Here is a 44,969-nt window from a genome sequence, read left to right on the forward strand (position 1 = left end):
GCCGCGATCCCGGCAAGCGAGGCCAGGCGCGCGACGCGGTTCTCCGAAACCCGCTCGCCTTGGTCGCGCAGATCATCCGTCAGCTTGCGATAGCCATAGACCTTGCCGCTGTCGGCCCAAGCCTGCCGGATCAACTCGGTCTGGCGCACATCCTCCTGCGCGCGGTAGCTTAACGGTTCCTTAAGCCATGCATAGAAGCCCGAGAAATGTACCCGCAGCACTCGGCACATGGCCCGGATGCCGAACTCTTCGCGATGCGCCCGGATGAAGGCGTACTTCATTGGGACTCGCGCGCGAAGTACGCGCTCGCCATTGTCCTCGGACCAATGGCGGACAATGCTCGCCTTTTTTTAAGATGTCGCGCTCCTCGGTCACCCTGGCCAACTCGCGCTTCAACCGCCGGTTCTCGGCTTCATGGTCCACGCCGGGCTTCGGAACCGGCTCACCGAATTGCTTCAACCACTTGTACAGAGAGTGCGTGCTCACGCCCAAACGCCGGGACACCTCCCGAACAGGATACCCCGCACCGTGATCTGGTGCACTGCATCCCGCTTGAACTCGTCGCTGTAATTGCTTGTCCCCATGTCGGCCTCCCTGCCTCAAAGTTAGGAGGCAAAGCGTCTACAAATCTAGGGGCACCTCACCTAGAGTCAGGACCCATTGATTTTCGTGTGGCCGCGTGATTCAGCGTTCGAAAAACGAGCGGTGACATGTCTGATTTCTTCTGGCTGAGCGATGCGCAAATGGCGCGTCGGGAGCCCTACTTTCCAAAGTCCCATGGCAAGCCTCGCGTCGATGACCGGCGGGTTCTGAGCGGGATTATCTTCATTAATCGCAATGGCTTGCGGTGGCGGGATGCACCCAGGGAATACGGCCCTCACAAGACACTCTACAACCGTTGGAAGCGGTGGAGTGACAAAGGCATCTTCGCTCAGATGATGGCCGGACTGGCGGCGGATCACGGCGAGAAGAAGACGGTCATGGTCGACGCAACCTACCTGAAGGCACATTGCACGGCGTCCAGTTTGGGCGTCAAAAAGGGGGGGCGTGGGCGTCTGATCGGCCGCACCAAGGGCGGACTGAACACGAAGCTGCACGCCATTTGCGACAGATGAGCCTTGTCGCGCCATTGGTCCGAGCGACAATGGCGAATGTCGCCCGCTCAGCCTCTTCGTCACCGCCGGACAGGTCAGCGACTACATCGGCGCTGCGGCCATGTTGAGCAGCCTGCCAAAGGTCGACTGGCTGCTCGGGGATCGCGGCTATGACGCGGATTGGTTCCGAGATGCGTTGAAAGACAGGGGGATACGCGCCTGTATCCCCGGTCGAAACCAACGAAAGACACCCGTCAAATACGACAAGCGGCGATACAAGCGTCGCAACCGCATCGAGATCATGTTCGGCAGGTTGAAGGACTGGCGGCGCGTGGCAACCCGATACGACAGGTGCCCGAAGGTCTTCCTGTCCGACATCATGCTCGCCGCCGTCGTTATCTGTTGGCTATGAGATGCGTTGAAAGACAAAGGGATACGCGCCTGCATCCCCGGTCGAAGCCAACGAAAGACGCCCGTCAAATACGACAAGCGGCGATACAAGCGTCGCAACCCCATCGAGATCATGTTCGGCAGGTTGAAGGACTGGCGGCGCGTGGCAACCCGATACGACAGGTGCCCGAAGGTCTTCCTGTCCGCCATCATGCTCGCCGCCGTCGTTATCTGTTGGCTATGAGATGCTGTAACGGGGCCTGCGTCACGCGCCGCCCGTTATGGCTTGCAAGATCAGGGGCAAGCTGTCGCCGTTCCCGTATCGGATCCAAAGGGAGGACTGCGGGATGAGACTGTTTATCGGATTGGATGTATCTTTGGCAAAGACCGCGATCTGCGTGATCAGCGAACATGGGCAGATTGTGAAGGAGGCGCAGGTCGCCAGCGAGCCAGATGCGCTTGTGACTTGGGTTGGGGAACTGGATGGCTCGATTGCCGCCATCGGTCTGGAGGCAGGACCCCTGTCACAATGGTTGCACCATGGGCTGACCAATACGGGCCTGGACGTCGTGTTGATGGAGACCCGGCAGGTCAAGGGAGCCCTGAAGGCCATGCCGATCAAGACGGATCGGCGAGATGCCGAGGGGATCGCGCGCCTTCTCCACCTTGGCTGGTTCCGGCCGGTCCATTGCAAGTCTATCTCAGCCCAAGAGGTTAGGGCCGTTCTTGGCGCTCGCAGGGCCGTCCAGCAGAGCATGATCGCTCTGGAACTGTCATTGCGCGGGCTGCTGCGGAACTTCGGGCTCAAGGTCGGCACCATATCCCGCGGCAGGTTCGAACTGCGCATCCGGGAACTGGCTGTCGGCAATCCCATGCTTGAAGCGGCGGTAGAACCGATGCTCCGGGCCCGGTCGTCTTTGCGGCATGAGTTGGCCGGGTTGGAGCGCCGCGTCCGTCAGTTGGCTCAGGATGACCCGGTGTGCCGTCGGTTGATGTCCATGCCGGGCATCGGCGCAGTTGTCGCCCTGACGTTCCGGTCCGCCATCGATGATCCCGCCCGGTTTACGTCTTCGAAAAAAGTAGGGCCATGGGTTGGCCTCACGCCGTCGCGAAACCAATCTGGCGAACGCGATGTCTCGGGCGGGATAACCAAGGCCGGTGACGTCACCTTGCGCCGCGCTCTGTGTCAGGCCGCGACCGTCATGATGCATCGCGGGCGCTCGACATGGCTGAGAACATGGGCCGCTCAGATCGCTCGGCGCCGTGGTGGAAAGCGAGCCATGGTCGCCCTGGCGCGGCGGATCGGCGTCATCCTTCACCGCATGTGGGTTGATGACACTGACTTCCGATCCGAAATCAATGCACCGAATGCGGCGTAAGAAATTGAAGTTCCAACCGCTGCCTGCCTGACTGACTGCAGGCCCTCGAGGTCCCCCCAGGGACGCGGTTCCGATGATGCCGTGGTCAGGACTGTTGCCGACACAGATCGAGCACGCCAATGAGATGGGCACACCGGAATTGCATTGAACCAGCATCATGTTGGCGGCCACCGCGCCGACCACGGACCGAAGCATGCACCCGGGACGATCTCAGGCGAAGGCCAAGGCAAAGCAGGACGGCTCAAGAAAGTCCGAAGATCAAACCCGCCCCTGGGCGCCCCATCCCGTCTGCGCAAAATAGCTTGACTGGGACGCCCCCGTTACCGAAGTCCTGAGCCTAGGCAACCTCACGCCGCAGCGATTTGCATTGAATTCGAGATTGGAAAACACGGCCGAGTGATGCCAGAGACCGACCGACGGATTCTCACAACGGGTGGGACGAAGTCGGGTCTCAGGTCATTGGAAACATTGCTTCGCGAGATCGATCGAAAGTATGCTGGACGTTGTCGTCAGCAAAATGCCCTCCATGCGGTTTCGATGACACCATCATGACATACGAAATGCCTCTGGGCGGCCACCTACCGCAAAAGTGCAGGATAATCAAAGAAGCAGTCCTCAGCGAAGGAGTTAAACAGTCGATAGTGTCAACTGATGAGAGAACCAAGGGTTTCTCCGCGTCGGACCGAAGCGTTCTCGTGCGCTGAGACCAACCCACTCACAAGACGACGCTTCGATAACGGCTTGCGAAGAGTGACGTCGGTAACGACCTTTCGTTCCAAAGAAAAATCATCGCGACTAACTTCACTTGACAACAAAACAATATCCAAATCCTGACAAACTGATCTGACGACAAGCAAATCATCAATCGCCGAGCCAGGATCACTGTACTGATCCAAATCAAGGATCAAGATATCCCAAACTCTAGGGCTTTCTTCTATTGAATTCAGAATCGCGTCGATGTCTGAAGAAAGATGAACCTCGTAACCTTCGTCAGCGAGGTCTTCCGCAATCTTGCAGCTTTCTTCGTTGACTTTTGCTGCAAATCCGATCCTTCCTAGCTTACAATCATTATCTCGACTTAGAAAACTCTTCCAAATCGTTTCTTCGACGGAAAGATCACTGGATAGATTAACATGATCATTTGACTTAACCGACTCCGTATCATTCATAAATCGACGAAAAGCGACAAATAAAGACATTGCGACAAAAATAGCTTGGAAAGTCAACGCCAGACCAAGAGCGCGAAAGAAGCTCGAACCGGTGACAAGGAGGCTGAGTAAAGATACAAAGAAGACCAACGAACTCAACAGAATAATAGCGAATGCTGATCCATCCCCCGACTGTGAATGAAATTCACCCGATCTTTCTCTTCTAGCCGGGAGAGCCCGACGAGGGTAAAAAAATGTACTTAACATCGCCCCGCGTTCCTAGACGAAGTTTATTCATAATCATAAAACTTAGATTTCTCATTTGAGCTTTTGTTTCTTTTGTGTATCTAAAGTGACATATCCGCGCGTTAGTGGCGACCTTGATTTTGGCTGACACTTTCGAGGATCGTGTTGGCGCAGGGAACTCTGTTGTACAAATACATAAGGGATTCATCTCGTGGATTAAGTGTGGAATCGGTGATGCATGAACAGACCCACACGCCCGACCGAGAAGACCTGGAACTGGCCAGACTACAATGAAGCGCTCAAGCGCAACGGCTCGCTTACGATGTGGTTCGATCCCTAGATGCGCTGGGATGCCGCGCCAACATGCGGGCGTGGCCGCAAGCAGACCAATAGTAACACTGCTATCCAGACGTGCGTTTCGATGCAGATATTGTTCGGCCTGGCGCTGCGACAAACGACTTGCTTCGTCGAGAGCTTACCGCTGCTGGTTGGGCTGGACTAGACGGTGCCCGATTTCAGCACGCCGTCGCGACTAGCGGACCCTGACCGCCAACATGCTCCATCGCGGGTTCAAGGAGCCGCTGCACCTGCTGACCGACAACACTGGCTTGAAGGTGGATGATGAAGGCGAGCGGCATTCTCATAAGCATGGCGGCCCGAAACGCCGCGTCTAGCGCAAGTTCCACCCCGGATTGACGAGGAAACGCTGGAGATCCGAGCCGTCGAAATTTCTGGACGCCGCATCGGCGATGCACCGATCCTACCCGAACTTCTCGACCAAGCCCAGGAAGACCAGGATTCGGCAGCGTCACGGCTGATAGCGCCTATGACACTCGCAAATGCCACGATGCGATCGCAGATCGCGACGCATACAAATTCGCACGTCGTCTCAAGACGCTCGGCAGTCTTACACCCTACGAATACATCTGCAAAATCTGGACTGCAGAGCAAGATCGATTCACCCTCAATCCGATCCACCAGATGCAGGGACTGAACACCTTATGTGTCTCGGCCTTGCTATAGATACCCCGTCGCTGGTCCCGGCCAGGACCGGCGACGGGGTTGGATACAGCGCTGAACATCTTGTGGCCTGACCACGTTTTCTAGCAGGCTGATCCCACCTCTCCTCACCGTCTCGAACAGTTGATGGCGGCCCGTTTTCCGGGACCGCGAAGCATAAGGAAGAGAGAGTGACATGATAGCAGCAACGACCGTGGTCGGGATAGATGTGTCTCGTGATTGGCTGGACGGGTTTTGCTTACCCGGCGAGCAGCGGTTCCGACTGGCGAACTCGGCAGAGGGTCATGAGTTGCTGGTCGCGGCGATCCGGGAGATGCCCGGCCCGGTCAAGATCGGGTTTGAAGCGACGGGTGGTCAGGAATGGGTGCTCTGGGCCACACTCGTCGCGGCGGAGATCGATGCAGGCCAGTTGCCCCCGGCGCAAATCAAGGCCTTTGCGCTTTCCCGGGGCACGCGCGCCAAGACAGACCGGATCGATGCAGAGCTGATCGCCCGGTTCATGCAGTTCCGACCGGAAGCCGGTCGAAGGCTGCCGAGCGAGAACTTGCGTATTCTCAGGGCCTTGACGACACGAAGGGCGCAGATCGTGGACATGCGCAAACGGCTTTCGGCGCAGATTGCGGCGCGCAGGAAGCAAGACATCCCCGCCGATGTCGAGGGCATGGATGCAGACCTCTGGGCAATGCTGGACACGCAGGTCGGTGATCTCGAGCGACGGATCGAAAGCGTCATCGCGCAGGAGGAAACCTCGGCTGAAAAGGCAAGGCTTCTGCGGTCCATCCCCGGGATAGGCCCGGTTTCCGCAGCCATGCTGATCGCGGAAATGCCGGAACTCGGCCGGATGACATCCGGCGAAGCCGCAGCCATGACCGGCCTTGCACCTGTCCCACACGACAGTGGAGGGATGCGGGGAAGCTCGTGTCCTCTGTGGGTTTGGCCCGGACGCGCGAAGCTCTGCACAACAGCTGGGACAAGAACGATCCGAAGGACGCCCAGGTCATCCTGCACATGCTGGAGATCGGTGCCGTGCAATTCTTCCACGATCCGCTGGTGACCGGCACGGCCGACATCCAGGAACTGTCGAAGACCCACGAGATCGTCTCGCGTTCGAAGACCGAGCTGTGGCACCGCATCCTGACGCATTACCTGCCGCTCTACTTCCCCGAGCCGCATTTCGAAGTATGGCAATGCACGGCTTCGCAGAACCCTATGGATGGCTGGCCAGGTTGCCGTTCTCAAACGCACCAACAGCTTCCGCGACAAGTTCGAACGCTACATCGCGCGGGATCGACACAACGCCCATCTGCGCCGCAAGGCCTACACCGCGATCGCGGCCAAGATGGCGCGCACCGTACACGCCGTGATCAAACACGGCGAACCCTATCGCCCCTTCTTCGAGGGGGTGAGCCCAGGCGGAAGGACCCTTGTCTGATAAGAGCCGTGGAGGCAGTTCGCTGACCTCGTAGATAATGTTCAGGTCTTCCGCTTGGGATTCTGGATCTCGTCTTAAGGACGGTGAGGGCCGCCGTAGCGCGTACCCTGTGTTTGCTATGGGAGAGACCGCTTCTTGACGGCGGAGACCGCCTGGGCAACCATAGCAGCGCATCCGGATACCCGGATGCCCCATGACCTGCTGACCTGAGCAGCCAAATCTTCCCGATATAAGACGTTGTCCACCCTGATATGGTCTGGCACGCCTCGCAGGATGAATTGGTCCGACAGAACGTCGATCACATCAGTGGACCGTAGCCTCCGATCAATCCGGATCGCCAGGCACTCGCGGGTGAACTCGTCGATCAGCTTGAGCGTGCGGAACCTCTTTCCATCATGTGTCCGGCTCTCGACGAAGTCGTAGGACCAGACATGGTTGGGACGCTCCGGCCTCAGACGGATGCATGATCCGTCATTGAACCAGAGCCTCGACCTCTTCGGTTACTTATTTGGAACCTTCAGCCCCTCCCCCCGCCAAATCCGTTCGACGCGCTTCACGTTCACGAACCAGCCGGCTTCGAGCGGCAGCGCCGTGATCCGCCGGTAGCCGTACCGCCCATACTGCGAGGCGAGCGCGATGATGTCCACGGTCAGCGCCTCCTCGTCGGGGCGACCTCGCGGAACCTTCCTTTGGGTCGAACGATGCTGACCGAGAACGGGGCAGGCGAAGCGTTCCGAGACCCGGAACTTCTGCCTGACATGGTCCACGCAAGAACGGCGACGGGCGGGGCTCAGAAGTTTCCCGAGGCAGCCTCTCGCAGGATCAGCTTCTCGAGCGTCAGGTCCGACACCGCCTTCCGCAGCCGCTCGTTCTCCTTCTCCAGCTCCTTCAGCCGTTTCACCTCGTTCGTCTTCAGGGCACCGTATTCCTTGCGCCACCGATAGTAGGTGAACTGCGTCACGCCGATGGACCGAACCGCCTCGGCCACCGACTGGCCCTGCGGTAGCAATACATCGACCTGCCGCAGCTTCGCGACGATCTCCTCGGGTTTATGGTTCTTATGGGGCATGCCTTGATACTCCATTTGGCTCGTAAGCCGACTTCAGGCAAAACAACTCTTCAGGGGGCAGGCCAGGACTTTCGGGTCCATCACATGGACAGCGATTAATCGAAAGATAATTTCCGTCAACTACGGAAGGGCTTGCGGGCATCTGTAAGCCACGTAGAAGGAAACAGAACCTGAATTGTTTGGAAGGATCATAGACTTTTATCATAGACGCTTCCGATCTGACGGCAGATTAATCCATGCGGCGGTCAATGCGGTGCGAAAAAGGGTTCGTAATGTCAGGGAAGTTTGTAATATCCCTAGATTTCGAGCTTCTGTGTGGTGTTTGGGATCATTCGGACAAGCAGGCCTATGGACCGAACGTGCTCGGTGCCCGCGACGCCGTTCCTCGCATGCTCGAGCTCTTCGCGGCACGCGACATTCGTGCCACCTGGGCCACCGTCGGATTTCTCTTCTGCGAAACCAAGGATGAACTGATAGCAGCGCTTCCCGCAGAGCGCCCCGCCTATGTCAATCCACGCCTGTCGAACTACACCTATCTCCCTGAAGTTGGGAAGGACGAGCGGTCCGACCCCTACTATTTTGCGGCCTCCTTGGTGGATGCGATCTGCAATACGCCGGGGCAAGAACTCGGCACGCACACGATGTCGCATTATTATTGCCTTGAGGACGGACAGACGCTCGCTAACTTCAGGGATGATCTGGTTGCCGCCAAGGCGCTTGCGGATCTTCGAGGTGTTTCTCTCAGATCGATCGTTTTCCCACGAAATCGGTTCTCTCCCGCGCATCTCGAAGTCTGCGCACGGCAGGGCATTACCCATTGCCGTGAGAATCCTGCTGGATGGGCCTATCGGGCCGCCAAAGGGTCTGAGCAGACCCAGGCAAAACGCGCGTTGCGGTTGATCGATGCCTTTTCGGGCGTCTTGGGCACGCAGACCTTTGTGCCGAGGCGTGAAGGTATGGTCGACGTGCCAGCCAGCCGCTTCTTGCGTCCCTGCGCTGGCAAGCCGGCCGCTTTCCATCCGCTGCATCTGGGCGCGATCAAACGCGGTATGACGGATGCCGCCAAGACCGGGCGCGGGTACCATCTGTGGTGGCACCCTCACAACTTCGGCCGGAACCTCGACGCAAACATGAACGGGCTGCGGCTGATCATCGATCACTTTGCAGTGCTGCGTGATCGATATGGCATGACGTCTATGGCGATGGGTGACTTTTGATGTCGGAACCGTTCATCTCGATCGAGCCAATCAGCGACGAGTTGCTGGCCGCTTACAAGCACTCAGGTATGGAGCTCGGCAAGGCCGGGGCGCAGGCCATCGAATGGGCTTTTGGCAGCAATCCTTCGCCTTTCGCCGTTGCGCGCCACGAAGGGGCCATCGTCGGCATTTCGGGATACATTCAGAGCCATATGCAGTTTGGCAAGACTGGCGGTACCGCGGTTCAAGCGGTCGACTCCTTCGTCTCCGAAACCATGCGCGGAAAAGGCATCTTCACGCGCCTCGCCCAGGCCTACGACGAGCATGCTCGCCATTCAGGTGTTGATCTGGTTTGGGGCTTTCCGAACGACAATGCGGCACCTGCCTGGTACGGCAAGCTCGGCTGGCATCGGCATGGAGAAGTTCCGTTCATGATCAAGCCGTTGCGGGCTGGTTTCATCAGCCGAAAGCTGAGGCTGCCACTCGACTTCCCGCTCACATTCGCGCGCGATCAGCGTATCGACGCTGTTACCAGAATTGGAGGCTGGGGCGATACGCTCTGGGAGAAGGTCGCCCCCGAAATCAACGTCGGCACGATCCGGGACCGCGCGTTTCTGCAACACCGTCTGGTTGATGCCCCGCAAGCGTCTGCTTACCGGGTTGTCGTGGACACGACCAGCAACTCAGAAGCGCTGGTGGCAACGCGGGAGGCGGACAAGCATGGTGGACGTATTGCCTATGTGATGGAGGCTCTTGGCGCGCCGTCCTTGCAGCCTCTGCTCATGTCCGAACTCGGGCGTCTGGCCTCGCGCGGCGTCGAAGTCGCCCTTGTCTGGTCCTTCCCTTGGTCTCCGAATTACCGCGCTCTGCGTAAGGCTGGCTTTATGCCGCTGCCAGAACGCTTGCGCCCCATAAGAATCTGGCTCGGCTCGACACCCAAGACGACCCAGGCCGAGAGAGCCAATCAGGAAGGCCAGTGGTATCTGAGCTATCTCGACAGCGACACCGTGTGAGCCGTGAAATCGTCGTCCGAAGACGGCCAACGGATCCCAACGCGGCCATGAGGTATTTGACGTGCACATTCTGATGACGGTGAACGCCGCCTGGAATATCTGGAACTTTCGGCGCCCGCTGGTTGAGGCGCTGACGGGCGTCGGCCACAAGATCACGGTGCTGGCGCCGCCGGATGATGCGGTGCCTGAGCTGGAACGTCTGGGTTGCCACGTTCGCCCGCTCGAGATGAGTGTAAAGGGGCTCAACCCGCTCGAGGACTTGAAGCTCCAGCGACAGTTTGGCCTGATCTTCCGTGAGGAGCGGCCAGATGCCGTGCTGAGCTATACCATCAAGAACAACATCTTCGGCGCGCGTGCGGCAAAGTTATGTGATGTTCCCTTCCTGCCCAATGTGACCGGGCTGGGGACGGCCTTCCTGTCTGGCAAGTTGTTACAGACGGTCACGGAGCAGCTCTACCGTCGATCCTTTGCCGCCTTGCCGGTGGTGTTCTTCCAGAACGAAGATGATCGCGACCTGTTTCTGGACCGCCGCCTGGTGCGCGCGGATCAGGCACGGCTTCTGCCCGGCTCTGGCATCGATTTGCAGCGCTTTGCACCTGCCCCGATGCCCGCACCGGAAAATCCGCCTGTATTCTTGATGATCGCAAGGCTGTTGCGCGACAAGGGCGTGCTGGAATTCGTCGAGGCTGCGCGCAGGGTTAAGGCGCGCCATCCTCGAGCGCGCTTCCAGCTGCTAGGAGCCGTCGGGTCAGAAAACCGCAGCGCCATCGATCGCCCGACCGTCGACGCCTGGGTCGCAGAGGGCGTGGTCGAATATCTCGGCACGACAGTTGACGTGCGCCCCGTGATTGCGGCGACGTCCTGCGTGGTGCTGCCCTCCTACCGGGAAGGAGCGCCGCGGACGCTGATTGAAGCCGCGGCCATAGCACGACCGCTGATCGCCACGGACGTGCCAGGGTGCCGGGCCGTGGTTGACCGGGACGTTTCAGGCTTTCTTTGCGAGGTACGCAACGCTGAAAGCCTCGCTGCAGCAATGCAGCGCTTTCTGGACCTTCCGCCGGAGGCGCAGCAAGCTATGGGAGCTGCCGGGCGCGCCAAGATGGAACGCGAATACGATCAGGCGATTGTTGTCGACGCCTATCGTGCAGCACTGGATATGATCGCAAGCGGCCGGCGGGGCGCGCGCTGATGGACACGCTTTTCTTCATCGCCTCGAAGCTCATCGGCGCGCTGCTCCGGCCAGATACCTGGATCATTGTCGCACTGGCTGTCGTCGTCTTGGCGCTGCTGTTCAACCGCAGGCGCCTCGCGCTTTGGGTCGGCAGCATCACGCTGGCCGTCCTGGTCGCGCTCGCCATCCTCCCCCTCGGTGATCTGCTTCTGCAGCCCATCGAGCGGACCTATCCCGCGGAGCCCGCTCTGGGCCAAGTCGACGGGATCATCGTGCTGGGGGGTGGCGAGGACGCGCGCGCCAGTGCCTTCTGGGGTCAGATGCAACTGAATGAAGGCGGCGAGCGCTACACGGCCGCTTTGGCGCTTGCCAGGCGCTTTCCAGAGGCAAGGCTTCTCTTCACCGGCGGCAGCGGTGCGCTGCGGTATTTGGCTGGTGCGGAGACCTCAGAGGCCGACATGGCCGGACGCTTCTTCCGCGATCAAGGCGTCTCGCCCGAGCGCCTGTTGCTTGAGGGCCAGTCCCGCAACACGGCAGAGAATGCGCGCCTCAGCTTAGCACTGGCCGCTCCTGCGCCCGGCGAAACCTGGGTGCTGGTGACCAGCGCCTTCCACATGCCGCGTGCTATGCGTAGTTTCGAGACGGTCGGTTGGGCGAGTCTGGTGCCTTGGCCGGTTGATTATCGGACTTCAGCCTTCAAGTATGGCATGGGCTGGAATCTCACCCGCAACTTGCTGGTTCTGAACACAGCGATCCGTGAACAGATCGGGCAAATCGCCTATCGGCTTTCAGGACGTTGAAACTCGAAGAAGTTACCTGCGTGTGTCGCCCGTTGCCTGCCATTCGCCCCGAGCTTCAGGCCGTCCGCAGCTGGTCGGCAGCCACCGCCACGCGGGTCTCACCGCCCATGATCTCCATCAGCACCCAGACGCGCCGCTCAGGTGCGATCTCCTCGATCGTCCCCAGGAAATCCGCAAAAGGCCCAGAGTTCAGCCGCACCTGATCTCCGGGCGTCAGAAGCTTCGGTGGCAGGAGTTTGCCTGACGTGTCGCAGCGCAGCATCAGCTGGCTGACGATATCGAGCGGCACGGGTGCTGGCTCTTTGCCGAAGCTCACCAGTCGCGTGATGCCATTGGTCGAGTTGATCGTGCGCCAATGCCCCGCGCCCGTGTTGAACGCCACGAATATGTATCCGGGAAAGAGCGGTCGTGGCGCGGTGATAAACTTGCCCCATACACGCTTCGTGCCATCCTCTGTAGGCAGAAAGGTTCGAAACCCTTGCAGCTTGAGATTGCGCTCGGCAATGTGACCGCAGTTCGGCTTCAGCTGTGCCAGAAACCAGCTCGTGCCTCTATCGTGATACGTCATCTTAAGACCTCGCTCATTTCTGAGCGTCTGGCATTGCATGGCTCCCCGAGGCAAATTCTCTTTGGTGCGGTTTGGTCTCAAAAGTGGACTTTTGACACCCGCTATCTCGCCAAGCCATTGTATTCGCTTTAATCTTTTCCATTCGTGACTTGATAGCTCCCGCCCATCACGCAAACGTCCAGCCTGAAACGGGTAACGACGGAGGGTGAGTTGGACGGAAGTGGCGCAGTAACCGAGTTCCGCGCGGCGCAATATGTGCGCATGTTGACCGAGCATCAGCAGTATTCGACCCACAACCAGTCCAACAAGATCCGCGAGTATGCCGAAAAGCGGGGCATTGAGATCGTCCGAACCTATGCAGACGACGGCAAGAGCGGGCTGTCCATTGGCGGCCGAGCCTCCCTTCAGCGGCTGATCGCGGATGTGGAATCCGGGGCGGCAGATTTCAACGTGATCCTGGTCTACGATGTCATCCGCTGGTGGCGTTTTCAGGATGCGGACGAGAGCGCTTATTACGAATACATCTGCAAGCGCGCAGGGATCCAGGTTGCCTATTGCGCCGAGCAGTTTGAAAACGATGGCTCCACTGTCTCAACCATCGTCAAAGGTGTCAAGCGCGCCATGGCCGGAGAATACAGCCGGGAGCTGTCGGTCAAGGTCTTCACGGGCCAGTGCCGCCTGATCGAACTGGGCTACCGCCAGGGCGGGCCCGCGGGCTTTGGTCTGCGCCGGGTGCTGATTGACGAGCGCGGCAACATCAAAGCCGAGCTGAAGCGCGGCGAGCACAAGTCGCTGCAGACCGACCGCGTCATCCTGATGCCCGGACCCGAGGAAGAGGTGGCCTGGGTTAACAAGATGTATCGCTGGCTGATCGAGGAGGATCTGTCCTTACGCGAGATCGCTGCCAGGTTGAATGATGCGGGTGTCACCACCGACCTCAACAAGCCCTGGACGCCCTCCACCGTGCGCACAATCCTGACCAACGAAAAATACATCGGGAACAACGTCTACAACCGCTCCTCCTTCAAGCTGAAGAAGATGCATGTGGACAACCCTCCCGAGATGTGGGTGCGCAAGGAAGGCGCCTTCGAGGGGATCGTGCCGCTCGAGTTTTTCCTGACCGCGCAGGAGATCATCACGGCGCGCTCCGCCCGGGTGTCGGACGAAGAGCTGCTCGAGCATCTGAAACGACTCTATGCCGAGGCAGGCCAAATGTCCGGGGTGCTGATCGATCAGGCGCCCGACATGCCATCCTCGGCCACCTACAGAAATCGTTTCGGCTCGCTGGCCCGCGCCTATGAGATGATCGGCTATTGCACGGACCGCGATCAGGAACGCATCGCGCTGAACAATCGCCTGCGCGCCTTGCATCCAGAGATCATCGCCCGGACCGAGGCGGCCATTGCCGAAGTCGGCGGCACGGTGGTGCGAGACCCAAAGACCGACCTGCTGACCATCAACAACGAGATGGTCATCAGCCTTGTGCTGTCGCGTTGCCAGCCCATGGGCAACGGGCGGCTGCGCTGGCGCATCCGCTTTGATCCGATGCGGTATCAGGCCGATGTCACGCTGGCGGTGCGCCTTGATCCGCAAAACCGGGGAGAGCTCGACTACTACCTGCTTCCTCGGCTCGATCTGCCCCGGCAGGAAATCCGGCTCTGCAACCACACCAGCATCGCCTTTGAGGCCTTCCGGTTTGAGGACCTCGGCTTTTTCTACGGCATGGCCGCGCGGGTCGGGCATTCGTCGGAAATGGGGGTGAGCAGGCCAGATCGTCGGAACAACCGAAAAGAACGAATCATAAACATCGTCATACTATGAAGGAGAAACCAGATGGTGACCGACACACCGGAGAGCGTAACGCTCGTCCCCATAGACCAGATCGAGGTGCTGAACTCACGGGACCGCAACATGAAGGTCTTCGAGGAAATCGTGGAAAACATCCGCGCCATCGGCCTGAAAAAGCCGATCACCGTGACCTAGCGCGAGGGGGCCGATGGGGCGCCCGCCTACCTCCTGGACTACGGGGAAGGACGGCTCAATGCCTTCCGCCTCTTGGGCGCGACGCACATTCCGGCGCTGGTGGTCAATGTGACCGACGAAGACGCATTCATCATGTCACTGGCTGAAAACATTGCCCGGCGCGGCCACCGCCCGCTGGAGATCCTCGCCGACATCGAACTGCTGCTGGCCCGCGATTACAGCATCGACGACATCATCCAGCGCACGGGTTTGTCAGAGAAATATGTCCGCGACATCGTCTTTCTGCTGGAAAAGGGCGAAGAGCGCCTGATCGAGGCGGTGCAGAACGGCACCATCCCGCTGACCACGGCACTCGAGATCGCCCGCGCCAAGCACGACGATGAAAACCTCGGTGACATGCTGGAAGAGGCCTACAAGACCGGCCAACTAAAGGGTCATCAGATCACCGAAGCGAAGCGCCTCATCGAAAAGCGCCGCGAAAAGGGTCCACGCACCGGTGGCGAGCGCCCGAAGCTTCCGAATTCCGCGCATTCGCTGGTGAAGATCTTTCAGCGCGAGGTCGCCTGTCAGCACAAGCTGATGCTGAAGGCCGATCATGCGCATCAGCAGCTCCTGCTGGTGGTCCAGGGTCTGAAACGCCTCTTCGCCGATGAGAACTTCGTGACGCTCCTGCGCGCCGAAGGGCTCGACACGCTGCCCAAATATCTTGCCGGCCGCATCGAAACCGCCTGAGCCATAGGAGGCCACCATGAACCAATACGGCACCGTCAAGCCGCTCTACCCCGGAGCGTTCCCGCCACCTGCGCCCGAAGAGGGCGATGCGCCTTATCCCAAGGCGCCGCTTAGCCTGACACTCGGCTTTGACCTTGAGACCTGGCAGATCCCGCTTGAAGAGCTGATGCCCTCCAAAAAGGTGCCTGACGGCGTGATGACGACGCGGAAGTTCAGCCAGATCGTGTCATCCATCCGCGAGATCGGCCTGATCGAGCCATTGTCGGTGATCAAGCCTGATGAGAACTCCTCGGGCTTCTTGCTGCTCGATGGCAACCTGCGCGTTCTGGCGCTGAAGGAACCCGGACAGGACACCGTTCCCTGCCTGATCGCCAAGGATTTTGAGACCTACACCTACAACCACCGGATCAACCGGCTTTCGACGGTGCAGGAGCATTACATGCTGCGCCGTGCCATCGACAAAGGCGTCAGCAAGGAACGGCTGGCCCGCGCCTTCAGCGTCAATCTCTCGACCATCAACAGCCGGATCAATCTCCTCCACGGGATCTGCCCGAAGGAGGTGGAGCTGTTGCAGGATCACCAGTTCACGCCCGATGTAACGCGGCAACTGCGCAAAATGAAGGCTGCGCGGCAGGTCGAGGCGGTGGAACTGATGATCGCAGCGAACACGATCACAGCCGCCCATGCCGACGCGCTTCTGAAGGCGACGCCGCCGGAGCAGCGCACCGATTATGATCCGCCGAAGCCTGATGAGCCCAAGGGCGATCCCCTCCAGCAGATCGTCAAGCTAGAGCGCGAGATGAGCCAGGTTCAGGAGAAATACAAACGCGCAGAGGAAAGCTATGGCTCGGAACTACTGAACCTCGTGGTGGCCAAGGGCTACCTGAAGAAAGTTCTCGAGAATGACGCCGTCCGCGCCTATGTCAGCCGAAACGCGCCTGAAATCCTTGAGCAGTTCGAACTCGTTCTGAACACGATCAGCATGGAAGAGGCGGTCGAGCAGGCAGCGCGCGGCGACGGCGCCGTTCGCGAGCAAGCCACAGACCCGGCGGATGCCGAGGGGACATCCGCGGACGCGGGGGCAAACGAAAGCGCTGAAGATTTGTGACGCCGGCAGCACAGGCCAGCCTTCCCAGGCCCGGCGCGGATGCGCCTGCAGGCTCGAAGGACGGCACGGGCACACGATGACGATGCTTTGACCTCAGGCCCTTGCAGGGGAGGCGGACGCGGTTTCACGATCGACCAGCACTTTTCCGGTTGGCGCAGCCTTCTTGCTGTTGCGCAGATCCGAAGGCGCGTCTGGGCCGCGGCATTGGCACGGTTTGTGACACGCGTCATCACCGCCATTGAAAATGCGCATGGCATTCGGCGCTTTCAGCGCAGCGGACATGACCGAAAGACTATCAGAAAGGGGCTTTTCGCGGCCGCAGCAATCTGATAACGCTCAAAACAGAGCGATGGTGAATATTCAGCATCAGTTCATTCAGCGAGAATCCCGAGGCGCCCTGCAGGCAGTCCTCGTGCGGCAGCCTGAGTAATTATCATGGCAGGCCAGCGCAGCAAGGTTCAAGAAGATGCGCGTTTCCGCGTTCTGCGGCTTCTGCATGACAATCCCGAGCTGTCTCAGCGCGAGCTAGCCGAAGCCGTTGGTATCAGCAATGGCAGCGCCCACTACCTGTTGAGCGCGCTTCTGGACAAAGGCCTGATCAAGCTCGGGAATTTCACAGCCGCCCAAGACAAGCGGCGCTATGCCTACATTCTGACTCCAAAAGGCATCGCCGAGAAGGCCGCCATCACCAAGCGTTTTCTAGAGCGGAAAATCCAGGAATACGACTCCCTGAAAGCGGAGATTGAAACGCTCAAGGACGAACTGGGTGACGCTTTCGCGCCGGAAAACTCCCCAGGCTCCTGATCCTTCTGAAAGCTAAAATGTCACAAAGCAAAGTACTGGTTACCGGAACCGCAGGGTTCATCGGGTTTCATCTTGCCAAGCTGCTGTTGGCCGAGGGCTTTCGGGTGCAGGGCTACGATGGGATGACGGACTACTATGACGTCACGCTCAAGCAGCGTCGTCATGCCATGCTCCTGCAGAACCCGAATTTCTCGGCCATGGAGGGAATGCTGGAGGATCAGGCGCGTTTCGATGCTATCGCCGATGAATTCCGGCCAGATGTGATCGTCCATCTCGCAGGTCAGGCCGGCGTTCGTTACAGCCTTGAAAACCCTCGCGCCTACCTCGATGCAAACGTTATCGGCACCTTCAACGTGATGGAGGCCGCGCGGCGCCTCGAGGTCAAGCACCTGCTGATGGCATCGACCTCATCGGTCTACGGCGCCAATACCGAAATGCCGTTTACCGAGACGGAGAAGGCCGACACGCCGCTGACAATCTATGCGGCGACCAAGAAGGCCAATGAAAGCATGGCGCACGCCTATGCGCATCTTTGGAATCTGCCCACCACAATGTTCCGCTTCTTCACGGTCTACGGCACATGGGGACGGCCCGACCTCGCGCTGTATAGGTTCGTCGATGCAGTTCTCGATGATCGCCCGATCGATATCTACAATCACGGCGATATGTATCGTGACTTCACCTACGTAGATGATCTGGTGCGCGGCATTCGGCTGCTGATCGATGCCGTGCCGGAACGCCCCGCAGATGGGATCGTGCCCGAAGGCGACAGCCTGTCGCCCGTCGCTCCCTTCCGGATCGTCAATATCGGCAATTCAGACAAAGTGCGGCTGCTCGATTTCATCGATGCGATCGAGGATTGCCTCGGCAAGAAGGCGATCCGCAACTACATGCCAATGCAGATGGGCGACGTCCCCGCCACTTGGGCGGACGCCAGTCTCCTGCAGCAGCTGACCGGCTATCGTCCACAGACGGATTTCCGCGATGGCATCGCGCGGTTCGTCGAGTGGTTCCGCGACTACTTCGGAAAGTGACACAATGACATTCTCAGATGGACCCCTTGCCGTCATCGGCCTTGGCTATGTTGGCCTCCCCCTGGCGGTGGAATTCGGTAAGCACCGCCCGGTGATCGGCTTCGACATCGACTCCGACCGTATCGCTGAACTGCGCGCAGGACTCGATCACACGCGCGAGGTTCCGTCAGAGGAACTGGCCGAGGCGCGGCATCTGACTCTCACCTCGGACCCGGCCGACCTTACCGCCGCCACGATCTTTATCGTAACTGTTCCTACGCCCATCGACGCGCACAAGCGCCCCGATCTAACGCCGCTCATCAAGGCGTCGGAAACCGTCGGCCGGGCGCTGAAGAACGGCGACATCGTCATCTATGAATCGACCGTCTATCCCGGTGCGACGGAGGAGGACTGCGTGCCAGTTCTCGAGCGCGTCTCTGGCCTGACCTATAATGTCGATTTCTTCTGCGGCTACAGCCCAGAACGCATCAACCCCGGCGACAAGGCACACCGCCTGACGACGATCCGCAAAGTCACCTCTGGTTCCACCCCCGAGATCGCGGATACGGTCGACGCGCTCTACGCCGGCATCATCGAGGCGGGCACCTACAAGGCCGAGAGCATCCGAGTGGCTGAGGCCGCGAAGGTGATTGAAAACACCCAGCGCGACCTCAACATCGCGCTGATCAACGAACTCGCCATCATCTTCAACCGCATGGGGATCGACACCGAGGCGGTGCTCAAGGCCGCAGGAACCAAGTGGAACTTTCTGCCCTTCCGCCCCGGTCTGGTGGGCGGCCACTGCATCGGTGTTGATCCCTATTACCTGACCCACAAGGCCGAGGCTCTGGGGTATCATTCGCAGGTGATCCTGGCGGGGCGGCGGATCAACGACGGGATGGGCGCCTATGTAGCGGGCCAGATGGTCAAGGCCATGCTGAAACGCCGCATCCACGTGGACGGTGCGCGGGTGCTGGTGCTGGGCCTGACCTTCAAGGAAAACTGCCCCGACCTGCGCAACACCCGTGTGGTCGATGTGGTGGAGGAACTGCGAGATTACGGTGTGCAGGTCGACATCCATGACCCCTGGGCGGACGCAGCCGAGGCGAAGCACGAATATGGGCTCGACCTGATTGGCACGCCCGAGGTCGGTGCTTACGACGGTATGGTGCTCGCGGTGGCGCATGATGCTTTCCGCGCAGCTGGTCTCGAGGCATTGCGCCGCCATGGCAGCGACGGCGCCGTGTTCTGCGACCTGAAAAGCGTGTTCGCGCGCGACGACAGCGATCTGAGGCTGTGATGGTTCCTGAAAATATCGCTCTGGTCGAGGGGCCCAACCTGACGCTGCGTCTCATAAATCCCGAGGATGCGGACTATGTCCACGTCCTCCGCACCGCTCCCGCCTACAACCGGCACCTCTCCGAAGTACGCGGCACGGCCGAGGACCAGCGCCGCTGGATCGAAGGCTACAAGGCGCGTGAGGCAGACTTGCGCGAGCTTTACTATGTGATCGAACGCAAGGACGGCACCCGATGTGGGCTAGTCCGGCTTTATGACATCGGTGCCGACAGTTTCACTTGGGGTAGCTGGATTCTCGACCACAACAAGACGCGGAAAGCGGCGCTGGAAAGTGCGGTGCTCGTCTACATGGTTGCGTTCGATGGCCTGGGAGTACCTAAAGCGCAATTCGATGTCCGCCGTGACAACGCAAACACCTTGGCCTTTCATCGGCGCTTCGGCGCTACCGAGACGCACGAGACGGGTCAGGACATCTATTTCACCTATCCGCGAAGCCGCTTCGAGGCTGACCGCGTCGGATATCTGGCGGTCCTTGAAGAGGAGCGTGCGGGATGACGCAGAGCAATGGCTTTGTCAGGGAAATCCAGCTTCCCCAGATCCACGATCCGCGGGGCGATCTGACCTTCGTCGAGGGTGGTATTCAAATACCGTTCCAGATTGCCCGCGTCTATTACCTCTACAACGTTCCAGTAGACTCCGAACGCGGCGGGCATGCGCATCGGGAACTGGAGCAGATCGTCTTTGCCTTGTCCGGCAGTTTCCGCATGAAGATCGACGACGGAACCACGAAATCCGAATACTGGCTGCGCGACCCCCGCAAGGGACTTTACATCAGCAAGCTGGTCTGGCGCGAGATGGACGCCTTCAGCCAGGGCACCGTCTGCATGGTCCTCGCCTCGCACCGCTATAACGAGGCGGACTATTTTCGGAATTATGACGATTTCCTCTCGGCGTTAGGGAACGAAACGAAATGATCCCGTTCCTCGACCTCGGCGCCGCCTATCGCGAACTCAGGACCGAGATCGATGCGGCCATCCACCGTGTCCTCGACTCGGGCTGGTACATCCTCGGGCCCGAGGTGGACGCCTTCGAGGCCGGCTGGGCGGCCTGGTGCGAGGCCGATCACGCGGTGGGGGTCGCCAACGGCCTTGATGCGCTGATCCTCGCACTGCGCGCGTTGGATATCGGGTCGGGGGATGAGGTGATCGTTCAGTCGAATACGTATATCGCCACCTGGCTGGCGGTGACGGCCGTCGGCGCGCGGCCCGTGCCGGTGGAACCCGACGCCGCCACCCACAACATCGACCCCGCTCGCATCGCCGCCGCGATCACCCCGGCGACACGGGCGCTGTTGCCCGTTCACCTTTATGGCCAGCCGGCCGACCTTGACCCGATCCTTGCGCTGGCCCGCCAACACGGCCTTGCGGTGATCGAGGATGCCGCCCAGGCCCATGGCGCGCGCTACAAGGGGCGGCGCATCGGCGCGCATGGCGATGTGGTGTGCTGGAGCTTTTATCCCGGCAAGAACCTGGGCGCCCTGGGCGATGGCGGGGCAGTCACCACGAACCGCGCCGATCTGGCCGACCGCATCCGGGTGCTGCGCAACTATGGCAGCCGGGTGAAATACGTGAACGAGGTGCAGGGCGTGAATTCGCGCCTCGACCCGATCCAGGCCGCCGTCCTGCGGGCCAAGTTGCCGCATCTCGATGCCTGGACCGACCGTCGCCGCGCGATTGCCGCCGACTACGCCGAAGGACTGCGGGACAGCGGGCTGATCCTCCCACATGTGCCAGACTGGGCCGATCCGGTCTGGCACCTCTTCGTCGTCCGTTCGCCGGACCGCGACGGGCTGCAAAAGCGTCTGGCAGAGGCCGGGGTCGGCACCCTGATCCACTACCCGATCCCGCCGCACATGCAGGCGGCCTATGCTGATCTGGACCTTGCCCCCGATGCCCTACCGCTGGCGCGCGATCTGGCGGGCGAGGTGCTGAGCCTGCCGATGGGGCCGCAGTTACCGCTGGCAGATGCCGCGCGAGTGATCGAAGCGGTCAGGGCTGCTACTTGAGCGAACCCTCCTATCGCACGATCCTGCGGTCCTCCTCGATCATCGGGGGGGCGCAATTCATCAACATAGCCGTGAGCTTTGTAAAGATGAAGGTAGTGGCGGTGCTGCTGGGGCCGGCGGGGGTTGGGTTGATTGGGTTGTATCTGAGCCTGATCCAGACCGCGTCCTCGATCGCGGCGCTTGGCATCGGAAACGTCGGCACCCGCCAGATCGTCGCCGCCCATGCCGAGGGCGGCGACGAGGCGGTGGGCCGCACCCGCCGGGCCCTGCTCTGGGGCACCATGGCGCTTGCCCTGATCGGAGCGGCGCTGTTCTGGCTGGCCAGCGGCTGGATCGCGCGGGTGATCCTGGTGGATGAGAGCCGCGCCAATGATGTTGCTTGGCTGTCGTTGGGCGTCGCTCTCACTGTCGCTGCCGGCTCGCAGGGCGCGCTGCTGACCGGCCTGCGCCGGATCGGCGATCTGGCCCGGATCAACGTCGGTGCCGGGGTCATCGGGGCCGTACTCGGCGTGCTGGCACTGTGGCTCTGGGGCGCGCAGGGCCTGATCGCGATGGTCCTGATCGCGCCGGTTGTCACGTTCCTGCTCGGGCACCTCTATGTTGCGCGCCTTGGCCCCCCTGCGGGCCCCGCGATCCGCCTGCCCGAGATGTCACGCGAATGGCGGGCGATGGTGACGCTGGGCTTTGCCTTCATGCTCAGCGGGCTTGTCACGACGCTGGGCCACCTCACGGCGCGCACCCTTGTCCAGCGCGACCTTGGCCCCGAGGCCCTTGGCCAGTTCCAGGCTGCCTGGGCGATAGGGATGACCTATATTGGCTTTGTCCTCAGTGCGATGGCAACCGACTACTACCCCCGCCTGACCGCCGCGATACATGACACCGCCACCGCAACCCGCCTTGTCAACGAACAGACCGAGGTTGCGCTGCTGCTCTGCGCGCCGGTGCTGCTGGCGATGCTGGGCCTCGCGCCCTGGGTCATCCATCTGCTCTATTCCGCCGAATTTGGCCCGGCGGTCGAGATCCTGCGCTGGCAGCTTCTGGGCGACATCCTGAAGGTGATGAGTTGGCCGCTGGGTTTCGTTCTTCTCGCATTGGGGGCGGGCAAGACCTTCGTCCTGACCGAGTCGGTGGGGATGGGCGTCTTTGTCCTTGGTGTGCTGATCGGCCTTCCGCTGATCGGAGTCACGGCAACTGGGGTCGCGTTTCTGGCGCTTTACGTCGCCTACCTGCCGATCGTTTGGTGGTTCGGCGGGCGCCGCATCGGCTTTCGCTGGACCCGCGCGCTCAAGGCGCAGGCGCTGGCGGTGATGACGGCGGCGGTGGTGGTGGATATCGCAGCGCGCTGGTCCGATCCGCTGGGCGCGATCCTGGGCCTGGGGTTGGCCGCGCTAACGGGTGTCTGGGCGCTGCTGCGCCTGTCGTCGATGGCGGGGGCGAGTGGTCGCCTCGGGCGCGCAGGGGAAAGGGTAAAGGGATGGATGATAAAGCGATGATACGAACCTACGGCAACACGAACCTGCCCGAGGAAACGCCGGAGAGCCCACTCGTGACCTTTGCGCTGCTCGCCTACAATCAGGAGAAGTACATCCGCGAGGCGGTGGAGGGCGCGTTCTGCCAGACGTACTCCCCGCTCGAGATCATCCTGTCGGATGATTGTTCAAGCGATCGGACCTTCGAGATCATGGAGGTGATGGCAGCAGCCTATACGGGACCTCACATTATAAGGCTGCGACAGAACACTGAAAATATCGGCATCGCACGGCACCTAAATGCTATCACTAAGGAATTCTCGGGGCGATATCTAATATTGGCCGCCGGCGATGACATTTCTGTGGCGGAGAGGACAGCCGCCTGCGTCGCGGCAATGGAAGATCTAGGTATGCCTCTGGTTCACTCAATGGTCACTTATATCGACGAGAAAAGTAAAGACACAGCTTATCAAAGAACTCATGCTCCTCTTCTTTGGGCGCCAATTGACGCAAGTTCTGCCGCCACGAGTACTTCCCTATACATCGGCGCAACCGGAGCAATAAGTCGTGACCTGCATGCAAAGTTCGGACAGATATTGTTTCCCCAAGCCTATGAAGATCTTGTTTTTGGCTTTCGATCTGTAATTGGCGGCGGAAGTCACTTCATCGAACAGAGACTCGTCCGATATCGGATTGGGGTTGGAGTCAGCCATATCCAACCAAATTTGAGCAACAAAGAAAAAAAAGAAAAGGACAAAAGGGGCCTGAAGGCACACGCAGATGTGTATCGTCAACGACTCCTAGATTTGGATGCCGTTGGCGGAGATTACGAAAAAGTTCGCGCTTTGCTATCTGAAAGACTACATGAGTCGGAACTGCGAATTGCTCGCCGCGACGGCGTCAGCGCATTGTTTTTTGCGTGTATCAGACGACCAAGTTTATCATTAAAGATCATAGTCAAGAAAATTCGTCTAAGTAGGACCCCAAACAATTCATAGATCTTCAATCACGCATAATCACATTTCCCTTCCGCGATCGGAATCTTTCTTGATCACTCCGAAGGAGTAGGGTCATTCGGAACTGGGCACCTGTTGCAGCACAATGAAAAACACGATGCCTATCGTCTGGGGCAGGATCGACGACGATATCCTCATCCGCAACCGTCACGCACTCGATGCTTCTGGAAAAATAGCGCCTACCGCCTCAGATGGAGAAATGGCATATGCATATTTCAATCGCATTGGCCACCTTTAATGGAGAAAAGCACATAATGGAACAGCTTGAGAGCTTTTCGGCACAAACTGTTCTTCCTGATGAGTTGGTCATCTGCGACGATTGCTCAACGGACAAAACCATTGATTTAGTTTCGCATTTCGCGACAACGGCCCCCTTCAAAGTAACTCTGATCGAAAATGAAAAGAATCTTGGGCATGTGCAGAATTTCTCAAAAGCATTGTCCTTCTGTAGTGGTGATGTAGTGTTTCTATCCGACCAAGATGATAAGTGGTTTCCCAGAAAAATCGAAAAAATACGGAGTGCCTTTCAAGAAAACCCAAATTTATGGATTGTCGTTCACGACGGCGAGCTCACTGACGGGAAGCTTTCACCTTCGGGACAAACTAAGATGTCGCAAATCCGAAGGGGGTATGGCAGCATCGTAAACATTTCGACTGGCGCCCTGAGCGCAGTACGGAAGGACCTCTTGAAATATTGTCTACCAATCCCGCCTAGTATCAAGGCGCACGATTCCTGGATCCATCTAGTCGCATCACTACTTCCAGCCAGACGATTAGTCCTAAAACAGACACTGCAGTACATCAGACGACATGAATCAAATACTTCGAGCTGGGTTGTCAATAGAGGCACGAAAATAAATCGTTTTGACGTTATTCGCGCTCACGCCAACTCGGAGCCTGCACACGACTATACCGATCGTCTTGCAATAAACACCGGCCTCAAAGATGTTATAGGTCAGATGCTCAACGAACTGATTGATCCATCTGATCTATACGCAGCGCGCAACATTGAAGCTCGGCTGGCAAGTGAACACAAAGCAATTAAATTGCGCCAAGCTCTGGTGAGGTTTCCGTCATTTAAACGCAAGTTATATTCGACTTATATGCTCCTAAGTGGTAAATACATGCATTTCAACGGAATTCGTAGTTTTATTCGGGATATTATCCGTTGATGTGTATTATTGGTTGCAACGATAGTTTGCTCTTCAGCTGTTTTCAGGCGTACTAAGATGTATAAGTTCTATACCGACCTTGTGAGCAGTGATGCCTGAAGCGAGGACAGACATACACGTGTTGCTGATCACGCCTGACGTCAAGGAACGAGGTGGACGTGAGCAGTTATCGCGCTTGCTGCTGGAGAATTTGCGGGGGGTCACCGGGGACCGGATCGAGATCTTTCGCCTCCCCCGCCCTCAGTTCAAGACAAGTGTTCTAGAGCGTCTTTCCGGTCGAATCGACGGGATCACTGTGCCGAGCGAAGCAGAGCTGCTCAAGCGCCTGTCTCAGATCTCTCCGGATTGCATTTTTATCGACGGCTCTAATCTGGGGCGCCTTGCAAGATTTCTACGCAAAGCCGGCGTCACGCTCCCGATCGTTACTTTTTACCACAATGTTGAGGCTCGTTTCTTTTTCGACGCGCTGCGGGCCGCACCTTCGGTACATGCCTTGGGCGTGCTCATCGCAAATACCATCGCGGAACGCTGGGCGGCGACATATTCCAAGCGTCGCATCCTACTCAACGAACGCGACGCACGGCTGCATGCCCGCCTCTATCGCCACACTGGAACCGATGTGCTGCCGATGGCGCTGCGCGATCAATATGATCCCGCAGCCGCCGAGGCGGCACGCCCTTGGGACAAGCCCTATGCCCTGTTTGTGGGCGGCGGCTTCTACGCAAATGTCGAAGGCATGGCGTGGTACGCACGCGAAATTGCGCCAAACGCGCCGCTCACCACGGTGGTGGTGGGGCGTGGCATGGAGGAACACCGCGAACGGCTGGAACAGTACGGCGGCGTCAAGGTAGTTGGCCCTGCGGACGATCTGGGGCCATGGTACGCCCACGCGCATGTGGTCGTCGCACCGATCCTGTCGGGTTCGGGAATGAAGACCAAGACCGCCGAGGCGCTGATGCACGGCAAGCCGATCATCGGCACGCCCGAAGCCTTTACCGGATACGAGATCGGCTGGACGGATCGGCTCGTGGAGTGCGAAACTGGCAGCGATTTTCTGGATGCACTTCGAATCGCCAACGGGCGCGAACCAGGGTTCGACCCGGAACTGCGCGCGCATTACGACCGCTTCCATTCGCCGGCCGCGATGCGCGATCGGCTCGGCAGGATTGTCGACCAGGCATGCGTATTATGATGTTGCAAGACGCCCGGCCTCCGCTAGGTCTTGACTCCACAACAAAGGTGTTGCTTCGCGAGCGACGCAGATTTGGACTGCTCAATTCTGGATGGGGCATATGATGAAAACTTTTCTGAGATCGCTGGTGCCCGAAGCATGGCAGGTGCCGGTCAAGTACCGGATCAACGCATGGCGCGGGCAGCTCGAACCCGAGCTCGAGATCCTCGAATATGTCGTGCAGCGGGGCGATCGAGCGATCGACATCGGGGGAAACCGCGGGATTTATACGCTGGCCCTGTGGCGCGAGGGCGCCACGGTCGAGGTGTTCGAACCCAATCCGGTCTGCGCGAATGTCGTGTCCGCTTGGGCGGCGGGCAAGCCTGCGGTCACTGTACATCGGGTCGGCCTATCCGATCGGGCGGGCACCGCGTCGCTCCACATCCCGGTCGACGAGGCGGGGCACGAACACGACGCGTCCGCTTCTTTGGGCGATCATCATATCGGCAGGACGCGCGAAGAAGTGGTGACGATCGAAGCGCTCGACAGCTTCGGCTTCGAGGACGTGGCATTCGTGAAGATCGATGTCGAAGGCCACGAATACAACGCCCTGCGCGGGGCGGCTCAGACGCTGCAATCGCAGCTTCCGGCGATCCTGGTCGAGATCGAGCAGCGCCACAACGCGCGCCCAATCACCGAGGTTTTCGACCTCGTGCTTGGTTGGGGTTACGAAGGCTACTTTCTGCGCGAAGGAAAACTGGTCCCCATCGACCGGTTCGATGTCGAACGCGATCAGGCGATGGAACATTTCGATGACGACAGCAGCGCCTACATCAACAATTTTCTCTTCCTCGGCAAAACGAAGATCGCGCTAGGACGCTACGCGAAGCTGCTGAAGGCACGGTCATAAATGCTGGGCCAGGCGTGAAAATCCTCGTCGTCACACCGCTTTTCGCCCGTTCGGGCGTCGCGCTGGCGCAGGTCCGCTTCGCGCGCGCCTTGCAGCGGCGCGGCCACGAGGTGGTGCTAGTGGTGGGGCACATCAACCGCGAATACGGCTTCGATCCGCCCGAGGATCTGACGGTGCGCGTGCTCGATGCGCCCAATGCGCGCGGCATGTTCTGGCCGATCGTGCGATACCTGCGCGAAGAGCAGCCGGAAGTCGTCTTCTCCGCCGAAGACCACCTGAATACCTTCGTGCTGGCGGCAGCGATCCTGACGGGTTCGAGAGCGAAGATCAGCGGATCGTGCCGGGTCACCCCCTTCGACACCTATTCGAACACCCCGCTGACAAAGCGCTGGCTGCTCAAGCAGTTCGCGCGCTTGGTCATGCCACGCGCCGATGCGCTGACCTGCGTGTCGCAGGACATGGTGGCGCAATATCGGCAGGTCTTTTCCTCGCCGCCCCATGTGTGCGTCTACAATATCGTCGACGATGCGACCTCGCGCGCGAAAATGGCCGAACCGGTCGATCATGCCTGGCTGGGCGACACGTCCGTGCCCGTGGTCGTCGCCGCCGGTCGGCTCGCCCCGTGGAAGGGTTTCGACACGCTGATCGGGGCAATGGACTTGCTGAAGGAGCGACGCACGGTCCGCCTGATGATCCTCGGCGATGGGCCGCTGCGTGTGGAATTGCAGGAACAGATCGACGGGCTGGGCCTGTCCGACCGGGTCGATCTGGTCGGCTATGTCGACAATCCGCTGAAATATTTTCGCGAAGCGCAGGCCTTCGTGCTGTCCTCGTTGGTGGAGGGCATGCCCAATGTGCTGGTCGAAGCTATGTTGGCCGGGTGCAGCCTGGTATCCACCGATTGCCCCACCGGCCCACGCGAACTACTGCGAGAAGGACGGTATGGGCGTCTCGTTCCGGTTGGCGATGCGGCGGCCATGGCCGGTGCTATAGAGCAGGCGCTTGACGACCCGATCCCGGCCGACCGGCTGGAAGAGGCGCTGGCCCCTTTCCGCGAGGAGACCGTGATCGCGCGCCATTTCGAACTGCTGGGGCTGGCGGCGTGAAGATCGGCCTCAACGCCACGATCCTGAACGATCGGCCCTCGGGCGCGCGGCAGCGCTTCGTCGGCATCTATGGCGCGCTGATCCGGCAGCAGCCTGAGAACGAATTCGTGATCTACGAGCCGCGCGACTGCCGCTTGGGCAAATGGTTCGCGGGCCAAGACAACGTCTCGTGTCGCCCCACCCCGATCCCGAGCACGGGGCGGGTTGGCAAATTTCTTGCCGGAGCGCGATACTGGCGCGAGGCGCACAGGCGCGATTCGTTCGATGTGTTCGAAGCGATGCACATGCCGCTCACCCGCCCGGCGGATGCGCCCACTTTACTGACGATCCACGACGTCAGGGGGCTGCGCGACACCGCCAACCTCCTCAACCGAACACTCTTCGTCCGCGTGTTGCGCGATGCGCTGAAACGTGCGGACCACGTGGTCACGGTGTCGCATGCCATGCGCGCCGAGATCTTGGATTTCTACGATCGCACGCCCGTATCGGTGGTGTACAACGGGTTCGACGCGGGCGGCGCGGGCGAGGTGTCGCAGGCAGAAATGGCGGAGTTTCGTAGCCGGCATGGCCTGCCGGAAGGCTATGTGCTGGCGGTGGGTCATCTCGAAGACCGCAAGAACTACGCGCGGCTGATCGAGGCCATCGCGGTTCTGGCCGCGCGCGGGGTCGATTGCCCGCTGGTCATCATCGGCAACGACAGCGGCCACGGCGCCGCGTTACGCCAGCAAATCGCGAAACTGCAGCTGGAAGGAAAGGTCACGCTGCTCAGCGGGCTGAGCGATGCGGACGTGCGCCGCGCCTATCATGCTGCGCGCCTGCTGGTATTTCCTTCCGCCTACGAAGGCTTCGGCATCCCGATTCTGGAGGCGATGGCCGCCGGAACGCCGATGGCATTGAGCGATCTGGAAATCTTCCGCGAGATCACCGAAGGCAAGGTGATCTATTTCGACCATCGCAGTGTCGAGGCCATTGCCGATGCGGTGGAACTGGGCGTGTCCTCGCAGGAGCGGCGGGAGGAAATGATCGCATACGGATCGCGCCGGGTGCAAGATTTTGCGTTCGGCGCCTTGGCAGCGCAACTCTCCGCGGTCCATAAGTCTCTCGCCAGCCAGCCAAAGGCTTTTTCCGCTTGTTTACCTTAATCGCCCGATCCCCGCGTTTCGCACGCTACAAGCGAGGCCGTTGAGACGTCATGTGCGGAATCTGCGGGATCCTTTCGCATCAAGCGGGCGGCGAGCCGGAGCCGATGGTGCAGGCCATGGCCCGCAGCCTGCACCATCGCGGCCCGGACGACGAGGGCGTATGGGCGGACGCCGGCAGCGGCATCGTGCTCGGCCATCGCCGTCTCTCGATCCTCGATCTCAGCCCGGCGGGGGCACAGCCGATGGCCTCGCCATGCGGGCGATTCATGGTCGCGTTCAACGGCGAGATATACAATCACCTTGCGCTGCGCGATGCGCTGGAGGCCGAGGATGCGGCGCCCCTCTGGCGGGGGCATTCGGATACTGAAACGCTGCTCGTCGCGATCGCGCGCTGGGGCCTGCCCTCCACTCTGCGGCGCGCCAGCGGCATGTTCGCGATCGCGCTGTGGGATCGGCAGGAGCGCACGCTGAGCCTCGCGCGCGACCGGATGGGGGAGAAGCCGCTCTATCTAGCCGAACTACCCGATGGCTGGGCCTTCGCATCTGAGATCAAGGCGCTGTTGGAAGTGCCGGCCTTCAAGCCCGTGTTGTGTCGCGACGCGATCGCTGCATACCTCGCATATAGCTACGTGCCCGAAACGCTGTGCATTTTCCGCGACGTGCGCAAGGTCGCGCCGGGGCACATCGCGACGCTTTCGCTCAATCGCAAATCCATCGCGATCGAACCGTACGAAAGCTTCGCCGATCTCGCAGAGGCGGATCGCGCGGACGCGCCCGCCGATCCTCTTGCGTCGCTCGAAGCGGTTCTCGGCGATGTCGTCGAAGAGCAGACGCTCAGCGACGTTCCGCTGGGATGCTTCCTTTCGGGCGGAGTGGATTCGTCGCTGATCGCATCGCTGATGCAGAGCCGCGCAACACGGAAGGTGCGCACCTTCGCGATCGGGTTCGACGACGAACGCTTCAACGAAGCTCCGCACGCCGCGGCGGTGGCGCGGCATCTGGGCACCGATCACACCGAGATCATCCTGTCCGAACGCGACGCACTGGACGTGATCCCCCGGATGCCAGCGATCTACGACGAGCCATTTGCCGATTCATCGCAGATTCCCACCACCCTGCTATGCCGTGAAGCGCGCCGATCCGTAACCGTAGCCCTCACCGGAGATGGCGGAGACGAGATTTTCGGCGGCTATAATCGCCATGTCATCGGCCCGCGGCTGCTCGCCAATCTGCAACGCGTGCCGTGCGCCGTGCGACAAGTGGGCGGGCAAGCGGTCGCGGCACTTGCGCCGCTGATCGTGGCCGAGAATGGCGGCCTGCGCACTCTTGCCAGGAAGATGCGCCTGCCCATCACGGCGCTGGACAATGTGGCCAAGCTCGCCCCCCACGCCGCACTGATCGACAGTCTGCCCGCGCTCTACCAGCATCTCACCCGCTCGGTCGCCGATCCGTCAGGGCTGCTGAGCGAAGCCGCGAAAGTCGCCGATCCTGCCGATCCGCTGGATGGTTCCTCGAATGTCTCCCCGTCCGAGTGGATGATGGCGATGGACAGCGTGACCTACCTGCCGGGCGATATATTGGTGAAGGTGGACCGTGCTGCGATGGCCGCGTCCCTTGAAACGCGGGCGCCGTTTCTGGATGCGCGTGTGGTAACCGCTGCTTGGAAGCTGCCGCTTGAACTGAAAATCGCTGACGGCAAGGGCAAGCAGGCCCTACGATCAATCCTTGATAGGTATGTGCCTCGAGATCTCATCGAGCGCCCGAAACAGGGCTTTTCAATCCCGTTGGATCGATGGTTGCGTGGTGCCTTGCGGCAATGGGGCGAGAGCCTTTTGTGTGATGACGATCTTGTTGATCTAGCCGGCCTGAAACGCACCGCAATCCATAAATTGTGGAAGCTGCATCAGTCGGGTAACGCAAACAACGGTACCCAGCTTTGGACCATTCTGGTGTTGCTGGACTGGTTAAGGCACTATCGTCATGACGTTGTGCGTGTGCCGGACCTTCTGCCTGTTATTGCATGAAAGTCTAATTTTTATGCTGCCCTACTGGCTTTTCTTCCTCGTCCCGGCGCTTGCGGCCCTCGCATCTGGCCCTGTCATGAGAGTGCGGGCCGATGGGACGCGTCCGCTGCGGATCGACGCCACTTGGATGCTGATGATTGTGGCACTCAGCCTAATCATCGGATTTCGCTACGAAGTGGGCGGTGACTGGGGCAACTATTTTCGATACCTGTTTGGTGCCGCAAATCTGAACTTTTCGGACCTCGGTGGCTTAGAAGATCCGGGCTATTGGGCGCTCAACATCCTTTCGGTGAAACTCGGTTTCGGCATGACAGGGGTCAACACCTTCGGTGCCTTCATTTTTTCCATTGGCCTTGTCGTATTCTGTAGAAGTCTGCCGCGTCCGTGGCTGGCGTTGGCCTGCGCCATGCCCTACCTCGTCACGGTGGTTGCCATGGGCTACACGCGCCAAGCAATCGCTTTAGGCTTGCTGATGATCGGTCTTGTCATGCTGGGCCGCCAACGGTTCGTGTTTTTTACGCTTTGGGTGCTTGCCGGGGCGCTATTTCACAAATCTGCGGTTGTGCTCATACCAATAGCGGCTTTGACAATTTCAAAGAACCGGTTCTTCACCGTATCGCTTGTCGCTGCGGCAACTGCTTTGGGCTACGTCACTTTGTTGGCCGACAGCGCCGCAAATTTGATCGATAACTATGTCGATGAAAATTTCGAGTCTGCGGGCGCATTAATTCGTCTTACAATGAACGCTATTCCGGCTTTTATTTTCTTGCTTTACCGCAAGCGCTTCGCTTTATCTTCGGCCGAGAATAAGCTCTGGCTGATATTATCGCTGATGGCCGTTGGCATGTTTCTTGCGTTTTTCCCAACAAATCTAAGCACGGCGCTTGACCGCATGGCGCTTTACATAATCCCCTTACAATTGATGGTTTTTGCGCACCTTCCAGATGCGATCGGCGTCTTCGGTCGGCGCAACCAAGCAATCGTCGCCCTCATCCTATTCTACTACGCTATGATCCTGTTCGTCTGGCTCAATTTTGCAGATCATTCGCACCGCTGGGTGCCCTACCAGATGGGGATAGGATAATTGAATCTCGTAAAGTCAGGACTGTGGCAACAGGGTCGTCCCAGTCAAGCAGTTTTCTGGATGCGGCTTCCCCCGCACCTGCAATTTTGTTCTGCCTCTCGAATCATTGGAAGATCTGTCTGCCTTTTAGAGGAGGCCGCCACAATAGTGCCTGCTCGACAGTGGTTTGAGAACATAATTCACCCTCGGCACCATAAAGGTTGCGCAACTACAAGCTCGCGCAATGCAGTTTGCAAGGAATGACTATGATGGCTATCGCGCGCAGTCAGCCAAGAAAGTTCAACGAGGCAACATTGGCTACTGTAATTCACCCGGTTCTCATATGTGGCGGCTCTGGAACGCGGCTTTGGCCACTGTCGCGCAAGTCCTATCCTAAGCAGTTCGTCATGCTGATCGGCGAGGCGAGCCTTTATCAGGCCTCGGCGCGTCGCTTGTCTGTCGAGGGATTTGCTTCTCCGACGATTGTCACTACCGCTGATCTCCGGTTCATTGTGATCGAGCAGCTCGCCGCGCTCGAGATCGCGCCTGCCGATGTGCTGATCGAGCCCTGTGCCAAGAACACCGCCGCCGCCATTTGCGCCGCTGCGTTGTCACTTGAGGCCCGCGCGCCCGGCGCGCTTATGCTGGTTACCCCTTCGGATCACGTAATTCCCGACGCAGCCCTTTTCCGCGATGCCGTTCAGTCTGCAGCACCTGCCGCCTTGGACGGACAGCTTGTCACCTTTGGTATCCGCCCCAGCCACCCCGAAACGGGCTATGGCTGGCTCGAGCTCTCGGCCCCAACGCCAGACTTCGCTCCCGTTCCGCAACCCTTGCAAAGCTTTGTCGAAAAGCCGGACCTCGCGACAGCTGAGGCGCTTCTCGCGGGCGGCATGCACCTGTGGAATGCCGGAATTTTTCTGTTTTCCACTACTGCAATCCTTGTCGCCTTTGCCGCCCACGCGCCGGAGGTTCTGGCCGGCACCCGCGCCGCCTTTGACGCGGCCGAGAAGGATCTCTCCTTCACCCGCCTCGCGGGGGCCCCTTGGGCTGAGCTCCCTGATATCTCGATCGACTACGCAGTGATGGAACGCGCAACGAACCTGACCGTTGTCCCTTATGCGGGCGCGTGGTCCGATCTCGGAGATTGGCAGGCCGTCTGGCGTGAGGCCGAGGCCGACGCCACCGGCACCGTTACCGCTGGCCCCGCGAGTGCGCTTGATTGTCACGACACGCTTTTGCAGGCGACAAATGAGGCGCAGCAGCTTGTCGGCATCGGCCTGACGGACATCATCGCCGTCGCCATGCCAGACGCCGTGTTGGTTGCCCACAAGGACCGTGCGCAAGAGGTCAAGCACGCCGTAGCCGCTCTCAAGGCCAAATCCGTCCCGCAGGCCGAGAAGCTGCCGCGCGACTACCGACCCTGGGGCTGGTATGAAAGCCTCGTCGTAGGCCCACGCTTTCAGGTGAAACGCATCGTTGTCCACCCTGGCGAGGCGCTAAGTCTGCAAAGCCACCACCACCGCGCCGAACACTGGATCGTGGTAGAGGGTACAGCAAAGGTGACTGTCGATAATGAAGTGAAACTCTTGGCGGAAAACCAGTCCGTCTATATCCCCCTCGGCGCCGTCCACCGCATGGAAAACCCCGGTAAGTTGCCGCTGACCCTGATTGAGGTGCAGACCGGCAGCTACCTCGGCGAGGACGACATCATCCGATACGAAGATGTTTATGCGCGTGGGCAAGGGGCAAAGGGATGAAAGAGGAACATTTCAGTCAATGAACATTACAAAAATAGAGCTTCCGGATGTGTGGCTGTTCAATCCTCGCCGCCAAGGCGATCACCGTGGTTTTTTTGCGGAAACCTATAGCCAGCGGGCCTATGCTGCGTGGGGGATTGATGCCAGTTTCGTCCAAGACAACCACTCGGTTTCTGCGGCTGTGGGCACGGTGCGGGGCTTGCACTTCCAGGCGCCGCCCGCTGCGCAGGCTAAGCTGGTGCGCTGTGGGCGGGGTGCCATTTTTGATGTGGCGGTCGATATTCGGCGCGGCAGCCCCACCTATGGCCGCTGGGCAGGCTATACGCTCAGCGCAGAAAGCGGCGCGCAGCTTTATATTCCGGTGGGCTTTGCCCATGGCTTTGCCACGCTCGAGCTGGACAGCGAGATTATCTACAAATGCAGCGATTATTACGCCCCGGAAACCGAGGGTGCGCTGCGCTGGGATGACCCGGATATTGGCATCAAATGGCCCCTCACCAGCGCACCGGTGTTGAGCGGGAAAGACGCCGCAGCCCCTCTGCTGGCCGGCTTTAACAGCCCATTCACCTTTGAGGGATAAGAGATGAAGCTACTGGTCACAGGGGGTGCGGGGTTTATCGGCTCGGCCGTGGTGCGGCTGGCGGTGGCGCGTGGGCATCAGGTGGTCAACCTAGATGCGCTGACCTATGCCGCCAATCTGGCCAATGTGGCGCCGGTGGCGGATAGCCCGCTCTATGCCTTTCAGCAGGCCGATATCCGCGACCTCGCAGCGCTGGATGCGTGTTTTGCCGCGCACCAGCCAGATATCGTGATGCATCTGGCGGCCGAATCCCATGTCGATCGCTCTATCGATGGGCCTGCCGAATTTATCGACACCAATATCACCGGCACGTTCAACATGCTCGAGGCCGCGCGCACATATTGGATGGCGCAAGGCAGGCCCCAAGGGTTTCGCTTTCATCACATCTCGACAGACGAGGTCTTCGGCTCATTGCCTTCTGACCCGTCAGTAAAGTTCACCGAAGCCACGGCCTATGACCCGCGCAGCCCCTATTCCGCCTCCAAGGCCGCGTCAGATCATCTGGTTCGCGCCTGGCACGAGTCATACGGCCTGCCCGTGGTGCTGAGCAATTGTTCCAACAATTACGGCCCCTACCATTTCCCCGAAAAACTGATCCCGGTCGTCATTCTGAACGCGCTCGCCGGCAAGCCATTACCGATCTATGGCGATGGCAGCAATGTTCGCGATTGGCTCTATGTCGAAGACCACGCGGATGCGCTGCTGCTGGTGGTCAGCCAAGGCCAATTGGGGCGCAGCTACAACATTGGCGGCGAGAACGAGCGCACCAATCTGCAACTGGTCGAAACCATCTGCGCCATCCTAGATCAGCTGCGACCGCGGGAAACAGGCGCCTATGCCGATCTGATCACCTTCGTCACCGATCGGCCCGGCCATGATGCGCGCTATGCCATCGACCCGTCGCGCATTCGCACGGAACTGGGGTGGCGCCCCTCCGTGAGCGTGGAAGAAGGTCTGGAGCGCACAGTACACTGGTATCTCGAAAACGAAGATTGGTGGCATCCGCTCTTGGCGCGACAGGGTGTAGGGCAGCGGCTCGGCACGACATGAGCAAGATTCTCGTCTTCGGCACCAGCGGCCAAGTGGCCACTGAGTTGCGGTGTCTCGCGCCTGTGCAGGCCTTGGGCCGGGACACGGTTGATCTCGCCAACCCTTCTGCCTGTACTGAAGCCATCCGTGTCCATCGGCCCACTGCGGTGATCAACGCCGCCGCCTACACGGCCGTTGACCGGGCCGAGGCAGAGGAGGCTCTGGCCACCGCAATCAACGGCGCGGCCCCTGCTGCAATGGCCGACGCCTGTGCCGCGCTGCATATTCCTTTGGTACATATTTCTACGGATTACGTGTTTTACGGTGAAGGCACGCGCCCCTTTGCCCCAAATGATGCGACCGCGCCGCAAACTGCCTATGGCCGAAGCAAACTCGCGGGCGAGCAGGGTATTCGCGCCACGGGCGCGTCCCACGCAATCCTGCGCACATCATGGGTGTTTTCCGCCCATGGCACCAACTTCGTCAAGACCATGGTCCGCCTGTCAGAAAGTCATAACGAACTGCGCGTGGTCGACGACCAGGTCGGCGGGCCCACGCCTGCACGGGCCATTGCAGCCGCCTGCCTGGAACTCGCTCGGCAGCTCCAAGCCGATCCTGGGAAATCGGGCACCTATCATTTTACCGGCGCACCCGATGTCAGCTGGTGCGATTTTGCCCGCGCGATATTCGCGGCGGCAGGCCGTGCAACTCGCGTTCAGGGCATTCCGACGCGCGAATATCCCACGCCTGCTTCACGACCGCTGAATTCAAGGCTGGATTGCAGCACCATGGAGACAACGTTCAACATTCCCCGCTCGGACTGGCGCGCAGGGCTGGCCGACACATTGACAGAACTGGGGTTTCCACATGACCGAGCGTAAAGGGATCATACTGGCCGGTGGGTCAGGGACGAGGCTTTACCCAATTACGATGGGTGTGTCTAAGCAGCTTCTGCCGATCTATGACAAGCCCATGATCTATTACCCGCTGACGGTGCTGATGCTGGCAGGCATTCGCGACATCATGATCATCACCACCCCGCACGACCAAGACCAATTCATCCGCACCTTGGGTGATGGCAGCCAATGGGGCATCGCACTGCATTACAAGGTACAACCAGGCCCTGATGGACTGGCTCAGGCCTTTATTCTGGCCGAGGAGTTTCTGGCGGGCGGTCCCGCCGCCATGGTGTTGGGTGACAACATCTTCTTTGGGCATGGCTTGCCGGAGCTGCTGCAAGAGGCAGAAAAAACCACCACCGGCGCAACGGTCTTTGGCTATCGCGTTGCCGATCCTGAGCGCTACGGAGTGGTGGATTTTGACGTTGATGGCACGGTGAAAAGCATCATTGAAAAGCCGCCCGTGCCACCGTCGAATTATGCTGTCACGGGTCTTTACTTCGTGGATGGTACGGCAGCGGAACGTGCTAGGGACGTGCGTCCTTCACCGCGCGGTGAGCTGGAAATCACAAGCCTGCTGGAAAGCTACCTCCAGGATGGCATGCTCAGCGTGCAGAAAATGGGCCGCGGATTTGCCTGGCTGGACACGGGCACGCATGCCAGTTTGCTGGACGCCGGGAACTTCGTGCGCACGCTGACAGAACGGCAAGGTCAGCAAGTGGGGGCGCCCGACGAAGTGGCTTTCGAACTGGGGTGGATCACGAAGGAGCAGCTTCAAGCCCGTGCAAAGCAATTTGAGAAAAACGACTATGGTCGCTATCTTGATAGCTTGGCTCCGATCCATGGCTAGAGAAAAAAACCTTGTTCTGGTTGTTGACCTCGACGGAACCCTCCTGCGCAGCGACATGCTCTTTGAGAGCTTCTGGTCGGCCTTCGGTCTTGACTGGCGCAGCCCGTTCCTTTCTGTCGCCGCGCTGACTGGCGGCCGGGCATCGCTCAAGCGCCATCTCGCGGTGGCGTCAGCCGTCGAGGCTGCCACTCTCCCCTACGATCCCAAGGTGATCGCGTTCGTGCAGGAGTGGCGCGCGTCTGGCGGACGAACAGCGCTAGTGACCGCGAGCGATCGAGATTTCGCTGAAGCAATCGCCTCGCACGTCGGCATCTTCGACGAGGTCCATGGCTCTGATGGCAAACTGAACCTGGAGGGCGAGCATAAAGGACAATTTCTGGAAGAGTGGTTCGGATCGAAGGGCTTCGCCTATAAGTCACAGCTATCATCGGCCAGCCCATTCACGGCACAGGACACCGCTGAAGGATCCAATCAATATACTAAAGATAAGGCGCAGCACAGATGCCCCACGGCCTTGCAGTATGAAAGCCGTAGACCATGTAACCGGATCGTAATATGACTAAATAAGTTAGTACCGCGCCGTCAAACCTCAGCGGCAACATGAACTTTCGAGGAAAGAGAGCAATGATTGAGCTACTCCCCGGTCCTTGGACAGTTTCCGGCGTAATTTAACCTACTCTCTGCCCTTGCTGGTCGGTTTCGATCTGGTTGAAGTAGACCACGGCGGGCGGTTGTCCGCCATGGGCGGCGTGGGGCCGCTGGTGATTGTAGAAGGTGATCCATTGGCCAACGCCCGCCTTCGCCTGCGAGCCGGTTTCCCAGCCGTGCAGATAGACGCATTCATACTTCAGGGACCGCCACAGCCGCTCGATGAAGATGTTGTCGATGCAGCGTCCTTTGCCATCCATAGAGATCCTGGTGCCGACCCTTTTCAGCCGGTCCGTCCAGACGAATGATGTGAACTGAGACCCCTGATCGGTGTTCATGATCTCAGGCGGACCAAACCTGTGGATTGCCTCGTTCAAAGCCTCGACGCAGAAGTCGGCTTCCAGCGTGTTCGATATGCGCCACGCCAGCACCTTCCGGGTATACCAGTCCATGATGGCGACCAGATAGAGGAAGCCGCGGCGCATCGGGATGTATGTGATGTCGGCGCACCAGACCTGATTGGGCCGATCGACCCGAAGTCCGCCGAGCAGATAGGGATAGGTCTTGTGCCCCTTTGCTGGCCGGCTTGTGTCGGGCTTCTGGTAGATCGGCATCAGGCGCATGAGCCGCATCAGTCGACGAATGCGCTTGTAGTTCACGACATAACCCTCGTTCCGCAGGTGCCATGTCATCTGCTGGACGCCGTAAAACGGTGTCTCGAAGAACTGCTTGTCGATCACCACCATGAGGTCGAGGTTCATCGCCGTCTCGCCCATCAGCTCGTAGTAGAACGACGACCGCGGGATCGACAGCAGACGGCATTGTGCCCCGACCGACAGGCGTGGATGGTTCTTATCGATCATCTCGCGCCTCACTTGCCGGTCCAGGGCTTGAGCTTTCTGGACAAAAAATCATTGGCCACAGCCAGCTCCCCGATCTTGGCATGCAACGACCGCACCGTTTCCTCGTCGATCTCGGGCGCTCTCTTGCCGCCCCGTTCAAAGATGTCGGCCGCGCCATCCAAAAGGGCCTTCTTCCACTGATGGATCATCGTCGGATGCACGCCGTATTCGGCGGCCAGCTCCGACACCGTGCGCTCACCCTTCACGGCTTCCAGCGCCACGCGGGCTTTGAACCCAGCGTCATGGTTCCTGCGCTTCTTCATGTTCTGATCTCCTCGTTCTTGGAGACCAGCAGACGTCAGATCGTAGCTTACGTCACTGTCCGATTTTCGGGGAGCAGCTCAGCCTTCCACATCTCGGCAGAATTTCGAGACAAATAGTTGTTCTACCGACGTTTATTCGACAGTCACAGACTTCGCCAAATTCCTCGGCTGATCCACGTCCGTTCCACGAGCGATTGCTGTGTTGTAAGCGAGCATCTGAGCGGCGATTGCATAAATAAGTGGAGCGATGACAACCGGGGCCGTGGGCATCACAATCACGTTCTGGACGTCACAAGCCAACTTTGCACCCGCTGCATCTGTCAAGAGCGTGACCTGCCCGTGCCGGGCCATGACCTCTTGCATGTTTGAGACCGTTTTATCAAAGAGGGCACCCGTCGGGGCAAAGATGACTACTGGCAATGTATTGTCGATGAGTGCGATAGGACCGTGCTTCAACTCGCCCGCAGCATAAGCCTCAGCGTGGATGTAACTGATCTCTTTGAGCTTAAGAGCGGCCTCCAGCGCCATAGGGAACATGACGCCCCGGCCAAGAAAGAGAACATCATCGCTTTGGGCTAGTTTTTGCGCGACTTGCGCGTAATCCTGTTCTCGGTCTAGCGCCTGAGAGATGAGACCTGGCACGGTGCTGATCTCCGACATGAGCGTTTTCAAACCCTCCGCATCGATTTTTTCACGCTCAACCCCAGCTTTAACAGCAAGCAACAATAGGGAAATTAATTGCGCCGTGAACGCTTTCGTTGATGCCACACCAATTTCCGGCCCTGCAAGAGTGGGTACCAGAACATCAGCCTCGCGCGCGATCGAGGATGTAGGCACATTTACAACGGCAAGCGTCTGACGCACCTGCCCAGCGACGTGTCGAAGCGCCGCAAGCGTATCAGCGGTTTCACCCGACTGGCTTACGACGATCAGCAAGTCGTCGTGTTGAAGTACGGGATCGCGATACCGAAATTCAGAGGCGATGTCGATCTCAACCGGTATGCGCGCAATCTGCTCAAACCAGTATTTAGCCACTTGGCAGGCGTAGAATGCTGTCCCGCAGGCCACCATGACAACCCGGCGTATCTCGTTGAACTGCACACCTTCCGGCAAAGTCAAAGCCCCACTACCCTCATTGATGTACGCGGCCAGAACCTTCTGAATAATGCTCGGCTGTTCAGCCATTTCCTTGGCCATGAAGTGTCGATGACCTGACTTGTTCGCGGCTGCGCTCTCAAGTGCAATCTTGACGATTGGCCGGTCAACTTCTTTCCCACCCGTATCGAATACCTGAACTGAACTGCGCGTAATTGCCGCCCAATCCCCTTCCTCGAGATAGGTTAGCTTGTCGGTAAGTGGTGCCAGCGCGATAGCATCGGAGCCGACATACATCTCATCACTCCCATGGCCGATCACCAAAGGTGAGCCACGGCGTGCTGCAATTAACAGATCCTCTTCCCCTTCAAACAGGAAAGCCAACGCAAATGCACCCTCCAGTCGCCTCAAAGTGGCATGCGTTGCGTCCAAAGGGGTCATGCCTTCAGCGAGATGACTTCTCGCAAGATGGACAATGGTTTCAGTATCGGTGTCGGACGTGAAATTGGCACCTGCTGCAGTCAGTTCGTCCCGAAGCTCCTGGAAGTTTTCGATGATCCCGTTATGGACAACCGCAACTGGCCCGGAGCGGTGCGGATGGGCATTCTCAACACTTGGAGCACCGTGGGTTGCCCAGCGTGTATGGCCAATGCCTGCAAACCCTCGAAGCGGTTCGCGTACCAGAATTTCTTGCAAGTTAATCAGTTTTCCTGCCGCCCGACGGCAGTCGAGGGCGCCTTTGTGAACCGTGGCGATGCCCGCACTATCGTAGCCACGGTACTCCAGCCGTTTCAGCGCACCCAAAATTACCGGAGTCACATCATGTGACCCCAGCACGCCAACGATACCACACATTATTGCCTGCCCTTCTACTTTGCTTGTTCGTTCCTACGATACATATCTGGTCTCGTTGAGAGACTTACTGGAAGCCGTTGCGGCAGACGATCTCAACTTGCCCGCAACTGTTCCGCTCCGACAGAAACTCGGGTCTTGCACAAACAAGTTGAGCGATGACAACCGAGGCCTGTCGCTATCTTCTCCACCTCTGCTACGAAGTTGGCAAATGGTCCTGTGTTCAGTGCGACCTAGTCGCAAGATTTCAGCATTTTGGGGTGGGGACACTTTGCCCGCAGGGTCGAAGCGCAGCATAATCGAAGATAAAAGGTCAAGCGGCACAGTTGCGGGACCTCTGCCAAAGCTTACCAGTCGTGCGATGCCGAACGTCGAAATGACCTTGCGCCAAACGCAGGCAAAATCAAACACCACAAAAGTGTAGCCTAGAATCAGAGGGCGCACCGTGGTGACGCTCCTGCCTTTATACTGAGATAATGTCTCCTCCATTGGCAGGAAGGCTTGGAAACCTTGGCGCTTGAGGTTTAAGTCTGCAATGTTTGAACAGTTTGGGTTCGATTGTACAATAAAAAGACTCATACCGCGATCAGGAATGGACCCCATTTATCGAATTTCTGCCTTTTCTTTAAGCTTTTGTGAACGACCCACTACAATCTCTCTTAGGATAATTTCCTTGTCCAAACGGGGCTGCGGCATCATTAGGACGTGTTGACAAAAGGGATTCACAGGGTTCGCTGATCGTGGTTCAAGCTGGTATCTGCGATGGAGACCAGCTTGGCACGAGACCTGATGTCCGACGAGGAATGGGCGTTCTTTGAGCGGTTCATCGTGGCTGTCCGCGCGCCGAATGGGCGCAAACCTACCGACCACCGCCCTGTTCTTGATGGAATATTCTGGATTTCCCGAACCGGTGCCCATTGGCGCGATCTGCCGGAAGAGTTCGGCAAGTGGCCAAGCGTCTACCGCCAGTTCCGGCGTTGGACGCTGGCGGTGCTCTGGGAGCAGACCATGGACGCCCTGAACGAAAGCGGCGCGGTCCCCCACGCACTGCAAATGATCGACAGCACCGTGGTTCGCGCCCATCATCAGGCAGCGGGCGCTAAAGGGGGACTCCGCGACAGGGTTTTGGCCGTTCGCGTGGCGGCTTCACTACCAAGATCCACCTCCTCGTCAATGCAGCAGGGCTGCCCATGAGGACGGAGATCACCGCGGGGCAAACCTCCGACTATCTCGGCTTCGATCTGGTCATGGCCGACAATCTGCCGGCACCGAGTGTTCAGCTGGCCGACCGAAGCTATGACGCTGACACCATTCGGGAAACCATGGCCAAACGGGATGTCCTGCCGGTCATTCCGATGCGCAAGTCCTGCAAAAAGCGCGTTGGCGTGGACCGATCACTCTACCGGCTGCGCAACCTGGTCGAACGGTGCTTCAACAAGCTGAAGAACGCTCGCCGGGTCGCCATCCGCTACGACAAAACAGCGGAGAGCTTCCTATGCTTTATCGACATCACGTCGATACGCCTCTGGGTGCGCCATTTGTCAACATGACCTAGTGGCAGGCCATAACTTACCCATTGGATCACGGTCACTGCAGGATTACAGAGGAACATCTTGACGAAGAGCTGTGCCAAAAATTGAGCTCGAAAGTAAATCGATATCAACTATTGATCATTTGGACTTCTCTTATCATTGCGATAGAATTTTTTAAAAAGGGTCGAGAGTCGTGATGTCTTTATTTTATTCGAGCTTGATCTTGAGGCCTGAACTTTCAGACTTGGTTTATTCAAGGCAAACTCAAATCAATGACGCAATAAAAAAAACACAAGAAAAACTTCCTTTTTCCAACATTTGTACGAGGTACGGATGCAACAGTATTCGTGCGATTTGGAACGTCGAAGGCGGACTTTTTAATGTGAATGCGCGATGGGAGTTTATACTGGGTTCGCTTTTTGAAGACGAGCGCGGATGTAGTCGCGAAGTCCCGAAGAAGTTTGATATATCAAATTCTTTTCAAAGAAAGCCGACAATACTCGTTATTAGGGGCGTTGCAGATTTTGAAAGGTTTTTCCGGATTTGTAATAGTCCTTGATTGCAAGCGGGAAAATAATTTACTAGAATTTCGATTAGTGCGATCTAGGGCAGACTTACGTACAGGTTCATATCTGTTCCGTCCCGAATGATCACTTAGATCCTCGCCGTTCCGCCCTGTTCATGGCAAACGCTATCCTTCGGGAGAGAGTGCGACCATGCTGATCTCTCTGCACAACTAGGCCACCATGACGACGAAGATACGGGCCGCGATCCAGGCGAGGACGGAGCCGGCGTGGCTGGTGGCCGAGCACTACGGGATTTCCGAACAGACGGTCTGGAAGTGGCGGAGCCGTGACGACGTCCATAACGAAAACAGAAAGGAAAACGCCGTCGCCTAACACCACTGCCGCAGGCCAGACCGCGCTTGAGTTATATGAAAACCCCACGCGATCCGGCCTGCTCATCGCATGGGTGGGTCACTTTTACTTCGGCCAAATGGGCCAGTTTTGAACCGGCGTTGACATCCTGTCTCACTCCTGTTTTGCTATGATTAGCCATGCTGGACGTTGCCAAATCCCTTCCGGAAGATCCCGAGGAACTACGACGGTTCACGGCGCTTCTGCTTGCCAAGGTGAAGTCGCAGGCGATGCTTATAGAGAAGCTGCGTCACCAGCTGGCCGGTCACCGCAGCCATCGCTTTGGCACCTCGTCGGAGACGATCGAACAGCTTCAGCTGGCGCTCGAGGCGAGCGAGGTCGCCGTCGCCAAGATGACCGCGAAGCTGCGGCTCCCGGATGAAGAGGAGAAGGACAAGCCGAAGCGCCGTCCCATCCCCGATCACATCCCGCGCCAGGAGATCGAGCTGACCACCGGCGACGAGGACTGTGCCCATTGCGGCGGAACCCTTCGCCGCCTCGGCGAGGATGTGACCGAAGAGCTGGAGTATGTGCCGGGCGCTCGACCATTGTTCTTGAACCAATGGCGAACAAGGTCTCGCCATCGTAAACCGGATCGTCCGTCCCCGCATGGCCTGTTCCGGTTGCGAAGCCTTCACCCAGGCTGCTTTGCCATCGCGACCGATCGAGCGCGGTCGCCCCGGCCCTGGCCTGCTGGCCCATGTCCTGGTCTCCAAATACGCCAACCATCTGCCGCTCTATCGCCAGAGCCAGATCTTCGAGCGCGAGGGGCTCGACCTCGACCGTTCGACACTGGCCGATTGGGTCGGCAAGTCCACCGCACTGCTGGAACCGCTCGCCGATGCCATCGGGCGGCATGTGCTGGCCGGACAGGCGATCTTCGCGGATGACACCCCGGCGAAGATGCTGGCGCCCAGCCGCGGCAAGACGGCGACAGCGCGTCTCCGGGCCTATGGTCGGGACGAGCGGCCCTGGAATGGCGATGCTCCACCCGCCAGCTGGTATTGCTTCTCGCCCGATCGGAAGGGCCAGCACCCCA

General features: G+C 59.1%; 37 protein-coding genes and 9 pseudogenes. 39 read left to right on the plus strand and 7 right to left on the minus strand.

The window, feature by feature from the left end; translation table 11 throughout:
- Window positions 1–584: pseudogene (locus EP376_RS23370) on the minus strand (transposase); the annotation flags it as partial.
- A 126-nt stretch (window positions 585–710) separates the two neighbouring features.
- On the opposite strand from EP376_RS23370, the pseudogene EP376_RS19890 reads away from it, so the two are divergent.
- The 3 genes and pseudogenes from EP376_RS19890 (at window position 711) to EP376_RS19900 (ending at window position 2,863) form a co-directional block, all read left to right on the plus strand.
- Window positions 711–1,506, plus strand: a pseudogene (locus EP376_RS19890) (IS5 family transposase).
- Window positions 1,507–1,728: pseudogene (locus EP376_RS23665) on the plus strand (transposase); the annotation flags it as partial.
- Between the two features lie 103 nt (window positions 1,729–1,831).
- On the plus strand, window positions 1,832–2,863 hold the full coding sequence (locus EP376_RS19900) for an IS110 family RNA-guided transposase (protein WP_127657326.1): 1,032 nt from the start codon (window positions 1,832–1,834) through the stop codon (window positions 2,861–2,863).
- Window positions 2,864–3,507: 644 nt separating this feature from the next.
- Here EP376_RS19900 and EP376_RS19905 read toward each other — a convergent pair.
- On the minus strand, window positions 3,508–4,278 hold the full coding sequence (locus tag EP376_RS19905; protein WP_127657327.1) for a response regulator: 771 nt from the start codon (window positions 4,276–4,278) through the stop codon (window positions 3,508–3,510).
- A 217-nt stretch (window positions 4,279–4,495) separates the two neighbouring features.
- Between EP376_RS19905 and EP376_RS23375 the strand changes: the two are divergent.
- The 3 pseudogenes from EP376_RS23375 to EP376_RS19920 form a co-directional block, all read left to right on the plus strand.
- A pseudogene (locus EP376_RS23375) lies at window positions 4,496–5,280 on the plus strand (IS5 family transposase).
- A gap of 172 nt (window positions 5,281–5,452) precedes the next feature.
- Window positions 5,453–6,136 (plus strand): annotated as a pseudogene (locus tag EP376_RS23385) (IS110 family transposase); the annotation flags it as partial.
- Window positions 6,137–6,189: 53 nt separating this feature from the next.
- Window positions 6,190–6,709 (plus strand): annotated as a pseudogene (locus tag EP376_RS19920) (IS110 family transposase); the annotation flags it as partial.
- A gap of 194 nt (window positions 6,710–6,903) precedes the next feature.
- Here the strand turns inward: EP376_RS19920 and EP376_RS19925 are convergent.
- Window positions 6,904–7,778, minus strand: a pseudogene (locus tag EP376_RS19925) (IS3 family transposase); the annotation flags it as partial.
- Window positions 7,779–8,050: 272 nt separating this feature from the next.
- Between EP376_RS19925 and EP376_RS19930 the strand changes: the two are divergent.
- From EP376_RS19930 to EP376_RS19945, 4 genes are all read left to right on the plus strand, one after another.
- Window positions 8,051–8,995, plus strand: coding sequence for a polysaccharide deacetylase family protein (locus EP376_RS19930; protein WP_164745006.1), 945 nt, complete (start codon window positions 8,051–8,053; stop codon window positions 8,993–8,995).
- The gene (locus EP376_RS19935) at window positions 8,995–9,987 is read left to right on the plus strand and encodes a GNAT family N-acetyltransferase (protein WP_127657330.1); all 993 of its coding nucleotides are present in this window, start codon (window positions 8,995–8,997) and stop codon (window positions 9,985–9,987) included. Before EP376_RS19930 ends, EP376_RS19935 begins: the two co-directional genes overlap by 1 nt.
- A 61-nt stretch (window positions 9,988–10,048) precedes the next feature.
- Window positions 10,049–11,176: a glycosyltransferase family 4 protein gene (locus EP376_RS19940; protein WP_240652487.1), complete on the plus strand. Its 1,128-nt coding sequence runs from the start codon at window positions 10,049–10,051 to the stop codon at window positions 11,174–11,176.
- Window positions 11,176–11,958 (plus strand): YdcF family protein, encoded by a 783-nt coding sequence (locus EP376_RS19945; protein ID WP_127657331.1) that lies wholly within the window; start codon window positions 11,176–11,178, stop codon window positions 11,956–11,958. Before EP376_RS19940 ends, EP376_RS19945 begins: the two co-directional genes overlap by 1 nt.
- A 55-nt stretch (window positions 11,959–12,013) precedes the next feature.
- On the opposite strand, the gene nusG is transcribed toward EP376_RS19945, so the two are convergent.
- Entirely contained in the window at window positions 12,014–12,526 is a 513-nt protein-coding gene (gene nusG, locus EP376_RS19950; RefSeq protein ID WP_127657332.1) for a transcription termination/antitermination protein NusG, read from the minus strand.
- A gap of 210 nt (window positions 12,527–12,736) precedes the next feature.
- Between nusG and EP376_RS19955 the strand changes: the two genes are divergently transcribed.
- The 25 genes from EP376_RS19955 to EP376_RS20070 all read left to right on the plus strand — a co-directional run bounded on the left by EP376_RS19955 (window position 12,737) and on the right by EP376_RS20070 (window position 38,280).
- Entirely contained in the window at window positions 12,737–14,347 is a 1,611-nt protein-coding gene (locus EP376_RS19955) for a recombinase family protein (RefSeq protein WP_255519531.1), read from the plus strand.
- Window positions 14,348–14,359: 12 nt separating this feature from the next.
- Window positions 14,360–14,509 carry a ParB N-terminal domain-containing protein gene (locus tag EP376_RS23220; RefSeq protein ID WP_203331087.1) on the plus strand — a complete coding sequence of 50 codons (150 nt, stop codon included), beginning with the start codon at window positions 14,360–14,362 and terminating at the stop codon, window positions 14,507–14,509.
- A gap of 108 nt (window positions 14,510–14,617) precedes the next feature.
- Window positions 14,618–15,241, plus strand: coding sequence for a plasmid partitioning protein RepB C-terminal domain-containing protein (locus tag EP376_RS19960; protein WP_203331086.1), 624 nt, complete (start codon window positions 14,618–14,620; stop codon window positions 15,239–15,241).
- 16 nt (window positions 15,242–15,257) lie between these two features.
- On the plus strand, window positions 15,258–16,349 hold the full coding sequence (locus tag EP376_RS19965) for a plasmid partitioning protein RepB C-terminal domain-containing protein (protein WP_127657333.1): 1,092 nt from the start codon (window positions 15,258–15,260) through the stop codon (window positions 16,347–16,349).
- A 435-nt stretch (window positions 16,350–16,784) separates the two neighbouring features.
- On the plus strand, window positions 16,785–17,153 hold the full coding sequence (locus EP376_RS19970) for a MarR family EPS-associated transcriptional regulator (protein WP_127657334.1): 369 nt from the start codon (window positions 16,785–16,787) through the stop codon (window positions 17,151–17,153).
- 17 nt (window positions 17,154–17,170) lie between these two features.
- A complete protein-coding gene (locus EP376_RS19975) occupies window positions 17,171–18,187 on the plus strand; it encodes an NAD-dependent epimerase/dehydratase family protein (RefSeq protein WP_127657335.1) in 1,017 nt (338 codons plus the stop codon).
- 4 nt (window positions 18,188–18,191) lie between these two features.
- A complete protein-coding gene (tviB, locus tag EP376_RS19980; RefSeq protein WP_127657336.1) occupies window positions 18,192–19,466 on the plus strand; it encodes a Vi polysaccharide biosynthesis UDP-N-acetylglucosamine C-6 dehydrogenase TviB in 1,275 nt (424 codons plus the stop codon).
- Window positions 19,466–20,020: a GNAT family N-acetyltransferase gene (locus EP376_RS19985; protein ID WP_127657337.1), complete on the plus strand. Its 555-nt coding sequence runs from the start codon at window positions 19,466–19,468 to the stop codon at window positions 20,018–20,020. Before tviB ends, EP376_RS19985 begins: the two co-directional genes overlap by 1 nt.
- Window positions 20,017–20,439 carry a sugar 3,4-ketoisomerase gene (locus EP376_RS19990; protein WP_127657338.1) on the plus strand — a complete coding sequence of 141 codons (423 nt, stop codon included), beginning with the start codon at window positions 20,017–20,019 and terminating at the stop codon, window positions 20,437–20,439. Before EP376_RS19985 ends, EP376_RS19990 begins: the two co-directional genes overlap by 4 nt.
- Window positions 20,436–21,530: a DegT/DnrJ/EryC1/StrS family aminotransferase gene (locus EP376_RS19995; protein WP_127657339.1), complete on the plus strand. Its 1,095-nt coding sequence runs from the start codon at window positions 20,436–20,438 to the stop codon at window positions 21,528–21,530. The genes EP376_RS19990 and EP376_RS19995 overlap by 4 nt, the downstream gene beginning before the upstream one ends.
- Window positions 21,527–23,023 carry an O-antigen translocase gene (locus tag EP376_RS20000; RefSeq protein ID WP_127657340.1) on the plus strand — a complete coding sequence of 499 codons (1,497 nt, stop codon included), beginning with the start codon at window positions 21,527–21,529 and terminating at the stop codon, window positions 23,021–23,023. Before EP376_RS19995 ends, EP376_RS20000 begins: the two co-directional genes overlap by 4 nt.
- Window positions 23,005–23,997, plus strand: a complete 993-nt coding sequence (locus EP376_RS20005) for a glycosyltransferase (RefSeq protein ID WP_127657341.1) — start codon at window positions 23,005–23,007, stop codon at window positions 23,995–23,997. The genes EP376_RS20000 and EP376_RS20005 overlap by 19 nt, the downstream gene beginning before the upstream one ends.
- Window positions 23,998–24,221: 224 nt before the next feature.
- The gene (locus EP376_RS20010; protein WP_164745007.1) at window positions 24,222–25,187 is read left to right on the plus strand and encodes a glycosyltransferase; all 966 of its coding nucleotides are present in this window, start codon (window positions 24,222–24,224) and stop codon (window positions 25,185–25,187) included.
- Window positions 25,188–25,305: 118 nt separating this feature from the next.
- Window positions 25,306–26,379 (plus strand): glycosyltransferase, encoded by a 1,074-nt coding sequence (locus tag EP376_RS20015; RefSeq protein WP_164745008.1) that lies wholly within the window; start codon window positions 25,306–25,308, stop codon window positions 26,377–26,379.
- 103 nt (window positions 26,380–26,482) lie between these two features.
- Entirely contained in the window at window positions 26,483–27,268 is a 786-nt protein-coding gene (locus EP376_RS20020) for an FkbM family methyltransferase (protein WP_164745009.1), read from the plus strand.
- A 14-nt stretch (window positions 27,269–27,282) separates the two neighbouring features.
- Window positions 27,283–28,374: a glycosyltransferase gene (locus tag EP376_RS20025; protein ID WP_127657345.1), complete on the plus strand. Its 1,092-nt coding sequence runs from the start codon at window positions 27,283–27,285 to the stop codon at window positions 28,372–28,374.
- The gene (locus EP376_RS20030; RefSeq protein ID WP_127657346.1) at window positions 28,371–29,516 is read left to right on the plus strand and encodes a glycosyltransferase family 4 protein; all 1,146 of its coding nucleotides are present in this window, start codon (window positions 28,371–28,373) and stop codon (window positions 29,514–29,516) included. Before EP376_RS20025 ends, EP376_RS20030 begins: the two co-directional genes overlap by 4 nt.
- Before the next feature lie 50 nt (window positions 29,517–29,566).
- Complete coding sequence (gene asnB, locus EP376_RS20035; protein ID WP_127657347.1) at window positions 29,567–31,540, plus strand: asparagine synthase (glutamine-hydrolyzing); 1,974 nt, start codon at window positions 29,567–29,569, stop codon at window positions 31,538–31,540.
- 13 nt (window positions 31,541–31,553) lie between these two features.
- Window positions 31,554–32,624 (plus strand): EpsG family protein, encoded by a 1,071-nt coding sequence (locus tag EP376_RS20040; RefSeq protein WP_164745010.1) that lies wholly within the window; start codon window positions 31,554–31,556, stop codon window positions 32,622–32,624.
- Window positions 32,625–32,872: 248 nt separating this feature from the next.
- Window positions 32,873–34,363, plus strand: coding sequence for a mannose-1-phosphate guanylyltransferase/mannose-6-phosphate isomerase (locus EP376_RS20045; RefSeq protein ID WP_127657359.1), 1,491 nt, complete (start codon window positions 32,873–32,875; stop codon window positions 34,361–34,363).
- A gap of 19 nt (window positions 34,364–34,382) precedes the next feature.
- A complete protein-coding gene (gene rfbC / locus EP376_RS20050; protein WP_127657349.1) occupies window positions 34,383–34,943 on the plus strand; it encodes a dTDP-4-dehydrorhamnose 3,5-epimerase in 561 nt (186 codons plus the stop codon).
- A 3-nt stretch (window positions 34,944–34,946) separates the two neighbouring features.
- On the plus strand, window positions 34,947–35,993 hold the full coding sequence (gene rfbB / locus EP376_RS20055; RefSeq protein ID WP_127657350.1) for a dTDP-glucose 4,6-dehydratase: 1,047 nt from the start codon (window positions 34,947–34,949) through the stop codon (window positions 35,991–35,993).
- A complete protein-coding gene (gene rfbD / locus EP376_RS20060; protein ID WP_238928933.1) occupies window positions 35,990–36,853 on the plus strand; it encodes a dTDP-4-dehydrorhamnose reductase in 864 nt (287 codons plus the stop codon). Before rfbB ends, rfbD begins: the two co-directional genes overlap by 4 nt.
- On the plus strand, window positions 36,840–37,721 hold the full coding sequence (gene rfbA, locus EP376_RS20065) for a glucose-1-phosphate thymidylyltransferase RfbA (protein WP_127657351.1): 882 nt from the start codon (window positions 36,840–36,842) through the stop codon (window positions 37,719–37,721). The genes rfbD and rfbA overlap by 14 nt, the downstream gene beginning before the upstream one ends.
- The gene (locus EP376_RS20070) at window positions 37,714–38,280 is read left to right on the plus strand and encodes a haloacid dehalogenase-like hydrolase (RefSeq protein WP_127657352.1); all 567 of its coding nucleotides are present in this window, start codon (window positions 37,714–37,716) and stop codon (window positions 38,278–38,280) included. The genes rfbA and EP376_RS20070 overlap by 8 nt, the downstream gene beginning before the upstream one ends.
- Before the next feature lie 109 nt (window positions 38,281–38,389).
- Here EP376_RS20070 and EP376_RS20075 read toward each other — a convergent pair.
- From EP376_RS20075 to EP376_RS23670, 3 genes and pseudogenes are all read right to left on the minus strand, one after another.
- Window positions 38,390–39,534: pseudogene (locus tag EP376_RS20075) on the minus strand (IS3 family transposase).
- A 132-nt stretch (window positions 39,535–39,666) separates the two neighbouring features.
- A complete protein-coding gene (gene glmS / locus EP376_RS20080) occupies window positions 39,667–41,484 on the minus strand; it encodes a glutamine--fructose-6-phosphate transaminase (isomerizing) (protein ID WP_127657353.1) in 1,818 nt (605 codons plus the stop codon).
- A 33-nt stretch (window positions 41,485–41,517) separates the two neighbouring features.
- On the minus strand, window positions 41,518–42,084 hold the full coding sequence (locus tag EP376_RS23670) for a transcription termination/antitermination NusG family protein (protein ID WP_127657354.1): 567 nt from the start codon (window positions 42,082–42,084) through the stop codon (window positions 41,518–41,520).
- Window positions 42,085–42,243: 159 nt separating this feature from the next.
- Between EP376_RS23670 and EP376_RS20090 the strand changes: the two genes are divergently transcribed.
- The 4 genes and pseudogenes from EP376_RS20090 to EP376_RS23395 form a co-directional block, all read left to right on the plus strand.
- Window positions 42,244–43,031 (plus strand): IS5 family transposase gene (locus EP376_RS20090; protein ID WP_127657355.1). Its coding sequence is split into 2 segments (ribosomal slippage): window positions 42,244–42,583 and window positions 42,583–43,031, totalling 789 coding nucleotides; the frame shifts between segments, so codons are not numbered across the junction.
- 728 nt (window positions 43,032–43,759) lie between these two features.
- Window positions 43,760–43,912 (plus strand): hypothetical protein, encoded by a 153-nt coding sequence (locus tag EP376_RS20095; RefSeq protein WP_203331084.1) that lies wholly within the window; start codon window positions 43,760–43,762, stop codon window positions 43,910–43,912.
- 248 nt (window positions 43,913–44,160) lie between these two features.
- Window positions 44,161–44,433: pseudogene (locus tag EP376_RS23595) on the plus strand (transposase domain-containing protein); the annotation flags it as partial.
- Window positions 44,434–44,539: 106 nt separating this feature from the next.
- A partial coding sequence (locus EP376_RS23395) for an IS66 family transposase (RefSeq protein ID WP_240652488.1) occupies window positions 44,540–44,969 on the plus strand: 430 nt, incomplete at its 3' end.

It is taken from the genome of Alexandriicola marinus, from assembly GCF_004000435.1.
GTDB lineage: Bacteria > Pseudomonadota > Alphaproteobacteria > Rhodobacterales > Rhodobacteraceae > Alexandriicola > Alexandriicola marinus.

Excerpts from the sequence above, each read along its gene's own strand:
- EP376_RS20005 (WP_127657341.1), top strand. The coding sequence starts at position 23,005 with ATGGATGATAAAGCGATGATACGAACCTACGGCAACACGAACCTGCCC.
- rfbB (WP_127657350.1), top strand. The coding sequence starts at position 34,947 with ATGAAGCTACTGGTCACAGGGGGTGCGGGGTTTATCGGCTCGGCCGTG.
- EP376_RS20010 (WP_164745007.1), top strand. The coding sequence starts at position 24,222 with ATGCATATTTCAATCGCATTGGCCACCTTTAATGGAGAAAAGCACATA.
- EP376_RS19975 (WP_127657335.1), top strand. The coding sequence starts at position 17,171 with ATGTCACAAAGCAAAGTACTGGTTACCGGAACCGCAGGGTTCATCGGG.
- EP376_RS23220 (WP_203331087.1), top strand. The coding sequence starts at position 14,360 with ATGGTGACCGACACACCGGAGAGCGTAACGCTCGTCCCCATAGACCAG.
- rfbA (WP_127657351.1), top strand. The coding sequence starts at position 36,840 with ATGACCGAGCGTAAAGGGATCATACTGGCCGGTGGGTCAGGGACGAGG.
- EP376_RS20045 (WP_127657359.1), top strand. The coding sequence starts at position 32,873 with ATGGCTATCGCGCGCAGTCAGCCAAGAAAGTTCAACGAGGCAACATTG.
- EP376_RS19990 (WP_127657338.1), top strand. The coding sequence starts at position 20,017 with ATGACGCAGAGCAATGGCTTTGTCAGGGAAATCCAGCTTCCCCAGATC.
- rfbD (WP_238928933.1), top strand. The coding sequence starts at position 35,990 with ATGAGCAAGATTCTCGTCTTCGGCACCAGCGGCCAAGTGGCCACTGAG.
- tviB (WP_127657336.1), top strand. The coding sequence starts at position 18,192 with ATGACATTCTCAGATGGACCCCTTGCCGTCATCGGCCTTGGCTATGTT.
- glmS (WP_127657353.1), bottom strand. The coding sequence starts at position 41,484 with ATGTGTGGTATCGTTGGCGTGCTGGGGTCACATGATGTGACTCCGGTA.
- EP376_RS19930 (WP_164745006.1), top strand. The coding sequence starts at position 8,051 with ATGTCAGGGAAGTTTGTAATATCCCTAGATTTCGAGCTTCTGTGTGGT.
- EP376_RS19985 (WP_127657337.1), top strand. The coding sequence starts at position 19,466 with ATGGTTCCTGAAAATATCGCTCTGGTCGAGGGGCCCAACCTGACGCTG.
- rfbC (WP_127657349.1), top strand. The coding sequence starts at position 34,383 with ATGAACATTACAAAAATAGAGCTTCCGGATGTGTGGCTGTTCAATCCT.
- EP376_RS20070 (WP_127657352.1), top strand. The coding sequence starts at position 37,714 with ATGGCTAGAGAAAAAAACCTTGTTCTGGTTGTTGACCTCGACGGAACC.
- EP376_RS19970 (WP_127657334.1), top strand. The coding sequence starts at position 16,785 with ATGGCAGGCCAGCGCAGCAAGGTTCAAGAAGATGCGCGTTTCCGCGTT.
- EP376_RS19995 (WP_127657339.1), top strand. The coding sequence starts at position 20,436 with ATGATCCCGTTCCTCGACCTCGGCGCCGCCTATCGCGAACTCAGGACC.
- EP376_RS19965 (WP_127657333.1), top strand. The coding sequence starts at position 15,258 with ATGAACCAATACGGCACCGTCAAGCCGCTCTACCCCGGAGCGTTCCCG.
- EP376_RS23670 (WP_127657354.1), bottom strand. The coding sequence starts at position 42,084 with ATGGGGTCCATTCCTGATCGCGGTATGAGTCTTTTTATTGTACAATCG.
- EP376_RS20020 (WP_164745009.1), top strand. The coding sequence starts at position 26,483 with ATGAAAACTTTTCTGAGATCGCTGGTGCCCGAAGCATGGCAGGTGCCG.
- nusG (WP_127657332.1), bottom strand. The coding sequence starts at position 12,526 with ATGACGTATCACGATAGAGGCACGAGCTGGTTTCTGGCACAGCTGAAG.
- EP376_RS20095 (WP_203331084.1), top strand. The coding sequence starts at position 43,760 with ATGACGACGAAGATACGGGCCGCGATCCAGGCGAGGACGGAGCCGGCG.
- asnB (WP_127657347.1), top strand. The coding sequence starts at position 29,567 with ATGTGCGGAATCTGCGGGATCCTTTCGCATCAAGCGGGCGGCGAGCCG.
- EP376_RS19905 (WP_127657327.1), bottom strand. The coding sequence starts at position 4,278 with ATGTTAAGTACATTTTTTTACCCTCGTCGGGCTCTCCCGGCTAGAAGA.
- EP376_RS19935 (WP_127657330.1), top strand. The coding sequence starts at position 8,995 with ATGTCGGAACCGTTCATCTCGATCGAGCCAATCAGCGACGAGTTGCTG.
- EP376_RS20040 (WP_164745010.1), top strand. The coding sequence starts at position 31,554 with ATGCTGCCCTACTGGCTTTTCTTCCTCGTCCCGGCGCTTGCGGCCCTC.
- EP376_RS19945 (WP_127657331.1), top strand. The coding sequence starts at position 11,176 with ATGGACACGCTTTTCTTCATCGCCTCGAAGCTCATCGGCGCGCTGCTC.
- EP376_RS19900 (WP_127657326.1), top strand. The coding sequence starts at position 1,832 with ATGAGACTGTTTATCGGATTGGATGTATCTTTGGCAAAGACCGCGATC.